At 55.2% G+C, this 56,446-nt stretch carries 62 protein-coding genes (1 of these 62 cut by a window edge); 49 read left to right on the top strand and 13 right to left on the bottom strand.

All coding sequences use genetic code 11. The features are described 5' to 3' along the window. The 7 genes from BLP45_RS05530 to BLP45_RS05500 all read left to right on the top strand — a co-directional run. A protein-coding gene (locus BLP45_RS05530) for a hybrid sensor histidine kinase/response regulator (protein ID WP_090370934.1) crosses the window boundary here: on the top strand, positions 1–2,791 show its 3' portion. Its footprint begins 11 nt before the window's first position; 2,791 of the gene's 2,802 nt are visible here — the last part of the coding sequence; its start codon lies beyond the left edge, outside the window; the stop codon is at positions 2,789–2,791. 429 nt (positions 2,792–3,220) lie between these two features. Then, on the top strand, positions 3,221–4,117 hold the full coding sequence (locus BLP45_RS05525; protein WP_090370616.1) for an SDR family oxidoreductase: 897 nt from the start codon (positions 3,221–3,223) through the stop codon (positions 4,115–4,117). Positions 4,118–4,331: 214 nt separating this feature from the next. After that, positions 4,332–4,526: a KGG domain-containing protein gene (locus BLP45_RS05520; RefSeq protein WP_090370614.1), complete on the top strand. Its 195-nt coding sequence runs from the start codon at positions 4,332–4,334 to the stop codon at positions 4,524–4,526. Positions 4,527–4,732: 206 nt separating this feature from the next. Then, complete coding sequence (locus BLP45_RS14910) at positions 4,733–4,909, top strand: hypothetical protein (protein WP_256327704.1); 177 nt, start codon at positions 4,733–4,735, stop codon at positions 4,907–4,909. 178 nt (positions 4,910–5,087) lie between these two features. Continuing rightward, a complete protein-coding gene (locus BLP45_RS05510) occupies positions 5,088–5,387 on the top strand; it encodes a hypothetical protein (protein WP_090370612.1) in 300 nt (99 codons plus the stop codon). 279 nt (positions 5,388–5,666) lie between these two features. Next, positions 5,667–8,210, top strand: a complete 2,544-nt coding sequence (gene glgP / locus BLP45_RS05505) for an alpha-glucan family phosphorylase (protein ID WP_090370610.1) — start codon at positions 5,667–5,669, stop codon at positions 8,208–8,210. A 131-nt stretch (positions 8,211–8,341) separates the two neighbouring features. Continuing rightward, positions 8,342–8,611 carry a hypothetical protein gene (locus BLP45_RS05500; protein WP_090370607.1) on the top strand — a complete coding sequence of 90 codons (270 nt, stop codon included), beginning with the start codon at positions 8,342–8,344 and terminating at the stop codon, positions 8,609–8,611. 72 nt (positions 8,612–8,683) lie between these two features. Here the strand turns inward: BLP45_RS05500 and BLP45_RS14905 are convergent, their stop codons facing one another. Both BLP45_RS14905 and BLP45_RS05495 read right to left on the bottom strand, forming a co-directional pair. Further along, on the bottom strand, positions 8,684–8,896 hold the full coding sequence (locus BLP45_RS14905; protein ID WP_256327703.1) for a hypothetical protein: 213 nt from the start codon (positions 8,894–8,896) through the stop codon (positions 8,684–8,686). Between the two features lie 10 nt (positions 8,897–8,906). Next, a complete protein-coding gene (locus tag BLP45_RS05495) occupies positions 8,907–10,409 on the bottom strand; it encodes a diguanylate cyclase domain-containing protein (RefSeq protein WP_256327702.1) in 1,503 nt (500 codons plus the stop codon). Positions 10,410–11,244: 835 nt separating this feature from the next. Between BLP45_RS05495 and BLP45_RS05490 the strand changes: the two genes are divergently transcribed. The 3 genes from BLP45_RS05490 to BLP45_RS05480 all read left to right on the top strand — a co-directional run bounded on the left by BLP45_RS05490 (position 11,245) and on the right by BLP45_RS05480 (position 12,233). Further along, positions 11,245–11,505, top strand: coding sequence for a hypothetical protein (locus BLP45_RS05490; RefSeq protein ID WP_090370605.1), 261 nt, complete (start codon positions 11,245–11,247; stop codon positions 11,503–11,505). 321 nt (positions 11,506–11,826) lie between these two features. Then, positions 11,827–12,045 carry a hypothetical protein gene (locus BLP45_RS05485; protein WP_090370603.1) on the top strand — a complete coding sequence of 73 codons (219 nt, stop codon included), beginning with the start codon at positions 11,827–11,829 and terminating at the stop codon, positions 12,043–12,045. Further along, positions 12,042–12,233: a hypothetical protein gene (locus BLP45_RS05480; RefSeq protein WP_090370602.1), complete on the top strand. Its 192-nt coding sequence runs from the start codon at positions 12,042–12,044 to the stop codon at positions 12,231–12,233. Before BLP45_RS05485 ends, BLP45_RS05480 begins: the two co-directional genes overlap by 4 nt. On the opposite strand, the gene BLP45_RS05475 is transcribed toward BLP45_RS05480, so the two are convergent. Beyond that, entirely contained in the window at positions 12,227–12,436 is a 210-nt protein-coding gene (locus BLP45_RS05475; protein WP_090370600.1) for a hypothetical protein, read from the bottom strand. The genes BLP45_RS05480 and BLP45_RS05475 overlap by 7 nt on opposite strands. 145 nt (positions 12,437–12,581) lie before the next feature. On the opposite strand from BLP45_RS05475, the gene BLP45_RS05470 reads away from it, so the two are divergent. Together BLP45_RS05470 and BLP45_RS05465 are read left to right on the top strand one after the other, a co-directional pair. Further along, positions 12,582–14,411 (top strand): CbiX/SirB N-terminal domain-containing protein, encoded by a 1,830-nt coding sequence (locus BLP45_RS05470; RefSeq protein ID WP_090370598.1) that lies wholly within the window; start codon positions 12,582–12,584, stop codon positions 14,409–14,411. A 247-nt stretch (positions 14,412–14,658) separates the two neighbouring features. After that, complete coding sequence (locus BLP45_RS05465) at positions 14,659–14,979, top strand: BON domain-containing protein (protein WP_090370596.1); 321 nt, start codon at positions 14,659–14,661, stop codon at positions 14,977–14,979. A gap of 52 nt (positions 14,980–15,031) precedes the next feature. Here BLP45_RS05465 and BLP45_RS14335 read toward each other — a convergent pair whose 3' ends face one another. Next, positions 15,032–15,220: a hypothetical protein gene (locus BLP45_RS14335; protein WP_143002406.1), complete on the bottom strand. Its 189-nt coding sequence runs from the start codon at positions 15,218–15,220 to the stop codon at positions 15,032–15,034. Between the two features lie 201 nt (positions 15,221–15,421). Between BLP45_RS14335 and BLP45_RS05455 the strand changes: the two genes are divergently transcribed. Further along, positions 15,422–17,812, top strand: a complete 2,391-nt coding sequence (locus BLP45_RS05455; RefSeq protein ID WP_143002405.1) for a hybrid sensor histidine kinase/response regulator — start codon at positions 15,422–15,424, stop codon at positions 17,810–17,812. Between the two features lie 182 nt (positions 17,813–17,994). On the opposite strand, the gene BLP45_RS05450 is transcribed toward BLP45_RS05455, so the two are convergent. Then, entirely contained in the window at positions 17,995–20,499 is a 2,505-nt protein-coding gene (locus tag BLP45_RS05450) for a TonB-dependent siderophore receptor (protein WP_090370591.1), read from the bottom strand. 631 nt (positions 20,500–21,130) lie between these two features. On the opposite strand from BLP45_RS05450, the gene BLP45_RS14900 reads away from it, so the two are divergent. The 3 genes from BLP45_RS14900 to BLP45_RS05435 all read left to right on the top strand — a co-directional run bounded on the left by BLP45_RS14900 (position 21,131) and on the right by BLP45_RS05435 (position 22,713). Then, positions 21,131–21,328, top strand: coding sequence for an NAD(P)H-dependent oxidoreductase (locus BLP45_RS14900; protein WP_371128732.1), 198 nt, complete (start codon positions 21,131–21,133; stop codon positions 21,326–21,328). Between the two features lie 344 nt (positions 21,329–21,672). Further along, complete coding sequence (locus tag BLP45_RS05440) at positions 21,673–22,086, top strand: hemerythrin domain-containing protein (protein ID WP_256327701.1); 414 nt, start codon at positions 21,673–21,675, stop codon at positions 22,084–22,086. A gap of 12 nt (positions 22,087–22,098) precedes the next feature. After that, the gene (locus BLP45_RS05435) at positions 22,099–22,713 is read left to right on the top strand and encodes a hypothetical protein (protein WP_090370587.1); all 615 of its coding nucleotides are present in this window, start codon (positions 22,099–22,101) and stop codon (positions 22,711–22,713) included. Between the two features lie 52 nt (positions 22,714–22,765). Here BLP45_RS05435 and BLP45_RS05430 read toward each other — a convergent pair whose 3' ends face one another. From BLP45_RS05430 to BLP45_RS05415, 4 genes are all read right to left on the bottom strand, one after another. After that, on the bottom strand, positions 22,766–23,347 hold the full coding sequence (locus tag BLP45_RS05430; protein ID WP_090370585.1) for an FxDxF family PEP-CTERM protein: 582 nt from the start codon (positions 23,345–23,347) through the stop codon (positions 22,766–22,768). 158 nt (positions 23,348–23,505) lie between these two features. Beyond that, positions 23,506–25,071, bottom strand: a complete 1,566-nt coding sequence (locus tag BLP45_RS05425) for an FAD-binding protein (protein WP_090370583.1) — start codon at positions 25,069–25,071, stop codon at positions 23,506–23,508. 31 nt (positions 25,072–25,102) lie between these two features. Further along, positions 25,103–25,516 (bottom strand): Bor/Iss family lipoprotein, encoded by a 414-nt coding sequence (locus BLP45_RS05420; protein ID WP_090370582.1) that lies wholly within the window; start codon positions 25,514–25,516, stop codon positions 25,103–25,105. 62 nt (positions 25,517–25,578) lie between these two features. Further along, positions 25,579–26,151, bottom strand: coding sequence for a hypothetical protein (locus tag BLP45_RS05415; protein ID WP_090370580.1), 573 nt, complete (start codon positions 26,149–26,151; stop codon positions 25,579–25,581). 425 nt (positions 26,152–26,576) lie between these two features. On the opposite strand from BLP45_RS05415, the gene BLP45_RS05405 reads away from it, so the two are divergent. From BLP45_RS05405 to BLP45_RS14890, 33 genes are all read left to right on the top strand, one after another. Further along, complete coding sequence (locus tag BLP45_RS05405) at positions 26,577–26,759, top strand: hypothetical protein (protein ID WP_090370576.1); 183 nt, start codon at positions 26,577–26,579, stop codon at positions 26,757–26,759. After that, positions 26,756–27,139, top strand: a complete 384-nt coding sequence (locus BLP45_RS05400; protein ID WP_090370574.1) for a hypothetical protein — start codon at positions 26,756–26,758, stop codon at positions 27,137–27,139. Before BLP45_RS05405 ends, BLP45_RS05400 begins: the two co-directional genes overlap by 4 nt. Then, positions 27,132–27,428 (top strand): hypothetical protein, encoded by a 297-nt coding sequence (locus BLP45_RS05395; RefSeq protein ID WP_143002404.1) that lies wholly within the window; start codon positions 27,132–27,134, stop codon positions 27,426–27,428. Before BLP45_RS05400 ends, BLP45_RS05395 begins: the two co-directional genes overlap by 8 nt. A 33-nt stretch (positions 27,429–27,461) precedes the next feature. Beyond that, positions 27,462–27,992 carry a terminase small subunit-like protein gene (locus BLP45_RS05390; protein WP_256327700.1) on the top strand — a complete coding sequence of 177 codons (531 nt, stop codon included), beginning with the start codon at positions 27,462–27,464 and terminating at the stop codon, positions 27,990–27,992. A gap of 32 nt (positions 27,993–28,024) precedes the next feature. Continuing rightward, entirely contained in the window at positions 28,025–29,278 is a 1,254-nt protein-coding gene (locus BLP45_RS05385) for a PBSX family phage terminase large subunit (RefSeq protein ID WP_090370571.1), read from the top strand. Positions 29,279–29,515: 237 nt separating this feature from the next. After that, on the top strand, positions 29,516–31,645 hold the full coding sequence (locus BLP45_RS05380) for a portal protein (RefSeq protein WP_256327699.1): 2,130 nt from the start codon (positions 29,516–29,518) through the stop codon (positions 31,643–31,645). A gap of 426 nt (positions 31,646–32,071) precedes the next feature. After that, positions 32,072–32,299, top strand: coding sequence for a hypothetical protein (locus BLP45_RS05375; protein ID WP_090370569.1), 228 nt, complete (start codon positions 32,072–32,074; stop codon positions 32,297–32,299). An 86-nt stretch (positions 32,300–32,385) separates the two neighbouring features. Next, positions 32,386–33,360: a hypothetical protein gene (locus tag BLP45_RS05370; RefSeq protein ID WP_143002403.1), complete on the top strand. Its 975-nt coding sequence runs from the start codon at positions 32,386–32,388 to the stop codon at positions 33,358–33,360. Then, positions 33,357–34,178, top strand: coding sequence for a heparin lyase I family protein (locus tag BLP45_RS05365; protein ID WP_090370565.1), 822 nt, complete (start codon positions 33,357–33,359; stop codon positions 34,176–34,178). The genes BLP45_RS05370 and BLP45_RS05365 overlap by 4 nt, the downstream gene beginning before the upstream one ends. Positions 34,179–34,497: 319 nt before the next feature. Further along, complete coding sequence (locus BLP45_RS05360; RefSeq protein WP_090370930.1) at positions 34,498–35,379, top strand: hypothetical protein; 882 nt, start codon at positions 34,498–34,500, stop codon at positions 35,377–35,379. After that, positions 35,379–36,110, top strand: coding sequence for a heparin lyase I family protein (locus tag BLP45_RS05355; protein ID WP_090370563.1), 732 nt, complete (start codon positions 35,379–35,381; stop codon positions 36,108–36,110). Before BLP45_RS05360 ends, BLP45_RS05355 begins: the two co-directional genes overlap by 1 nt. Positions 36,111–36,297: 187 nt before the next feature. Further along, positions 36,298–37,266 (top strand): hypothetical protein, encoded by a 969-nt coding sequence (locus tag BLP45_RS05350; RefSeq protein ID WP_090370562.1) that lies wholly within the window; start codon positions 36,298–36,300, stop codon positions 37,264–37,266. A 15-nt stretch (positions 37,267–37,281) separates the two neighbouring features. Continuing rightward, positions 37,282–38,556, top strand: coding sequence for a phage capsid family protein (locus BLP45_RS05345; protein ID WP_090370560.1), 1,275 nt, complete (start codon positions 37,282–37,284; stop codon positions 38,554–38,556). A 71-nt stretch (positions 38,557–38,627) separates the two neighbouring features. Next, the gene (locus BLP45_RS05340; protein ID WP_090370558.1) at positions 38,628–39,068 is read left to right on the top strand and encodes a hypothetical protein; all 441 of its coding nucleotides are present in this window, start codon (positions 38,628–38,630) and stop codon (positions 39,066–39,068) included. Positions 39,069–39,127: 59 nt separating this feature from the next. Continuing rightward, positions 39,128–39,496: a hypothetical protein gene (locus tag BLP45_RS05335; protein WP_256327698.1), complete on the top strand. Its 369-nt coding sequence runs from the start codon at positions 39,128–39,130 to the stop codon at positions 39,494–39,496. Then, positions 39,496–39,828: a hypothetical protein gene (locus BLP45_RS05330; protein ID WP_090370554.1), complete on the top strand. Its 333-nt coding sequence runs from the start codon at positions 39,496–39,498 to the stop codon at positions 39,826–39,828. Before BLP45_RS05335 ends, BLP45_RS05330 begins: the two co-directional genes overlap by 1 nt. Further along, the gene (locus BLP45_RS05325; protein WP_090370552.1) at positions 39,825–40,448 is read left to right on the top strand and encodes a phage adaptor protein; all 624 of its coding nucleotides are present in this window, start codon (positions 39,825–39,827) and stop codon (positions 40,446–40,448) included. The genes BLP45_RS05330 and BLP45_RS05325 overlap by 4 nt, the downstream gene beginning before the upstream one ends. A 2-nt stretch (positions 40,449–40,450) precedes the next feature. Next, positions 40,451–41,350 carry a hypothetical protein gene (locus BLP45_RS05320; protein WP_090370550.1) on the top strand — a complete coding sequence of 300 codons (900 nt, stop codon included), beginning with the start codon at positions 40,451–40,453 and terminating at the stop codon, positions 41,348–41,350. Next, the gene (locus tag BLP45_RS05315) at positions 41,351–41,674 is read left to right on the top strand and encodes a hypothetical protein (RefSeq protein WP_256327697.1); all 324 of its coding nucleotides are present in this window, start codon (positions 41,351–41,353) and stop codon (positions 41,672–41,674) included. It abuts the gene before it with no gap. Then, on the top strand, positions 41,665–42,255 hold the full coding sequence (locus BLP45_RS05310; RefSeq protein ID WP_218117954.1) for a hypothetical protein: 591 nt from the start codon (positions 41,665–41,667) through the stop codon (positions 42,253–42,255). The genes BLP45_RS05315 and BLP45_RS05310 overlap by 10 nt, the downstream gene beginning before the upstream one ends. A gap of 52 nt (positions 42,256–42,307) precedes the next feature. Continuing rightward, complete coding sequence (locus BLP45_RS05305; protein WP_090370544.1) at positions 42,308–42,490, top strand: hypothetical protein; 183 nt, start codon at positions 42,308–42,310, stop codon at positions 42,488–42,490. 1 nt (position 42,491) lies between these two features. Beyond that, positions 42,492–42,803: a hypothetical protein gene (locus BLP45_RS05300; RefSeq protein WP_090370541.1), complete on the top strand. Its 312-nt coding sequence runs from the start codon at positions 42,492–42,494 to the stop codon at positions 42,801–42,803. Continuing rightward, positions 42,800–43,108: a hypothetical protein gene (locus BLP45_RS05295; RefSeq protein ID WP_090370539.1), complete on the top strand. Its 309-nt coding sequence runs from the start codon at positions 42,800–42,802 to the stop codon at positions 43,106–43,108. The genes BLP45_RS05300 and BLP45_RS05295 overlap by 4 nt, the downstream gene beginning before the upstream one ends. Positions 43,109–43,184: 76 nt before the next feature. Beyond that, a complete protein-coding gene (locus BLP45_RS05290; RefSeq protein ID WP_256327696.1) occupies positions 43,185–43,730 on the top strand; it encodes a lysozyme in 546 nt (181 codons plus the stop codon). Positions 43,731–44,163: 433 nt separating this feature from the next. After that, complete coding sequence (locus BLP45_RS05285; protein WP_090370538.1) at positions 44,164–46,200, top strand: hypothetical protein; 2,037 nt, start codon at positions 44,164–44,166, stop codon at positions 46,198–46,200. Positions 46,201–46,298: 98 nt separating this feature from the next. Then, the gene (locus tag BLP45_RS05280) at positions 46,299–46,784 is read left to right on the top strand and encodes a hypothetical protein (RefSeq protein WP_143002401.1); all 486 of its coding nucleotides are present in this window, start codon (positions 46,299–46,301) and stop codon (positions 46,782–46,784) included. A 276-nt stretch (positions 46,785–47,060) separates the two neighbouring features. Continuing rightward, positions 47,061–47,555: a hypothetical protein gene (locus BLP45_RS14320; protein WP_218117953.1), complete on the top strand. Its 495-nt coding sequence runs from the start codon at positions 47,061–47,063 to the stop codon at positions 47,553–47,555. A gap of 121 nt (positions 47,556–47,676) precedes the next feature. After that, positions 47,677–49,332, top strand: coding sequence for a hypothetical protein (locus BLP45_RS05270; RefSeq protein ID WP_090370533.1), 1,656 nt, complete (start codon positions 47,677–47,679; stop codon positions 49,330–49,332). 8 nt (positions 49,333–49,340) lie between these two features. Then, positions 49,341–49,688, top strand: a complete 348-nt coding sequence (locus BLP45_RS05265) for a hypothetical protein (protein WP_090370531.1) — start codon at positions 49,341–49,343, stop codon at positions 49,686–49,688. Next, entirely contained in the window at positions 49,688–50,302 is a 615-nt protein-coding gene (locus tag BLP45_RS05260) for a GNAT family N-acetyltransferase (protein WP_090370529.1), read from the top strand. The genes BLP45_RS05265 and BLP45_RS05260 overlap by 1 nt, the downstream gene beginning before the upstream one ends. Next, entirely contained in the window at positions 50,295–51,470 is a 1,176-nt protein-coding gene (locus BLP45_RS05255; protein ID WP_090370527.1) for a hypothetical protein, read from the top strand. The genes BLP45_RS05260 and BLP45_RS05255 overlap by 8 nt, the downstream gene beginning before the upstream one ends. Then, complete coding sequence (locus BLP45_RS14895) at positions 51,463–51,660, top strand: hypothetical protein (protein WP_256327695.1); 198 nt, start codon at positions 51,463–51,465, stop codon at positions 51,658–51,660. Before BLP45_RS05255 ends, BLP45_RS14895 begins: the two co-directional genes overlap by 8 nt. A gap of 332 nt (positions 51,661–51,992) precedes the next feature. Continuing rightward, a complete protein-coding gene (locus BLP45_RS14890; protein WP_256327694.1) occupies positions 51,993–52,298 on the top strand; it encodes a hypothetical protein in 306 nt (101 codons plus the stop codon). A 253-nt stretch (positions 52,299–52,551) separates the two neighbouring features. On the opposite strand, the gene BLP45_RS05245 is transcribed toward BLP45_RS14890, so the two are convergent. The 4 genes from BLP45_RS05245 to BLP45_RS14560 form a co-directional block, all read right to left on the bottom strand. Further along, positions 52,552–53,511: a glycosyltransferase family 2 protein gene (locus BLP45_RS05245; protein WP_090370526.1), complete on the bottom strand. Its 960-nt coding sequence runs from the start codon at positions 53,509–53,511 to the stop codon at positions 52,552–52,554. 80 nt (positions 53,512–53,591) lie between these two features. Then, positions 53,592–54,806, bottom strand: coding sequence for an O-antigen ligase family protein (locus tag BLP45_RS05240; RefSeq protein ID WP_090370523.1), 1,215 nt, complete (start codon positions 54,804–54,806; stop codon positions 53,592–53,594). Positions 54,807–55,103: 297 nt separating this feature from the next. Beyond that, the gene (locus BLP45_RS05235) at positions 55,104–55,904 is read right to left on the bottom strand and encodes a class I SAM-dependent methyltransferase (RefSeq protein WP_090370521.1); all 801 of its coding nucleotides are present in this window, start codon (positions 55,902–55,904) and stop codon (positions 55,104–55,106) included. A gap of 100 nt (positions 55,905–56,004) precedes the next feature. After that, on the bottom strand, positions 56,005–56,446 hold a 442-nt coding region (locus BLP45_RS14560; RefSeq protein WP_371128731.1), incomplete at its 5' end, for a transposase.

Raw genomic sequence — 56,446 nt, 5'->3', positions numbered from 1 at the left:
TGAAATTCCGGCCTGGCTGCGCGGCAGCGAAATGGGCGAGCTCATTTATGTCCACGACTGGACGGAGTCCGGCTTGGGTCCGGTCCATGCGTGGCCCGCCAGCCTCAAGATCGCAGTTAACATTGTGCTGTTGCTGCCAACGCCTGCCACGTTGCTTTGGGGTCCGGAGCTCATACAGATCTATAATGACCGTAGTCGTGACATGATGAATGCCAAGCATCCCATGTGCCTGGGCCGGGCGTCGCGGGAATGCTGGCCGGAGGCATGGAGTTTTACCGAGCCGGTCTGCCAGGGCGTCATGCAGCGGCGCGAGTCGTTCACCTTCGACGATCAACCGTTAACCGTAAACCGCAACGGGACCCCCGAAGAGGGATTCTTCAAACTCACGTTCAGTCCCGTTCCCGGCGACATTTTCAATCATGGCGATGGCGACGCCGGCCTGCCCGGAGGGGTGCTCCTGACGGTAACCGAGACGACCGAATTGGTCCGCACGCGCGCGCTCGAAGCGGAACGCATCCGTCTCCAGGAGGCGCTGCAGGCAAAACGGATTCAACTGTTCGAGGAGGTATTCCGCAACACGCCGTCATTCCTGTATGTGCTCAGCGGACCGGAATTCGTCTTTGAGTTCGCCAATGAGGCGTTCTATCAGCTGGTGGGCCATCGCGAGCTGATCGGCCGCCCGGCCTTCGAAGCGCTCCCTGAAGCAGCGCAGGACGGCTTCCAGCACAGCCTGATCCAGGTAATGGCGTCCGGCAAGCCGTTCATTGGATTCGAGCAGCCGGTAAAAGTCGTTCGCACACCTGGCGACTCTCCTGAGGAGCGATTTATCGATGTCAGTTACCTGCCCCTGGTCGATGAGAATGGCGCTTGCCAGCGTATCCTGGTATATGGCATCGATGTTACTGCACATGTGGAAAAGCGTGAAAAAGCCGAGCTGGCGCTGCGCGAGAGCGAGATCCGTTTTCGCCGCGCACTTCAGATCGATACGGTCGGCATCATTTTCTTGAATTCGGAAGGCAATATTACGGAAGCCAATGATGCATTCCTGGCGATGAGCGGCTTCAGCCGCGAGGATGAGAAGGCGGGGCGATTGCGCTGCGATGAAATGACTCCGGCGGAATGGACTTCAGTTTCGTTGCGAGGTATCGAGGAATTCAAGGCCACGGGACGGACCACACCCTACGAGAAGGAGTTTTTTCGCAAGGACGGGTCACGCTGGTGGGCTTTGCTCTCCGCAAAACAACTCAGCGAGCGTGAAGGTGTTGAATATGTGATTGACATAACCGAGCGCAAGCGCGCCGAGCAGAGCTTGCGGGAGAGCGAGGCAAGGTTTCGCGCCGTGGCGGAAGCATCGCCCGCCCTGATCTGGCAAGTGGATGCGCGCGGGAACCCGGTGTATGTCAACCCGCGATTCGTGGAGATGATGGGAGTGACGGCGGAAAAGCTGATGCGTGTTGGCTGGCGTTCAATTATTCATCCGGACGATGCAACCGGTTACCTCGCCGCGTTCGAGCAGGTATTGCGCGACCGTTCCCGTTTTCAGCAGCGCGTCAGGGCGAAAACCAGCAAAGGCGAATGGCGCTGGTTTGAATCGTATGCGCTGCCATGGTTTACCGCGGCCGACGAGTATGCGGGACATGCCGGCCTGTCGATAGATGTCACCGATGCGGTCAGTGCGGAAACAGCGTTGAAGGAGACCGATCGCCGCAAGGACGAATTTCTGGCTACGCTGGCGCATGAGCTGCGTAATCCGCTTGCGCCGATTTCCAACGCACTGGCGCTTATCGCGCGCCCCGATGGCGCCGCAGCTATTCCCCGCCTGCTGCCGGTCATCAACCGGCAGGTCAATTACATGGTTCGCCTGGTGGATGACCTGCTGGAGATATCGCGCATTACCAGCGGAAAGATCGAACTGCGGCAGGCGCCTACCGAACTGGCTGGCGTGCTGCGCAACGCCGTTGAAGCGAGCATGTCGCTGATCAACGAAAAAGGACATACATTGAGCGTATTCATTCCTGAAGGGCCTTTGATTGTCCATGCCGACGCCGTTCGCCTGGAGCAGATATTTACCAATCTGCTCAATAATGCGGCGCGGTATACCAGGAATGGCGGGCAGATCTGGTTGACCGCGCGCCAGGAAGGCGATAATGCCGTTGTATCCGTACGGGATAACGGTATCGGTATCCTGCCGGACATGTTGCCGCGTTTGTTCGACATGTTTGCGCAGGAGCGCCGTAACGGCGTGGGGGCGCATGAGGGTCTCGGCATCGGGCTTAACCTGGTTTCCCGTCTGCTGCAAATGCATGGCGGCACGGTGGAAGCCACAAGTGAAGGAAAGGATCGGGGCAGTGAATTCGTCGTGCGCCTGCCGTTGTCGGAAGTATCCGCACGCGCGAAAAGCGCCGGACCGGAGAAAGCGGTTCCGGCGCCCCCCGGGTTGCGCGTCCTGGTGGTCGATGATAATCATGACGCCGCGGAAATCCTTGGCATGCTGCTTGCATCAATCGGCATTAACGTTCAGGTCGCGAACAGCGGGCCGGCGGCGCTTGCGGCAATTCCGGACTATCAGCCAAACGTGATCCTGATGGACATCGGCATGCCGGGCATGGACGGATACGAGGTCGCACGCCGTATCCGCGAGCAGCCGCAATTCAAGGATATCAAGCTGGTGGCGCTGACCGGGTGGGGCCAGGAGGAAGACCGCCGGCTTTCCCGTGCCAGCGGTTTCGATCATCACCTGACGAAACCGGTGGATTTCAAGGTCCTTGAGGATTTGATCGCTGCGATGTAGAGTCAATCCCGTTTTTCCTGTCTGCCGCGCCCACGTGTCTTTTCTCGCCTTTTTTTGCGCATACTTTTTGATGCGTTGTCCCCGGATGTCTGCGCCAAGCCGGCCGGCACCCCGCATATCGTTAAGTGCGCTACTGCACAGCTAGCGCAAGATATTGCCCATAGTATCCAGTCTTGGGTCATTCCCGGTTTGATGCTTGTGCGGACCGCGGTACCGCAGCCGGCGCAACCACTTTTGCAACCGGCGCAGTTTTTCCATGGGTGGTAAATGGATGATGAATGGCGTTTTACTTCGCTCTTCCAGAGAGTTTATGGAATCTGCTCAAGCACGTCGGTTCCGTTCAGCAGCGACGTATCTCCGAGAGCTTGCCTTGGACTTGTAGCCGGTCATTTTCATCGTTGTTTATGGTAATTTAGCAGGGAGAAAACCATGTCCGCTTCACTTAAACCTCTGAATGAACAGGTGATCGTTCTGACCGGTGCCTCAAGCGGCATCGGCCTTTGCACTGCAAAACTGGCCGCGGCGCGCGGCGCGCGGCTAGTGCTGGTCGCACGCAGCGAAGCGACCCTTCAGGATCTGGCGGCGCAATTAGTCGATGCCGGCGGTGAAGCCATGCATGTTGTCGCGGATGTCGGCGATCGAGAGAGAATGCTGTTCGTTGCCCAGGAAGCCATCGCTCGCTTCGGCCGTATCGACACCTGGATCAATAACGCCGGCGTATCGATCTTTGGCCGCCTGGACGAAGTCAGCGAAGCCGACAGCCGGCGCCTTTTCGACACAAATTTCTGGGGCGTGGTAAATGGCTCGCTTGCCGCCCTGCCACAGCTGAAAGCGAATGGCGGTGCTCTCATTAATGTGGGCAGCGAAGTATCCGAAGCCGTGGTGCCGCTGCAGGGCATGTATTCGGCATCCAAGCACGCGGTCAAAGGATTTACCGATGCGCTTCGCGTGGAAGTCGAAGACGTGGACAAGGCACCGGTATCGATTACGCTGATTCAGCCGACCGCCGTCGATACGCCGTATCCGCAGCATGCCAAGAACTATATGGACAGGGAACCAAAATTACCGCCGCCCCTGATCGACCCCGAGGAAGTTGCCGAAGCGATTCTGAAAGCGGCAACCGACGGCGGCCGCGATATAAAGGTTGGTGCGATGTCGGTTGTCAACACCACGATAGCGAAGCTGATGCCGAGCCTTGGCGACAAAATGTCTGCCCGACGGATGGAAAGTCAACAGGAAAACTCCGCGCCAAGTCATCCCGAAGGCACGTTATACGAGCCCGGAAAAACTGGCTTGATTTACGGCCACGCGCTTGATGAATCTTGATGTGACTTGTTTCCATTCTGAGGAATCCACCTTGATTTTTTTGAGTTTATGTGCGTCTCCGTACATAAAAAGGCAATTCTGCCGCATAACATGAATACATATCTTTAGCTTTTCATAGTGAAGATAGCGCTTCCGAAGACATCAATGCGTGTTGGGTAAAAAGGATGCCGGCGGAAAATTTCATAGTCAGCAATCAGCCAACAAGGAGATAAACATGCCTACATCAAAAAGCGGTGGCGACGGCCAGAGCAAACGCGGTTTTGCTTCCATGGACGAAAAGAAACAGCGGGAAATTGCCAGCAAGGGCGGGAAGGCTTCCCACGCGAGCAGTTCCAAGTCTTCCTCCAGCCGTGGGGGGAGCTCGGGGCAGCACGCCAAGGCCGGCAGCCAGAGCCATAAAAACGGTTAATGCCATTTGCGGAAAAAGGTGGGGATTCCTTCACCTTTTTTCGCTCTTCTATTTAATGCGTGGAGAAGCAGCCCGTGTTACCGGTCATTATTGACTGGCTTAGGAGGCGCCGCCGAAACCGGTGGCTATTAAACCTCGGCTCGCCATGCAATTCGTAGGCGGATATCTCCACCCTCTCATATTGATACCGATAGATACAGGAAAATATGATGAATAAGGCATTTCTGTTACTTGCCCTGCCGAATACGCTGGCATACGCCGCTTCGGCTTTTGCCGATGAAAAAGTTCAATGGTCTGATGTGCCGGCGCAGGGCCAGAAAACAATAACCAGTCACGCCGGCGGCGGGAAAATCGAGGAAGTCGAGAAAGATGCAAGGAAATAGTGGCTGGCAAGCCAATTACCGTCTACGAAGCCGAAGTAAGGAAGCCCGATGGCAAGAAGATTGAAATTAAAGTCGCCGAAGACGGCAAGCTCATCAAGGTGAAAGACGATTAGATTGCATCCGGTTGCCAACCCTGTCGGGTGTTTTCACATACATTTTTTATTACAGGAGAGCTATCATGAATTTCCAGACAATTTTGAAAGGCCGGACAGTTCAAGCCCTGACGCTTTTGAGCGCCTTGGCCCTAGCTGGCGCCGGGCATGCGCAAAGTTACGGCTCAGGAGACAAGGATTCCGCAAGTTCTTCCGGCTCTACATCAGGCCAGTCTTCGCAAAAGCCGAAGAAGGACTACGATCAGTCAGAGGGGGTGAAGGGCCAGGCAAAGGAAGAAATTGACCGCAGTGTAGAGAAAGACATAAAGCGGGACAAAGAGCACAAATTGGACCCGAGCAAACATCGCAAGGATCCGAACCCCTGATAAGCGAAGCGCGGGCTGGAACGTGCCCGCGCTGTTTTTATATATCTTCGCCTTACCAGTGTCCTTGCTGGTCGGGCCTCAAATCTGCCTGAAATTTCTGCCGGCAGTGTTGCGTAATGAGAATTAAGCACGACTTCTTGAATCGTCACTTCATGCGCGTTCAGTTCTTCAACTCATGGGCCCGCTCTTTGGCAAGTTGAGCCATGACTCGCTATGACTTCTTTCGGCGCTTGACGTCTGCCTTGCTGGTGAGTGCGCTACATGCCGGATGCAGGTTCAATGACTCCCGCAACGGGTGACAAACCGCTCTATGCGCCTCAGGCCGCAAGAGACGTAGAGGGATTCGATTCCCTGGCCGAGCTGGCGCTGGATATGCGGTCGTCCTGGCGGCACGATGCGGATCATATATGGCGACAACTGGATGCGGCGCTTTGGGGGCTGACGCATAATCCCTGGGTCGTTTTACAGACCGTTTCGCGGGAGAAGCTCCAGCACGTTTTTGCCGATCCCACGTTCCGCAAGAATGTCGATGACCTTGTGCAAGCGCAGCGCGACGCGGCAAAGGTGCCAGCCTGGTTCCAACAAAAATGCCCGCAATCTTCGCTCACGTGCGTCGCCTATTTCAGCATGGAGTTCATGTTAAGCGAGGCACTGCCGATTTATTCGGGCGGGCTTGGCAATGTGGCCGGCGATCAGCTCAAGGCCGCGAGTGATCTCGGCGTACCGGTTGTCGGTGTGGGGCTGCTCTACCAGCAAGGGTATTTCCGGCAGGTGATCAACAAGGATGGAAGCCAGGAAGCCCTGTTTCCGTATAACGACCCCGGGCAGTTGCCGATTACGCCATTGCGCCGGAGGGATGGGGAATGGCTGCGGTTGGAAATCAAGCTCCCAGGTTACTCCGTCTGGGTACGCACCTGGCAAGTGCAGGTAGGGAAGGTGAAGCTGTATCTGCTGGATAGCAATGATGCGGCAAATTTTCCGGCGCACCGGGGCATCACCAGCGAGCTTTATGGCGGCGGCCCGGAATTGCGTCTCAAGCAGGAACTGCTTCTTGGAATTTGCGGATGGCAGCTGCTGGATGCGCTCGGCATCAAGCCGGAAGTCTGCCATTTGAACGAAGGCCACGCGGCATTTGCCATATTGGAACGTGCCCGCCGTTTCATGGAGGAAACCGGACAGACTTTCGATGCCGCGCTATCCGTTACACGCGCGGGCAATCTGTTCACCACGCATACCGCGGTGACTGCCGGCTTCGACCGTTTCGTTCCAGCTCTTATTGAACAATATCTCGGTGACTACGCTGAAAGGCAACTCGGGATAACGCGCCGCGATTTACTGGCCCTGGGCCGGAAGAATCCCGATGATCCCTCAGAGCCTTTCAACATGGCCTACCTGGCGATTCGCGGGAGCGGGGCGGTCAATGGCGTGAGCCGCTTGCATGGACGCGTGAGCAGGCATCTCTTTGCACCCCTTTTTCCACGCTGGCCCACGGAAGAAGTACCGGTCGGCCATGTGACCAATGGGGTTCATATCCCCACCTGGGATTCCGAGGCCGCCGACAAGCTCTGGACCCTGGCCTGCGGAAAAGGACCATGGCTGGGGACAACGGAAACGCTGGAGCAGAATATCCTCTGCGTCTCCGACCTGGATCTCTGGCGGTTCCGCCTGGCGGAGAGCAGGGCGCTGGTTGAGTTCGTCCGGGAACGGCTGTCCCTGCAACTCGCCGTATCGGGAGCGTTGCCGCACACCGCTGAAGCCGCAAAGCGCTTGCTTGACCCCGACGCCTTGACGCTGGGTTTTGCGCGGCGGTTCGCAACTTACAAGAGACCGGACCTGCTGTTGCATGATCCGGAACGGCTGTTGCGGTTATTGAATAATCCGAAGCGCCCGGTGCAGCTCATCATGGCGGGCAAGGCGCATCCCGCGGATCAAGCCGGTCAGGCCCTGATTCGGGAGTGGACGCATTTTATCCGCCGCGCCGGGGCGAGCGCCTCCGTGATCTTTCTTAGCGACTACGACATGCAATTGACCGAACAGCTGGTCCGGGGAGTGGATGTCTGGCTCAACACGCCGCGGCGACCCTGGGAGGCGAGCGGGACGAGCGGAATGAAGGTACTCGTCAATGGCGGCATCAATCTATCTGTACTGGATGGATGGTGGGCGGAAGCCTACATGCCGGAACTGGGGTGGGCGCTAGGGGACGGGCAGGAACACGGCGATGATCCCGCCTGGGACGCTGTCGAAGCGGAAGCTCTCTACAACCTGCTTGAATACGAGGTGATTCCCGAGTTCTATAACCGCGACAAGCAAGGCGTTCCTGTTGCCTGGGTGACGCGCATGCGAAAGAGCATGGCGCAGTTGACACCTCGCTTTTCGACAAATCGCGTGGTGCGGGAATATACGCTGCAACACTACCTCCCGTCCGCCGTTGCCTATCACGAGCGGACTGCCGGCAACTGCGCCCTTGGCAAGAAAATTTCAAACTGGCAGCAGGAGCTGGAACGGAAATGGTTCGCCTTGCGCTTCGGCGAAATGACGGTCGAGACTGACAACGGGCAGCATGTATTCACGGTCCAGGTCTATTTCGATGACCTCGATCCGGATGCGGTGCGTGTCGAGCTGTATGCCCAGGGAATTATCGAAAATACGCCGGTGCGACAGGAGATGAAGCGCCTGCATCAACTGGCCGCAAGCAACGGTTATGCATATGAAGCAAGGGTGCCTGCCGCCCGTGCCACCTCCGACTATACGGCGCGCCTGATACCAAACCACGATGGCGTAACCGTTCCCCTGGAAGCCCCGCAAATTCTATGGCAGCGATGATATTGGCAACGGCTACCTGAACAGGTATTGCCTGGCTGCCGCACGGTTGTACGGTATCGCACTGAATGTGCCTGCAACGCGGGTATAGCATATTGTTTGGCGCTGTTGCCACACTCATTCCAGGAGCCATCATGGGAAATTCCCCTGAAAACAAAGCGGATCAGTCAGCGGACGAACCAGTTGAACAGACATCGGACCAGTCACCGGAAAAATCCGTGGATGAAGGCGACCCCGTCAGTGATGAAACTCATGGAAACAGGGCTGAAGAGAAAATAGAAGAGCGCGCTGCCAAAAAACAGCAGACGCACGAGGAGGCAAAGTCCATTACCGGATCCGAACCGCACAAAGACAACAGGAACGAACATCCGGGAGAAGGCCCGGCGCCGCTTGACCGGTACTAGGGAATATCGGAGTTAGAGAATATTTGACCAACTCATCGAGGTAGTCCATGGCGTGGGGCTTTTTGGGTTGCCTCAGAGGCAGGGAAACGAGAAGCGAACGGTCGAATGCCCTCGCGAGAGCACCGGAAAATACGACAGGCTGGAATAGCCGATACCGAAATCGTCAATTACTACGTTCCAGTGGAGTATTTCCGTGCCGATAACACGTCCGGTTGAAAGCGCTATCTGCGGCTGGTCTACCGTGAAGATTTCACCACATCCAGCACCAGCGCAAGTCGCGTTCAAGGCTGCGTTTTCAGTTGCCCGAGGCCAGGTGTTCAGAATAGAATTTATACTGGTTCCGGCCGGCCTCTTTGGCAGAATACATCGACGTATCAGCGGTGCGGAGCAAGCTGCTTGCATCGTTACCGCTGTCCGGATAAAGGCTTATCCCTATGCTTGCGGTGATCGTCAGCTCATGTTCCTCTATTGAATAGGGTAGAGACAACGCTGCAATGAGCTTCTCGGCAACCCGTCCCGCGTCTTCCGCGGCTTCAATCTGGCTTAGCAAGACAATAAACTCATCACCTCCCCGCCGGCTTACCGTGTCGGTACGGCGCACTGCGGATTGCATGCGCTCTGCGACAATTTTAAGCAGCCTGTCGCCAATTTCATGGCCAAGCGAATCGTTAATCAGCTTGAAACGATCGAGATCGACGAACAATAACGCCAACCGATTGGAATACCGGGCAGCGTTCCCGATGGCAATTTTCATGCGATCTGCCAGCAACGCGCGGTTAGGCAGGCCGGTCAGCGAATCGTAGTAGGCGAGATGCTGAATGCGCTCTTCCGACTCTTTGCGCTGGGTAATATCGCGCGCAACCTTGGATGCGCCAATAATCCTGCCTGTACCATCCTTCACCGGTGATATCGTAACGGAAACATCAATTGGCTTGTTGTTCTTGCCCCACCGCACGGTCTCGAAATGATCTACGATTTTTCCGCTCTTGATGAGACCCATGATTCTGCTTTCTTCTTCCAAACGGTCAGAGGGAATCAACCCATAGATGGAACAACCTATGATTTCGCTCGCACGATAGCCAAAAATTCTTTCGGCGCCGGCATTCCAGTTCGTAATGATACCGTTGAGATCTTTGACAATGATTGCATCATACGAGGACTCCACGATGGCCGCCAACTGTGCTGTGAGGACCTCGGCCTGTTTGCGTTCTGTGACGTCTCTGAAGCTCCAGACACGACCTGTGTTTCCCTCTTCCACAAGCTTGACCTTCGTATATCGTTCAAACACCCGACCATCGTTAAAATGAAGCATATCAAAAGTTTGTTGCGGCCATGTCGCATAAATTTTTTCGGTTAACAGAGTGAACTGCTGAGGATCTTTCAAATGGTTGCAGCAATATCGGATGAGAGGCGGGTGTCTCGCAGTTTCCATGAGTTCGCGCGGCATTTGCCACATCTCAAGATAAAGCTGGTTATAGCAAAGTATCTTGCCATTCTCGTCTGTGACCAGAATGCCGTCGGCCGTCGATTCTATGGTTGCTCGCAACATGGAAAGAGAGCGATCAAGTTCCGCCGTTTTTTCCTCCAATGCTTTTTTTGCCCAGTCTAGCTCGTATTCGGCACGCTCACGCCCCACGAGAATGGCGTTGGAAGTTTGCGCGGCGGCAGATCGCAACAGCATGTCCTGCTTGCTTTCATTCCCCCCGAATGATTCAACCACGCTGTCTTCAGCTTCCTCCTTCCTTTCCTCCTGAAGAAGACCTGATTGGCGTGGCTCGTTATTACGCTCTCTAGTCATTTTTTAGCGGTTTGATACGTGAACAAAAAAAGAAAGTAAAAACCCATCGACGCGCTCCATCCAGTTGGACCAGCCTCAAAAGGCCGCGTCGCGATAGTCAATTTCCTTCGCAGAAGCCTGTAAAAGTACCGCCGGGCATCATCTGCGCCCGCGGGTTGCAGCGATATCGAGCCCTCGCTGTTCGCTCACTTCTCTTCTGTATCGTAGACAGTGATGGTTAAATTACACGAATTTCACCGTCCCAATTTGCAACCGGCTCTCCGGGACAGAGATCAAGTGGCGCTGCTGGACATTTCGCGGCGCTCTGCGCACTGCTCAGCGAAAATTAGCCGAGGCCTGGCAGATTTTTGCACAATTCGTCATCAGACGAAAACGCCTGGCTTCCGCTTGCTGCCTGCCTCAACAACGATTCACGGCTGCTCAAGGCAACCCTGATGACATTGAGTGGTATCGTATATAGCTTCAGCTCGTACGCGCCCATGTATAAATATGCCTCTTTCAAGAAGTGGAGTCTGTACGGAAACTAACGGTCGATCATGCTTGGGGGTTTGTAGCGGAAAATAGCGCTTTTGCAGCCATTTTTTTTCAAGTCGTACAAGCATAATTTTGTGGAGGAAAACTGTTAACACCTCATGCTCCTTGAGCAGGAGGAACAATCTATTATTGACAATAATTATCATTATTATTAGCATTACCTATAGCGGGAACACTCTTTGAGAAGAGAGCACCTGTATTCCGTCTGTCTGTAAATGGAGAAGCTTTCATACGGGCAGTCACCGCCATCGCAGTCACATAATTTGGAGCATCTTCCGGTTGTCACAGTCGTTTTTACCCTATGAAAAATTTCAAAGACCAGCACGATAAACCCTCGGTCAGGCTGCTGTTAGCCGCCTTGTCATGGCTAACCACCAGGCGGCGGTGTCCTCCCGATCGCGCCACCCAGTCGGCCATCGCCCATCACCTCCATATGCTCGTGCTGCACCCTGCCTCCGATAACATCGATATTCAGGCAGGTTTCTATATGGCCGGCAGGACAGGCATGGATGCCGACGGGCTCCTCGCCCGTTTCGGTGACACCGCGACGCGCTATCATTGAACTCTGTGATTCTCCCGGACTCTGCGAGCTGAAATCAGCAGCTGGCAGCCTGCCGGGCTTAACGGAAATCGGCTGCAAAAGCGTCTGGACGGGAGATATTTCACCGCTTTTTCGACCAATAGAGCAACTATTGGCTTTCAGAATCGTCAAAATCTGTCCTCGCCAGGTCACTCTCTCGCATCGATTCAAGTCCGACAGGCTGCTAGCGCAAACAAACTTTTTGCGGCACTTGAACTTCATCTTTTTGGTAAGTGGCATCATTTTGAGGAAGGGCGCAGAACGCTCGCTTTTCTGTCGCTCTTTATTATTTGCGGAGTTCGCATGAAAAGATTCGCGATATTGAAAAACACGCTTATTCATTCCCTGACGCTGACCGCGCTGGTCATCGGCGTGGGAGCGGCCGGAGTTCTGCGCGCCGAGGGCGGTTTGGTAACCCCGGCAGGACAACGCGCCGCTCCGCCAGGGGCAGGTGGTATGCAAGGGCAGGATAATATTCCAGGACACGGGGCAAGCCGCGTATTCCCGGCGCGCAAACCATGAAGCCCGGTCAAAACCAGGGATACGGGAAGAAGGACGGCCAATCGAAGAACGATACGGATATGGATTGGCGGGGAGACGGCGGCAACTCGGGGTATAGTTCAGGTAGCAGCGCGGGTAGCGGTACCGGAAGCAGTGCGGGTGGAGGCGCCACCGGAATCGGAAGTGGAGGCGGGGGCGGCGGTTATTGAGAGAGAGCAGCGAATGAAATATCGTCCGGTAGAAATTCAAGCGTAGCAGCCCCAATGCCAATTTTCTCCCGCAACCAGCTCGCTCCATTGCCTTTACTGCCTCCCTGTGCCCCGCTTTCGACACCTTCAACATCCAGTGATATGGCTGGCAGGGCAGGTAGGGGCACAAGCGGGCTCTTGCGAGCATTGCTGCCAACCCTCATTGAACTTTCCTGGAACCTATCCTCGAAGAGGAGCCTCTGAATAATCCTTCCGTCAAGCCTGTCAGTGACAAAATCAGCATATTCAAAGGTTCCCTATGCTCCCGCAAACTCTGCGAGTATTATCAGGTTTACTAACGAGGAAGATATGAACAGGCAAAAATACATGTCAACGCTTGAACGCTTTTATTGCTTTATCCTGGCGGCGTTGCTGGGCGCGGCTTTGATCAAACCTGCCTTTGCGAATGAGGCCCTCAGTAGAAAGGACAGGCAAACAGGTTTCCTGGTTTTGGCCGCGGATCGCGGCTTTGTGGGGAACGAGGAGATTATTGATGAGTTCCACATGTTTGCCAAAGGGCGCAATGCCTCATTGATATTCGTTACCGACGAGCGTACCCGGAAATATCTCAAAAGCGGTGTGGATATGCTCCTGAAGAAAGGGGCCGAGCGTATTGTGGTGATTCCCCTGTTTATCTCCGCCGCGGCGCCGCGTTATGAACTTGCCTGCCAGCTGCTGGAAGGCGAAAAGCCGGCGGTTCCCATTTCCTATGCGCGTCCTTATGGCGAGAGCTTCCTTGCAGTTGAGGATCTGGCCGATAAATTTCGCGTCATCTCGCAACCCGCGGCTGCCAGCGTGGTGGTTGTCGGTTATGGAGCCATCGATGACGCAAGCGAACGGAAGATGAAGGCGGACTGGCAACGTATCGCAGAGAAAGCGGCTGCGGGTTTTGGTTTTTCATCGATCAACGTAGTGATCGGCCGTGATAAAAAAGACGACGATGCGGAGGAGCGCGCCGCCAGGTTAAAACAGGGACTGGCCGAGGCAGCGGACGGAGCCAGGAGCGCCGCGGATGGAACGCATAAAACCCTCGTGGTGCCGTTTCATTTCGGTCCCAAGTTCGACAGTATGATGACTTTCGATGGGGGGCTGAAACGGTTGCTGCCTTCCGGCGTTGAGCTTCTGGCCGATGGCAAGCCGGATATTCGCACCGATGCCAGCGCGGCGACGGGAAACCTGGCAACCTGGCTGCAACGCGAAGCAAACCGGAGCCAGCCGATTGCCAGGGAGGATGTCGGTGTGGTGATTTTATCCCATGGTTCCGATTTTAACTGGAACGAGACCATGCGCGAGGCAGTCCAGCCGCTGATGGAGCGGTACAAAATCGAGTTTGCGTTCTCCATGGCGGACCAGGCGACCATCGAACGCGCACTACGCAAGCTGGAGCAGCGCGGCGCAAGAGCAGCGGTAATCGTGCGCGTATTTGCCATGGAAGACAGCTTTCGCAAGAGTATCGAGCGTATGGCCGGACTGGATATAGAAAGTGGAGTCCAGAACGCCTCCGACGCCCATGCCAGTCATGGCCATGGCCATGGACATGGACATGGAGCAGTCAGTGCTGTTCCGGGTTCCCGTATTCGTACCAGTCTGCCAATTCAAACAGTGGGCGGTCTTGGCTCCAGCCCCCTGTTTGCCGCCGCGCTGCTTGACCGGGCGCGCACGCTATCAAAAAATCCGGCGCAGGATACCGTTATCCTGGTCGCACACGGTTCCGGCAGCGACCACCAGAATGCGCAATGGAACAGGAGGCTGGAGGAAATCGCGGAGCATATGCGGAAGGCCAATGGCGCCAGCGGCGAATTTCGGGCGATCAAGGTGGCTACCTGGCGGGAAGATTGGCCCGACAAGCGCGCACCCTGGATCGACAAGATCCGTACCCTCGTTGAAGAGGCAAAAAGTGGCGGTGGAAGAGCCATTGTGATCCCCGCGAGAACCACCGGCGTGGGTCCCGAGAAAAAATTCCTGGCCGGACTGGAATATGATTTAGGCAGCGGATTTGCGCCGCATCCGATGTTTGTGCGATGGGTGGATGAAAACGTCAAGACGGGGTTGGCGCAATTCGCCGATGCGCGCAGTAGTGGAATGGCCACGGTGGAGGCGGAGAATTATGTTTCATACCCGGAAAAAGGGTGGTGGTGAAATCGATCAACAGCTGGTGATGGGTTTCGCTTTGCTGCACCCATCCTACGCCTCCGGGGCGGATGGAAAGTGTCTTGCGGCTTGCCGGGACAGAAATTTCGGGTAATTCTCTTCAAGAACCTGCTTCGGCAAGTTTTTCTTATTTCGGTCTCCCCTTCGGTTTGATTTACGTAATCAAGCGAACATACGAGGCCGGTGAGCGCGTGCAACCATGCAACCTTTAATCAAAATCCTTTAAGGATGAGCCATGAAAACAATCAAACTTGCGGCAGGCTGTTTTGTCATCGGCCTGTTGCTGACACCCACCGCCGGGTATTCCGGGGATAAGAACAGGCATCATTCAAGTGCCGGAGAATCCAGCAAGGACTCGGTAATAACCACAAAAATAAGGGCGAAAATGGCTGCTGACAAGCACGTCAGCCCGATGAACATCAACGTCGATACGGATAAGGATGGTGTTGTCGTGCTGAGCGGAAACGCGAAGAGCCAGTCCGAGATGAACCAGGCGATTTCAATTTCACGCTCTGTGAACGGCGTTACCAAGATCATTAACCACATCAAGCTCTGAAAGGAACAATTAGAAGTGTTAGCCGGTTACGCTACGACAACCGGCTTGGGTTTTAGCGTTCGGAAAGAACAACCGATTGCTGGATGCCCTTGCTCCGTCCCCCTGTCCATTCCCCCGCCGGCAAAAACCGCATCCCGTATGAGCGACGGCCCCGCCGTGTGGCGGCATCCGCCAGCGGCACGGATTGCATGCTGGCGGGGGACACCCCGCCCGCCAGCCCGGAACCTACCGCGGCCTTCATTTGTTCTCTTAAGATACTCTGTAAAAAGGGTTTTTTTGTATATGAGCGTTGTCGCACAGAAATAATGCGAACTTGCGCATATAAAAAAGCCATTACAAGATAAAAAAGGATAAAAAAGGACAATTTTTTAAAGCGGCAATATTTGCAGAAGGATGCATTCGAGCCAAGAGGTGGCAATTGACCAACGAGGATCTTATAAGCTTGCCGTATCCTCCCCTGGAGAAAATCCCCGGGATCGGGGCGTTGCTGAGGCGACCATCCCGCGTTGCGGATTTCGAGGCCGAAAGCCGCGCGCTTGTTGGCCTGGCCGATGAGCTTTCGAATCATCCGCGTAACTTGCTGCAGAGGCTGACAGAGGTGGCGCTTGAACTATGCCACGCCGACTCGGCCGGGGTCAATATTCTCGAATCTGATGGAAAGTCGTTCCGCTGGGATGCGTGCGCAGGATTGCTGGAAAAGAATATCGGCACTTTGATGGTTCGGGTCGGCAGCCCCTGCGGGATGGTGATAGAGCGCGATTCGCCCATCCTGATTGAAAAACCATCCAGTTTTTTCGCCCTTCCGCCCAACATACCGCCCATTGCGGAGCTTTTACTCCTGCCTTTTCATGATGGGAAGAAGCCTATTGGAACGGTATGGGTGATCGCACATTCTCCCGACCGCAAGTTCGACGGGGAAGATGTTCGCCTGCTGGCGAGCCTGTCACGCTTTGCCTCGGCAGCATATCAATTTATTCGTTCCATAGATAAGGGCATGAATGCGCGCGACTTCCTGGAAAAACGGGTAGACGAGCGCACGAAAGCGTTGTCGGTGGCAAACAGGGCGCTTCGAGACCAGATTTCAGAACGCGAACGGATCGCGGAAGCACTGCGGGAGGCCCAAAGCCGCCTCGAAGCCGAGCTTTCCTCCATGAATCGTCTCCATGCGCTCAGTTCTCGCCTGGTGAACACCTCGGATCTGCCGTCCGCGCTGGAAGAAATCCTGGGAGCGGCCGTTGCGTTGCTCGGGACCAATATGGGAACGATCCAGCTGTATGATCCAGTCACTAAATCATTGACCATTGCCGCTCACCAAGGCTTTAAACAGGATTTTCTCGACTATTTCGGAACTGTCGATGCGGAGGGCGATGCGGCATGCTCGCGCGCGCTCGCCAGCCAGCAGCGGATGGTGATCGAGGATGTCCAGGTGGACGAACGCTATGCAATCCACCGCGCGGTCGCCAACCGCGCCGGCTACCGGGCAGTCCAGTCCACGCCCCTGTTCAGCCGCGATGGAAAACCGCTCGGCATGCTGTCCACGCATTTTCGCACCCCGCATATGCCGGCCAAGCGTGAACTGAGAATACTGGATTTGTACGCGCGGCAGGCGGCCGATTTCATCGAGCGCCTGCTTATCGCAGAGCGGCTGCAGGATGCCGATCGGCGCAAAGATGAGTTTATCGCGACTCTTTCACACGAATTGCGCAACCCCATCGCGGCGATAGACAGCTCGGCGCGGCTGATGCAGTCGCCGGGACTCGACGGCAGCCAATGCGAATTCGCGGCGCAGGTGGTTCAACGCCAATGCAAGGCGATGAAGATTCTGCTGGACGATCTCCTGGATGTGTCGCGCCTGACGCTGGGGCGGATGACGCTGCACAAGCAAAACGTGACGCTGGCTTCCGTCATCGACTCCGCGCTGGAAACCGTACAGCCTCTTATCGACGGGCCCAATCATACGTTGTCGGTAACAAAACCGCCTTCGTCAGTGGTGGTTTACGGCGACCCGATACGGCTTACCCAGGTTTTCTCCAACCTGTTATCCAATGCAGCCAAGTATACCGATGCGGGGGGCAGGATCACCCTTGATGTCAAGACGGGCGCTGAAAATGTCGTGATAAGCGTTGGGGACAACGGCATAGGTATCGAGCCATCCTGCACCGAGGAAATATTCGGCATGTTTTCGCAGAGGAAAACCAAGAGCGACCGGGCCGCCGCCGGATTGGGTATCGGGCTTGCCCTGGTGCGCGCCATCGCCGAGTTGCACAGCGGCTGGGTTCGCGCCGAGAGTAACGGGTTAGGGCAGGGCAGTACTTTCCATGTTGGCCTTCCCCTGGCGACGGCGCGCGAGATCGCCTCGCCTGTGCCAACCCCCCCAGTCCAGCCAGCATCATCTTTACTGCCGCCACATTCTGATTCTGAGTCTGACGCGTCGCAAGAATCTCATGTATCTCCTCATGCCAAGGCGCGATATCGCATCCTTATCGCGGACGACAACACGGCGGCAGCCACCGCGATTTCCATGTTATTGCAACGCGACGGGCATGAGACAAGGGCCGTTCACGACGGCCGCGCAGCCTTGGAAGAGGCAGCGCGGTTTCTGCCGGACATCGCGTTGCTGGACATCGGCATGCCTCATCTCAATGGCTACGAAGTGGCACGCGAAATCCGCGCCGCCTCATGGGGCGCGGACATGCGCCTGTTCGCGGCTACCGGGTGGGGACAGGAAAAGGACAAGATGCTTGCAAAGGAAGCCGGGTTTGACGTTCATCTGACCAAGCCAATTGATTTCAAGCAGTTACTGGCGCTGATAGAAGAGCACAGGGGAAAGTAACAATACCCTGACGCGCTGTCACCTTGGCAAAGCGATTTGGCCTATTTTCCGTCTTGACAAGCCCGTTATTTGCCCACTGATCCGGGTATTTTGATGGATTGCGCTCTGCTCTATCCATCCTGCTTAGGGGAGGTGTTTCATGGATAGATTGCGTAAATGGCCGGCTCCCCCTTCTGATGAACCTAAAAATTTGCGATGACCGTCACGCGATAGATGCGTGGCGCACCGGGCAGTATGTTGTTGTTGTTGTGGGCGGCCGCAACGTAGTCGACATCGGCTATATTTTCAAGATTTGCCTGCACCCGCAAAACCTTGGTGAGCTTGAGGAAGATTGCCGCGTCCAGCCGCGTATAACCCGGAAGTAGCACGGTATTGTCGAGCGAGGCGTACATGCTGCTGCGATGAACCACGCCCAACCCGCCGCCCAGCACCGGCGAAAAATCATAGCGATTCCACGCCGACACCGTATGTTTGGGGACTTGTGCCACCACCGCGCCGGCGTTGGCACCGCTTATCGCGCGAGTAATTTCGGCATCCGTATAAGCGTATCCTCCCATGATGCTCCATTGCGGGGTGATGCGTCCGATCAAGCCAACTTCAGCTCCCCTGGCGCGCTGCCCGTCGACCAGCATGGTTTGGCTGGGATCACCGGGAACGGGTGCGATGACATTGCTGCGGTCCAGTTGATATAGCGCCGCGGTAAGCGCCAGATCGGGACGGACATCCCACTTGGCGCCCAGCTCCAGATTCGTGAACTGTTCCGGTTTAAGCGCCGCATTACTCAGCGCTAGCGAGGTTAACTGGTCGCCGGCCCGGGGCACATAGGCCAGGCTGTAGTTGCCGTAAATCGAAACCGATTCGATCGGCTTATAAATCAAACCGACTCTTGGTGAAAGCAAGTTGTCGGTAACATGGAATTGCTGACCATTGTTGTTGTTGCGGAATTTTAAATCGAAGCTATCGTAGCGTAAGCCCAGGATGGCGTTAAGTTTAGGATGGAGTGTAATCTGATCCTGCAGATATACAGCGGCTACTTCGACCACGCCGTGATTGTTAGCGGTCGGGCCACCGGCGATGCCGAGTGGGTCAGGTCTGAATGTGACGGGAGTCAGGCTAATCGGATTGGAAAAGGGTACGCTTGAATTCCTGCCGCCCCCCGTAAAATTGTTATTGAAATAGCCGTTATTGCGGAAGTTATCCGTCACCTGGCGGCCATACTCCACGCCGGCCATGAACTCATGCTTTAGCGGACCGGTATTCAGGGTATACAAAAAATCGGTCTGATTGAAAACATTGCTGCGCTCGGTCGCATCGTTATAGGCCTGAATAGCTACCGTTCCTGTGGTTGCCGCTCCGTTGGCAAATATATTCTGGTAAAACTTGTCGTAAACGGCATAACGCGTGCGATTGCGCACGGTGAGGTTGTTGTCGAATGTGTGCTCCACAAGCGAGTTGAGTGCCTTGACGTCGATAATGACCGGGCTGCGGTTCGGATCGCCGAAAAATGTCGAGCGATGGGTGTCGGCCGGACGGCCTGAATCAATGACGCCAGATGTCGTTCCAAACGAAGGGATGCCGCGATCCGCCACGCGGTTATCGGTAAAATACTCCCCACCCAAAACAATTTTGGTTTGCGCGCCGGGCTTGATGGTAAAGGTGGGGTTGACCCCGCCACGTTCGAGCTCCACCCCGTTACGGAAGCTGTTCGAATGTTCGTACATGGCGTTGAGCCGGAATGCAACGACATCATTCAAGGGTCGGCCGATGTCGATTGCGATGCGCTTATGACTGAAAGACCCATACTGTACCGCAATTTCATTGATAGGCGTCCAGCCAGCCTCCTTGGTTACACGGTTGATCACGCCGCCGGCGCCGCCACGGCCGAAAATCATGCCGTTGGAACCCTTCAGGACTTCAACCCGCTGTATGTTGTAGAGATCGCGAATATACTGAACGTCATCGCGCAGCCCATCAACATAGAAATCTCCTGTCGAGTTGTTGCCACGGAAAATCACCGCGTCGCGATTGCCTTCCCCTTGCGATACATGGACACCCGGCACGTAACGTACCACGTCGGAGATGCCCAGCATATTTTGATCCCTGATTTGATCCTGCGTCACAACGGTTATGGATTGCGGTACATCGCGCAAAGGGGTGTTGGTCCGGGTAGCGCTGAACGCCTGCGTGGCGAGATAACCGTCCACCGGGCCTAACGTGTGCGCGGTGACATTGACCGGTGGCAGGACGGCGACTTGAGCGTCCGCCGGGGTAGATTTCCTGATGACATATCCGCCGGCCTGCGGCACCGCTTGCAGGCCGCTTCCCGCCAGCAGGCGGTTCAACCCGGCCTGAACGGTAAAGCTGCCCTTCAGTTCCTGGGCTGCTATTCCTTTCACATCCGCCGCAGCGAACGAAACGTTTATGCCCGCCTGTTTCGAAAATTGATTGAGCGCTGTTTCAAGCGACCCGGATGAGATATCGTATGCCTGGACGGCGGCGCTAACGGGCTTATCCGTTTCGGCAAAAGCGCTGCCGGGGAGAATCACGGCGGTACTCACCCCAAAGCAGATTAACGCGCTGTGCAATGCCAATACTTTTGCCAGCGAAGTACGACGATACTTTTTTTTGTTGCCGCTTTCCGCGATGCGATTGCACGCTGCTTTTAAATGGACATTACTCGGTCGCATGATACTTCCCCTTTGCAATTAATTGATTGTGCCAGCTTTATTTTTGCACTTAAGCTCTTGTTGTTTTTCTATATATTGATTCCCCGCATCGCCTTGTACGGTGCAGCTTTAATGTGCCTTTATAAATAACATCAATAATCTTAAAGGTATTAATAATGCGACGCGTTCGCGTTATAGCATAACGGCAAATAAACTTCCACATAAATCAGAGCCACCTACAATTATATTTTCATAGGCAAGTTCCGCTGTTCGGTACGATGTAGGCAAGGATCGCTAACGGCGGAAAAACATGGGGATTTATCGAGGGTGGCAGCAGACGGGATGTCTTTGTTTTCTCGTGCAGAGGCTTATCCGAGGAATGCTTTTCATCCCCTTCTATACCTCTGTGCTCCAACCGTACCGCCGGGTATGAGATTTAAGGGGAGGAAGGCGTGAAGGGACTTTGTACTGTTAATGTAGAACTGCAGGTTGTTTTAATAATTCTTTGTTTTACAAGTAATTTTAAATGAAATCTCTTCGACTGCATGGCCAGGGTTGATTTTAAAAACCCGTAGACTATAAAAGGAGGCATCAATATGGGTGCCGATAAGCCGATTGGAAACCACCTACTCGCCCTCCCGGGGAGGAGCCGATGTCATGGGCCGCCGGCATGAATGCGGGCCGACGCTTATGCATGCGTCACCCGAAATACAATTACCAACCGCCGCGGTCACTTTCCAACGCGCTGAATCACGTTAACAGGGAATGGAACTACAAACCTGCCGGGATTGTCAGTTATGGTGGAGTCTCGCGTGACAGCGCTCGACCCTCGTGCAAAAGCTCACTTTGACGACATTGAAGATAATGCCAATAGTGGAGGCTCGCAGTGCGGAATGTTGCTGGGCTATCTGATCATGACAAGAACCTTACCCCTAGTCCTCATCACCTGAGCTCGGGTACATCGTTGCTGAACGAATTGCATAAATGGGCACAGGCGCTGAAAACAATGAGGCAATTGAAACTCTTGATCGCATCATTATCCCGAGTCCAGCAATCGACCGACGCGCATTTTTTTATTCGTTTTCGCCTCGTATCCGCACAAATTCTTTGATTTTCATCCTTGACGGATTGTCACCGGACCTGGAATTATGATCAACTGTACTACCTTCGGCTGAGATGCCCCGGATCGGCCCCTTGCTCGCGTTATCTCGCGAGCATCATACCTCGCTGGTCATGGCGCGTGATGCCAAGCACGCCGCCAATGACAATGATGCGGCTGCCTGTGCGGCTGCCATCACCCGTATCGAAGCGCACTGGCACAACTTGATGGCTGCGCACGTCGACCAGGAGGAGCGGCTGATACGGATGGCGGCGGATACGCTCGACCCCGCATTGATGGCGCGTATTTTTGCTGATCATGCCGAACTGCGTACCCTCGCGGGGGGACCCTGTTCACTTGAGCCGGCGGCGCGCCTGCGCCGATTCGCTGACCTTACAATCGCGCATGTCCGGTATGAGGAACGCACATTTTTTCCACAACTGCAATCGCATCCCTGCGTTGCGGTCGCGTCCGCCACGACGCCTAGCCCAATCCAATCCAACCCATAAAGGTGATTCCGCATGAACTTTCCCGACTTCTATGAACAAGCCCCGGTTGTGCGTACCTACGATCCATTCGCCGCCATGCTTGGCGCGGCGCGCGACGGCCTCTTCGAATACCGCTATCTTGATGCGGTGCGCCTGGCAGGCCATTCCTGCCCCACTGTCGCCGGCGCGTTCCTGGTCGGACGCGCGGCACTGACCGCGCTCTATCCGGATGCCCCCGCCGAGCGTGGCGCCATTGCTGTACATATGCCCGCGCCGGAAAAAGAAGGCACTACCGGCGTCGTTGCCCAAGTGCTGACGCTACTCACCGGCGCCGCCGCCGATAATGGCTTTCACGGCATCCAGGGGCGCTTCAGACGGAGGGGATTACTGAGTTTTGCGGATCATCGCGAAGGGGAAGCCATTGCCTTCAAACGCCTCGACAATGGTGAAAGTGTCGCTGTCAGCCTCGATGTTTCCCCGGTTCCGGGAGATCCCGCCCAGGGAGCGCGTATGGCGGCCATTTTGCAAGATACGGCCGATGATTCCCAGCGGACTGCGTTCGCCGATGCCTGGCAGGACAGGGTGCGGCGCCTGCTGCTGGAGTTTGCCGACGATCCGCGCGTGATACGCGTCACCCCCGTGCAATAATCGACCGGATTTTCTCTTGCCTGAATGCGGTTACAGCGGGATGCCCCACCTGTTATTTGACTGACGAAGCCTTTCTTCTGGCCATGAAACCCATCAAACCCAGCCCCGCAAGCAGCATCGCGTAGGTTTCGGGTTCCGGCACGGCCGAGGCGACATACCAGGCGCTGCCGCCTTGCACCTCGGTGAGTCCTTGAACATGAACGGCGAAGTTGGCGATATCCGGTTCTACTGTATTTGTGAAGGTAGCAGTAAAAGACACCGACTCGTTAGCCGTCAAGCGTGACTGCGGGTCGGTAAAATCAAACCGGGTTTCATAAATTGGGGTTGGGCCAACTCCAGGGGAAATCGCGACAGGCGCGTCGCCCGAAATGTTTGAGATGGTAGGAACGAAATCATTCCCCGGCACATTATTGATCGCGACAGCACCGATGAATGCGCCTTGGGTAAAAATCGCGTCCAGGTCAAAAACGTTGAAGGTCACGTCATAAACATTCCCGCTATTATTCACGGTGAGCGATGCAAAGCTTTCGGCAGGAGCATAGTTACCCGATAACAGGTTTCCGTACTCGTAAGTCACCGCATTTGCGGACGTCGAGATCGCTAGCGCGGCGGTGGCTAAAAGTGGTTTTATCATTGTTACCTCTTAGTTGAATTCATCGCGCCGGTAACCGGTCATGGTTTGTATATCGTGTTTGGTTTTGGCGGGTTGGTTTTACTACACCTATCACACATAGCTTGGATTCCGGGTCAGGCCCGGAATGACGATTTATGGCTCTTACTGAATCCAATCTTTTATGTCGCCAGTCCCAGATCGGCCATGAAGGCGTTGGTAAAGGCTTGCCTCACCGCCGCGTTTTCCAGCAGGGTTTCGCGGCTCGCAATCCACTGATCGACGGCGGCATCACCATAGCGGTTGCGTACACGCTCCGGCGTCAGGAAGGAATTGTATTTGCCCCAGTGCAGCGTAAAGGGGATTCCCGCCGCATCCAGATCATTCCAGACCCGACTGTAGAACGCGCGTGTTTCCGGGGTGTTCACCGCATCCAGCTCCATGATCGCGGTCGTGTCGAAGCGGGTGAATCCCAGCGACGCCCTGGTGCCTTTGACGAAACGGTGCGAGAGGATCACCGGCAGGACCACATTTGAATCCTCATATGCCTTGAAAGCAATTTCCATTGCTTCGACCGCGCGCGCCACCGGCATTCCGACCCCGCAGGCCAGCGTCTTGCCCAAAGTCTTCTCGCCACGGAAGAGGTCGCGGATAAGGGCTTGCTTGAAGTAGGGCGCGAATTCCTGATTCACCTGGCTGTTCAGGAAGGGCACAGCCAGCTTGTTGAGGGGGCTGGGTATCCTGCCCACCAGCGTTCCCATGACATCGAGCCCCGAGGCACCCAGCCCGGGCTCGCCGGCGTTCCACTCCGGGGGCGTGTAGTTGTCCGGGTCGTAGGGTCCTTCATATATGATGAGAACGATCGCCTCGGCGGGAGGCGTGCCCTCGTTGGGATTGAAAAAAATCTCGAAGTGATAGGGCTTATCCCTGGGCACGGCGTTGGCCTCCGCCGGCAGGGGAACCAGGGTCGGGTCGCAAGCGGCGATCGCCGCCTTGAGCGTGGCATCGTAGGGATGCCGGAAGCGCACCGCATTGAGGAGGAACAGCTCGCGCGTTTCGATCATGATGCCGTGCAGGATCCCAAAAGAGCCGAAGCTCACGAGGGCGGCGTTGAACAGCGTGTCATCCTGTATGAAATCGGCGCCGATGCTTTCGGCGAAGGCGGGCAGCATGACTGGGGAAGACTTCCGTTCGAGATAGACGTGCTTGTCCGGTCCGGTGATGAGGTGCAAGCCAACCACCATTTCCTGCATGGCGCCGAATCGGTAGGCGCTACCATGCGTCCCTGTCGATAGCGCGCCGGCGATGGTCTGGCCGTTGTTGGAGCCGCAACCCTTGATCGACAGGCCGGCGGCAAAGAGATAGTCGTTCAGCGCGGCAACGGAGTTGCCGCACTCGACGAAGCGCAGTTTCGCGGCGTCTCCGGCATACGCTGCGTCGGTCAAGTCCGGCGGCACCTCGAACGCCAGGCGCAGAGCAGTGGTGTCGATCAGACGGCCATTCGTAACAGCGACCGTGCTCAGCGACCACAGGCTGCCGTGCGCGCGCAGCGACGCGCCATCCTGAATACAGGCCTGGATGATGCCCTGCAATTCCCCGGTCGCGTTGTTGTAGGTTTCGAAGGGCGGCTTCTCGCCCCGGTCGATATCAAAGGCGTATTCTCCCTCCAGCGCCTGTTCATAGGACTGGTGTCGTCCGGTTTCGAGCGTCTGCGGCCTGAAGAAACTGCGTCCGTCTCCATTGGGCATGATTTATTTCCTTATTCTTTCAGAATCGGTCTCAGGAAAGCTGCCGTGATCGCGGTCTTTTAGAAGGCGACGGAAGTATCCCGGGTCTCGTTGGGGGCGCCTTGCACCGGAAATAAACTTCCGTTGGCATCCATAGACCAAGGGTAACAACACCCGCGAGGTCATGCGCCAGAGTGCGATAGATGATAACGTCATTAATGCCCTGGCCCTCGCATTCGGCCGAGAGAACCTGCGGATCAAGCACCAGTCCCCAGAAGTAGGCATGCATGGTCTTCTTCAGATACCCCTCGGTATATCCCCTGGGCTGGATAGGATCCGAATCCGGCACCGTGATCTGGAAGCTGGCGCAGCCGGACAGGACCAGAAGGCCGGCCATGCTGGCGATAAGACATGTTGCGCGAAGACCTTTCATTATTTCGGGAACTATCCCCGTGGCGGAAGTCATTGCCGCTCTCCTTATTTTGCTATGTGCTATGGCAGGCGTCTGACGCTTGTTTGTCACCCGGATCATTGCAGTGCATTGGGAACCGGAGGTGTGGTGCCCGTTGTATAGTCTTTCTGCCTCTGGATCTCCCCGTTTACCGTGTAGACAGGGCATGGTTGCGAATGACCGGGCGCGGAAAGGGACCGTGTTGTTGTGATCTTGACCACGCGCTTCGGGGTTGCCCCTGTCGTTGCCTCCGCAGCCAGGTCAGGGGGATCGCACACGATATAACCATTGAATCGGTGGAGAGGCGTGCCCTGCGGCATGTAACTGCCGGGGAACCCCGACCCGCTATTCAATCCGGACATGCCATTCGCGGGTAACGGCACAGGCAGCACCACCAGCGGGCCGCCGGGATAGCCGGATGAACGGGCGGGAGGGAAGCTGTTTCCGGGGTATTGGGGAGAATGACCATGCGCCGGGGCTGCTCCCGGCGAGAGGAACGGGCTGTTCTGCGCCATATCCTGAGTCATCCCCACCGGACCGAAGCCCATGTTTGCATCCGCGTAGTTGACTTCCTGCGCCGAGATGTAACCTGAATGACCTGAATAAGCGGCCAAGCCGAGTACGATGAGCAATGCGGAATGTTTGGTCATTGCGCTTTCAGTTTATTCAAAAAATACCCAGGAATCAAACTCATGGTCTGTTGCAAACGATTATATACCAGCCCGCTTCTCCGCAATTATTTATAGCATTCGTCAAAGAGAAGTCAATGCAGGAAAAGGGCCGGATTGGCATTGTTTAGAAGCTGGCAACAAATCCCTTGACAAACGCCGGTAACGCTATATAATGCGAACCCATATTGTGCATTTCTATGCGCAGGACAATGTTTATACCGAACCCGCCCAGGCGGGTTTTTTATTGCCCGCCCATTTAAGCGGGTATTTTTTTGTCCGGTATTCCAAAACCCGCCGAGTGCGGGTTTTTTTACGACCGCCTGCCGCTTGCGGTTTTTTTTATGGCTGCCTGCTTTTGCGGGCTTTCTCGCCCGATCCGGGCGGATTTTTCATAGGCAACGCAAATGATCCCAGATAATCCATTAGGACGCGAGTTGATGGCGAGGCAGGTTGCGAGACAGTTTTGTCGGTTGGAAGAAGTCCATAGCCTGGTCTATGGACGCCGGGCAAGCGGCGAAAATGGCCGCAAACAGACCGTCAGCATTCGGGTAGGCTCGCAGAGCCGCCTAATGGATTATCTGGGATGATCACTCCAGCGATTACCGCAATCGTCATTGCCGTCCTCGCCGCGCTTGCGTTTGGCGGGGGATTTGCGCTGAGCGACTGGCGCATGGCCTCGCAGATACAGCGGCTCAATTCCAATAATGCAGTGTTATCGGCGGCAAACGATCAATGCGCTACCGATATTCAATCCGCGCGCATGGCGATGGAGACGCTGACCGCCACCACGGCCGCGAGGGAAAAAAACGCGGCCAGGGCAATGCAAGGCGCGGCAACGGCAGCGGCAAAGCGGACGGACAATGCTAAAAAAATACGCGCTCTTCCGCCGGTGGCGCCAGCGAAACAATGCGAAGCGCTCGCCGTCGAGCAAATAAGGTATGTGCAGAGCCGCCATCAAAATGACTAGATTGGCGCCATTCATGTGTTTTTTGGCCGGTTGCGCCGGCAAACCCGTCATTCAGACACAAGTCGTCGAAAAACCGGTTGCCGTCTTATGCCATGTGGAAACCCCCGCGGAGTGCAAGTCAGCCTATGCGATTGATCGCGTGTCTGTGAAGGACGATGTTCTTACCATCAATCGGGCTCTGAGAACCGAGATCGAGGAACGCTCGGCATGCGAGATTAAGCTGCTTGCGGCGGTAAAGGGATGCAACAGCTTGCCGCTGAAGGTCGAACCTAGTGATGTGCTTCGGTAATTGACCTGCTTTTTTTCAATTTTAGGTTAAATCATGAATGAACGTGAATTCTTGAGGCTGGCGGAAGTTACGGCGAGCGCAGGGCCGGCAGCCAAAAAAAGGGGTGCGCCGACAATCAAAACCCCTGAGCTGCTGGATGCAATCTGTGCCGGCATCTCGCTTGGTAAATCGGCGCGGACGATGTGTATCGAGGCCGGCATCAGCCAACGGGTTTTATGGAATTGGCTGGCGAGCGATGCGGAGCTTATGCGGCAATACCTGCGTGCCAAGGAGCTTTGTATCGACGCCTATGCGGAAGAAATCATTGAAATTTCGGACGACGGGTCGAAAGATACCTACACCGACGAAAAGGGGCGTGAGGTAATAGACCGGGAGGTTATCGCGCGTTCCCAGCTGCGCATCGATGCACGCAAATGGTATGCGTCAAGGCTGGCTCCGAAAAAATATGGGGATAAATTACTGAATGGAAACGACAGCGGCGATATCGGCAAGTCGGTCGTGCACCGGGTCGAGGTGGCCTTCGTTGCCACTGCCGCTGCCGACGCGGGCGCCGCAACCAAGTAATCACCCCATGTTTCCCGGCGTTTCCTAGCCGCATGGCCGCGCACAAGGCGGAATTTCCCCAAAAACTCCGGTTTTTATTCGAACCTGCAAGATACAAGATCTTATACGGGGGGCGTGGCGGCGCGAAGTCATGGGGTGCCGCCAGGGCTTTGCTGATCCAGGCCGCAGCCACGCCGCTGCGCATACTGTGCGCACGCGAGTTCCAGAATTCGATTGCCGAGTCGGTGCATCACCTGCTGCAAGCCCAGATCGCCGCTATCGGACTGCGATCATTTTACGAAGTGCAGAATAACGTCATTTTAGGGAGAAACGGTTCCGAGTTCTTATTCGCCGGGTTGCGCAACAATGTAACCAAAATAAAATCGTTCGAGGGCGTTGACCGGGTTTGGGTGGAGGAAGCGCAGACCGTCAGCAAATCCAGTTGGGAAACGCTCATACCGACTATCCGCAAAGATGGTTCGGAAATCTGGGTCACGTACAACCCGGAACTGGAAACCGACGAGACGCACCGGCGCTTTGTCATCAATCCACCGACGGATGCAGCGGTGGTAAAGATCAACTGGAACGACAATCCGTGGTTTCCGGAGACGCTGCTACGGGAAAAGGACGAGCTCAAGGCGCGTGATCCCGATGCCTACCAGAACGTGTGGGAAGGCCATTGCAGGGTAACGCTGGATGGCGCGATCTACGCCAGGGAGTTGAGGCTGGCACAGGAAGAGGGACGTATATGCAGCGTGCCTTACGATGCGGCGAGACTGGTGCATACGTTCTTTGATCTGGGCTGGGCCGATAACACCAGCATATGGTTTGCGCAATCCGTCGGCGGCGAGCTCCGGCTAATCGATTATTACTCCAACAACCAGATGCCCATTCAACATTATATTTCGGTGCTGCAGGACAAGGCATACCTGTACGGTACGGATTGGCTGCCGCACGACGCCCGTGCCAAGACTCTGGCGACGGGCCGCAGCGTGGAGGAAATCATGCTCGCCGCGGGACGCAAGGTGAGGATAGTGCCGAATCTATCCGTTTCCGACGGTATCAATGCCGCGCGAACGTTATTCAATCGTTGTTATTTTGATGCCGAGAGGTGTGCCGAAGGATTGCAGAGCTTGCGGCATTATCGATTCGATGTGGATCCTGATTCCAGGCAATTGAGCGGAAAGCCGTTGCATGACTACCACAGCCACGCGTCGGATGCCTTCAGGTATTTTGCCGTATCCACGGAAGACGATAAGCCCGCCGGCAGCGCGCGCGGGATCAGCATGAAAGGCTGGCGCGCATGATCCTAAATCCGGCAATTGACCGCTCATTTTTTAATTTAGCGCAATGACCCACAAAGGCTTCCTGAGTCACTTGACCTTCACCGATAAGGTGAGTTCGCTACAGGGCGGATTGCACGGTTTTTGCGGCACATGGCTGCGTTGCAACTTCTTGGAATGGAACAACCATTCCGCGTCGTTGCGCCTTGCCCTGCACCCCAAAAACCGCACCCTCCACCCTGCCCAACTGCCGGGTTTAGGATGATCGACTCTTCGGCCGGGGCGGACACATTGGCGGATATCGGGGCGGACATATCGATCGAGGCATACGACCGCATCAGCCGGGAGCTACGCAACCAGCCGAAATGGCGGCTCGACTCGGATACCGATTGCGACTATTACGATGGTGCGCAGACATCGGTAGAGGTAAACCAGCGTTTAAAAGACGCTGGCATTCCTCCCCAGGACTCGAATCTCATCAAGCCGACGATCAATGCGGTGCTGGGTATCGAGGCGCGCAGCCGCACGGATTACAAGATCACAGCCGATGATGAGCGGCAAGCCGAAATCGCCGAGGGACTCTCGGCAAAGATTAAAGAGGTCGAAACCGAATCCAGGGCGGATAGGGCCATATCCGATGCCTATTCAAGCATGATCCGCGCGGGTGTCGGATGGGTCGAGGTGTCACGCGAGTTTGATCCGCTCAAGTATCCGTACCGCGTGCGGGAAATCCATCGCAATGAAATCTGGTGGGACTGGACATCGAAAGAGCCGGACTTGTCCGACGCACGTTATTTGCGGCGGAATAAATGGGTTGACCGCGCGCAAGTTGCAAGAATGTTTCCGGACCAGACCGAGCTCATCGGCAACAGCTGGAACGGATGGAACAATCTGGACGTGTACGAAGGTTCCGATACGGGCATGGCGCGGGCGTACGAGATCGAGCAGGCGTGGGGACATAGCCAGGAAGATTATCTTAATCGCAGTTCCGGAATGGTTCGCCTCTCCGAGTTGTGGTACCGGCATTTTGAGGATGCATTTGTGCTGGTACTGCCTGAGGGCAAGGCAATTGAATACCGGGAAGACAACCCGTATCACCAGGCCGCGCTAGGCAGCGGCCTGGTGCACGTGCAGAAATCCCTGCTTCCTCGAACGCGGGTCGCGATCTGGCTGGGGCCGCATAAATTGATGGATGTCCCGACCCCGTTGCCGCACGGAAACTTCCCATATGTGCCCTTCTGGTGCTTTCGCAAGGACCGCAGCAGGACGCCGTATGGCCTGATTCGCGATATGCGCGGGCCGCAGGACCAGATCCTCGATCTGGATATTCTGCTGTACGAGGTCCTGAATTCGGTAAAAGTCGAAGTGGATAACGACGCGCTCGACCTCAGCCAGAACACGTATCAGGAAGTTGCGCACAATATCAGCAGTCTGCGGTCGATGACCGTGCTGAATTCGCAGCGCAGAAATGCCGGCGGATTCAGGGTGACGCGGGAACATGCACTGGCTGCGCAAGTATTTCAGCTGGTCGAGGAGCGCAAGCACAGGATTGAAGCCGTGAGCGGCGTGTACCGCGCGATGCTGGGTGCGTCGACGCAAGCCACCAGCGGTGTTGCCATCAACAACCTGGTGCAGCAGGGCTCCACAGTACTGGCCGAGCCCAATGATAACTTCCGCTATGCCCGGCGCCTGGTCGGGGAGCAGCTTCTGGCGTTCGTCAAATACGACATGCTGGGCAAACCCTCAGCTGTGGCGGTAAGGCAGGGCAACAAGCAAAAGACGGTGTATTTCAACCGCGAGGTGATGACGGATTCCGGCCCGGTGATCGAGAACGATATCGAGACCGCGCAGATCAGGGTTGTGCTGGAAGACATACCCGCCACGCCGAGTTTCAGGGCGCAGCAGTTGCAGGCGTTCACGCAGATTGTGCAGGCCGCACCCCCGGCATATCAGGCTGTTCTCTACCCAGCCATGCTGGAATTAACCGATGTGCCGAATCGGCATGAGTTGGCGGACCAGTTGCGCAAGGTGGGCAATATGATTCCCTCAATACCGCAGGAGGAAGCTGGGCAGGCGCAGCAGATGCAGCAGCAAGCTATTCAGCAGCAGATGAGCCAACTGGAAATGGCTCTGAAAGCGGCAGATGTGGAAAAGACTGAAGCGGAAACACTTAACCTCCGGCGCTCGCAAGACGGCGAAGATCAAGGTCAGGTTGCACAGTTGCGGCAGCAAATCGAAGCATTGAAAGCGCGGTTAGCTGACAAATCAGTGGAACTGGATTTAAAGGCGCGCGAGTTGGATATTGAGCAGGAGCGGATCGAGGTTACCGCGAAACTCAAGACGGAAAAAATCCTGATGGCTCATATAGAGCAAGCACGAAACAATATTTGAACAATACTTGAGGAGGAGATCGAATGAATGGCGAGTCTTAATAATAAAACCGTTCATAAGCGCAGTCAGTAGCGCCTAACTTCCAATTACCAATACTCACATGCCGGAAGGCTAATTGAATTTTCACAGATGGCGGAATTGAATATTTTAAGCCGTGATCCAGAGCACCTCAACAACTGATTGGCTTTCACTTTAAAGTTTTCACGCATCCGTCTTACAGGACTATGAGCAACAACCGGAGCATTCATTGAAATTTTATAGGAGTAAAAAATAATGTGGCCATTAGCATCTAGCGATACTACTTTAGTCATCCGGTCGGAAGTTTACGGCGTTGGCGTAACGGATGAAATCAATAATCAGTCTACAACGCCAACCTTAAAAAGGTTTGTGTCCGGGCTGAGCTCTCTGGTTATAGGATATGGTGACATGGGATCCGCTGCAGGCAAGGCAGTCTACGTTGTTTTCGATGCGCTGGACGATGCTGACGCCGCAACCAAACTGGGCGTCGCCACCAGCCGTGAGACAGTGTTCCTTGGCGAACGCAGGTCTTTTCAATTCGGTGCCGCCACGCCCTGCTACCGAGTAGATATTAAATCCCATACGGTCGAAACGGGTGCCAGCAAAATTGCCTTCAGTGGAAAGACATTGGTATGAAGCTAACCGAAAGAATGTCAAATTCCCTGCTCTCGTCGGGGTCACCTGCCTCTACACCGAGCCCCAAGTATATAGGCTACTGGCCCATGTCGATGTGGCTTACTCCGACCACATATGCTTTTCTGACTCAGGTTTCCACTTCAGCAGTGGATGCAACCAATAACTGGATTACAGGGTTTGCATCATCTACATGGGCGGTGGCAGGCACCCCCATTAAAGTGAGAAGCAGCGGCACCATACCAGGCGGGTTGTCAAACAGTGTTATGTATTATGCCGGTAAACCGACGGCTGATCGGTTGACGTTGCATCTGACTAAAACCGATGCCCTTGCGGGAAACGGTGTAGTTGACATCACACGCCAAGGCAGCGGAAACCTAACAGTTTACCCTGCCTACATCAAAGACTATTCCGGTCAGGGGAACGACCTGCTATACGGCCAAAGTACATTTGATACCGTGGCATTTGGTTCTTTTCCTTACATGTCCAGTTCGTCGAGTGGAAGTTTCGACGCGGTAGCAGGTCGTCTTGATTACACCACGCTTCGTAGAAGATTCGTGTGGCCTGCCGACACCTTTCTCTGTTTCTTTCGTGTCAGATTTGGAACGCTGGTTGCCGGCAGGTCATTTTTTGGAAATGGAACGAGTGGACTCACCCACGGCCCTAGGCTGCACGTTGCTTCGAGTGACGCGAGCAGATTAAGGCTACAAGTGGCGCATGCCGGGAGCGTCGTCACATCGATCAATTCCGCTGCCGAGGCTTGCTCCACAAACACCGAGCACCATATCGCTTTGGCCCTTGATGGGCCAAACGCAACAGCAGCTATCTGGATTGATGGGGATCGGGATTTCAATATCGGCGCTCTGAACCTATCTGCGGTGGCCGCGATGAACTTCACCACAGACCTGCGTTTCGGCGGGGCAGCGGCAAACAACGCCCATGCCGCAGGCTTCCGCGACTGTCACGCATTCGCGTGGACAGGTTCGCTACCTGGCAATATTGATGATCTGATTGCACGTGCCGCCGTGTCGAACTATCACAGATTTTCGAGAGGTGAAGTATGACAATCCTTTTCGATGGACGGTTTAACACTACACCGAATTTCAGTTTATACGATCGCATAGAGCGTAGTCCATTACCCTCGATCCCTCCCACGATTTCATCAAGCGAAGCGGGTTCTTATGAAATCGTGACTGACCCATTAGGGAGCGGATCGCCTGTCGCAAAACTTACTATGAAAAGCGCCCCGCTCGGGCGCTGCGAGATTCGTCCATTTGCGCGGGACATTGTAGCCGCAGGTCCAGACTATGGGGAGTTATGGTATGCATGGTGGGATTTGTTCCCCGCGGAATGGGTAGACGAGATACCAGGACCAGCTGATCCCGAAAGCAATCTTTTGAGCGGCTCGAAGGATATTATTGCGCAAGCTCACAGCGCAGACGACGTTACGGACCGGCCTCACTTTCCTCATTTCGCAATTTACGTTGAGGGCAAAAAGCTGAAGTTCCTGCGAACATGGGATACTGCTGCCCAGACTACTACCGCCGCACCTAATTTAACTGTTCACGGCTCATGGCCGCTCGAAAAAATGCGCTGGATCGAGTGGGTATTACATGTCAATTGGGCGGCAAGCTCCAATGGATTCTTTCATCTCTATAAGGATCGCAGGCTGGTATACAGCGAAACAAATGCGCCCAACACATATAATGATGCTGAGGGACCCTTTTTCAAATGCGGTTTCTATAAATTTTTTAGTTCACTCTCTCCGGCCGTCCGCATGCGCTATAGCAAGGGCGTGGTGATTGGCGACAGTACATCGTCTTACCTTGAAGTAACCGGTCATTCCGCACTCGAGACCGCTACGATTCGACGCGTAAGCTGATGTAATCTATAAACGAGTTATTTGACTGACCCGGCAGTTTCGGGGGAAATCCCAAGCCGCTTTGAGACGGCTTGGCGTTGTCCTGTGTAGCGGCAATAAAAAGAGAATGTTTTTTTTATCAACCGCGATACCGGCAACGGGATCGAAAACCACATCGCCACCGCACAGGTCAAGGTAAATGCTTGAGGACACCCGGCCGCCGAGCTTCGGCCGGGCAGCTCAAGCCTTCTCGTAAATAGTACTAGTCACGTTGTCGCAGTATGCCGACAAATCGGCGGCTGAGAAATTGGCGATGGCTCATGCAAGATATAAGGTTTATATGATTCGATTACTATTTGACAAAACAGTTGGCGGAACGCGGCACGGTGAGGGCGTAATGCTCGATCTTGGCACCGTGATTGAGTCGCAGTTAATTGCCTCGGGCGATGCGGCGAGCGCGAATCTGGAGATGTTGCACCCATACTATCATTTCCACGGCTTCGCCGGCGATCAGGCCTCGGACGACAGCGTTTTCTACGATAAATCTGGTATTAATCACGCGGTACGAGGAGCCAATCTGTCCGTCTCGCAACTCTGGACAACTGTGCCCGGCTACGCTTCGACAATCGACCCGGCCCCCAGTCTGGCCGATTCTGTTCTTCGCATACCCGCGATCAACTTTGACTATTCTGGCGGTGAGAAGCTCATTGTCTGGATGCTCGGTAAATGGACGCCAGAGGGCAGCGACACAGGTATGATCGGAGATGGGTACAATACCTTGCCGGGACAACGTGGCTGGCAGATACGAGTAATGGCCAGCGGCAAACTTCAGCCGGTACTGCGCGGAGCTACTTCCGGATTTGGCGGAGTTTTAATTTCGACGCCGTTTAATGGCACATTACGGGACTTCGGGGTTGTCCTCGATGGACAGGCTAAAAAGTATTGTGTCTGGGTTGACGGTGCTGTTGACCCATTTTTCAGTTCAGCCTATTTGACATTCTCAAACGGTGCGGACTTCGATACACGGAGTACGAATACGGTCAATATTGGGTCTGTCACCCCGGCACCCGGAGACACGACCGGAATCGCCACAAGTATACGGGCATGTGTAATCCTAAGGCTTCCCGCATCGTACCCCGTTCCGACTCTAGCAAGCATGACAGTCGTGTTCAAGCAACTCAGGGCGAACCCCGGCAAGCTGCTTCTGGCGAGCGCATTCTAATGACGCTCTTGGCTAGCCATCCGCTGTCTACGACTTTCGCGGGCGTATTCAGCTTGCAGACACTGGGATCGGGGTATTTCAACGACTCAGCGCTTTTGGGAGTTCCAGGCAGGCTTGATCTGGCTAACGGTGCGGCAAAGTGCACAGTGAAAGATACGGATCCTGATACCTACGGCGGGCGTCGTACTGAGATGACATTCAGTCATCAACTCGATCCGACGGGCGAGCGTTGGTATACATGGAAGTTTATGATTCCGCCGTCATGGCCCACCAGTACAGCCTGCGCAATCATGCAGATTCACGAGACAACCAATGCGGGAGCTCCCACTCCCGCACCGCAATTTCTGCTGACGTTCGAGGGTAACCATCTCGTTACCAGGGTTCCGGTAGATGTTCTTGCACCTGGAAATTCATCGTACCGATCGGCGGACTGTCCGTTCGAGTTTGATCGCTGGTATTCCATGTGCTTCCATGCTAACTGGCAGCGTGATTCCACTGGTTTTTGGGAACTGTTCGTGGACAGGGTGCCAATGTTCAAGCGGTACGGATTCGCAAATGCTTATGACGATGTTGTCGGCGCATATCTCAAATTGGGCATCTACGACTACAACAAGGCCGTTGGCACGAAGACCATGTATGTTAGGGATGTAAATATTTGGTCTGGCAATGACGGCTATCAGACGGTAATGGGCGGGGTACCTTTGGCGCCGGCAAGAACGCTACAGCTGTAACTTACTATATAGATCAAAGCACAAGCCGCTAGGAGCAATCCTGAGCGGCTTTTTTATTACAAATTCGAACTTTTGGAAAATCCCCAATAGCTTAGAAGCGCGCTCACGGCGATACCGCAGTTTTATCAACCCTGCCGCACTTATACGACAGGCCCGCTCACTGGGTTAAGCAGTAGGAGGAAAGGCAATGGAAGCAGATCAGCTGACGGATGCGCAAATTGCAAACCTGACGCCGGAACAAATCGAGATGCTGGAGAACAACCCGGACAAGCTCGGCGAGATTCTCGGCAAGCAAGCGGCAAAGGACGAACCCGAACAGGAGGAGCAGGAGAGCCAACTCGGTGTTACGAGTAGCGGTGCGGGTGAAGATGAGCCGGTCGTTCAAACAAAGAGCGGCAAAGGGATTATTCCTTACGAAAAGCACAAGCAACTGCGGGTGGAAAACTTGGCTTTGCGCGAGCAATTGAAGGCCGCTCAACTGGAAAACAGTCAAGCGGCCGAGAAGCTCGAAGCTCTTTTGAAACAGAAAGAGAACGCAACTGGTGCGAGTGTTGCCGAGGCGGATGACGCCATCGCAAAACATCTGGAAACCATCAGGAAGGATATGCCTGATCTCCATCAGGTAATCAGTGCTGTTCTTGAGGGAAGTCGCAAGCAAGGCGAAACGCTCAACCAGACGCTTGAGGAATTGCGGCGCGAAAAGGAGGAATCCGATCGCATGAAGCAATTCAGCGTGGAAGAGCAAGTCGCCGAAGCCAAGGACAATAACCCGGACTTGACGCATTGGGAAAGCAAGGACCCGGAAGCATGGGATGAAGCCTTGAAGCAGGATGAGATTCTGAGAACCAGCGGCAAATGGGCGAACAAGGCCTATGCCGAAAGGTTCCAGGAAGTTGTCCGGCGCGTCAGGGCAATCATGCCGGAAGCCTCCGTGCCACAAAAACAAGCCGACCCGGAGCAGACAAAAGCCGAAGCGCAGGCCAGGCTATCGAGCGCCCCAGTGAGGAAACCCACAACCTTGTCGGATATTCAAGGTGGAGCAAATCCCGCCTCTGAACGTGAGCAGCTTGAAAACCTGAGTCCATTTGAATTGACTCAGAAGCTCATGAAGATGTCGCCGCAACAGGCATCAGCCTTGAGAGCCGATCTTGATTAAAAGGAATTAACCGAAATGGCTGAAACCAACGTAGCAAGCGGCAGTTCGATCGCCGTTAAACACTATAGCGCTGCACTCTTTGCCAATACCCTGAAAGGTGCGTCCGCCATGGAAAACCTGGTCGGGCCGGTGGAGCCGACTTCCGCAATGCAGAAGGTCGCCGGACAGACACAACCCGGCATGCCGCTGGTGCGGATCGATAACCTGCTGAAAAGCGCAGGGGATATCGTCTCGCTGGACCTGGTGGATACGGTAAGCGGGGAACCCCTGATGGGCGACGTCAATCGCGAAGGCAAGGGCAATACGCTGAACTTCTCTTCGATGGAAATCAAGATCGACCTGGCGAGCAAGGTGATCGATGCAGGCGGCAGCATGTCGCAGCAGCGCACCAAGCATAATTTGCGCGAGATCGCGCTGGCGCAGTTGTCCGGCTATTTCCCCCGGCTTGATACGCAGGAGTCGCTGGTGCATCTCGCCGGTGCGCGCGGCTCCCAGACCGGCACGGACTGGGCGGTGCCACTGCAAAGCGCTGCGAATTTCAGCTCGATCATGGTCAACCCGGTCAAGGCGCCGACCTACAACCGCCACTTCGTGGTCAACGGTGCAAATCTGACCCAGGGCGGGGCGCAGCTCGGCTCCATCGTTTCCACCGATCTGCTGAGATTGGGCCACCTGGACAATCTGCGCAAACGGTTGGACGACATGGACCAACCCCTGCAATCGGTAAAGCTTGCCGGCGATCGGGCCGCGCAGACTTCGAAGATGTGGGTATTCCTTGCCACGCCAAACCAGTACTCGGTACTGTTGACCGAAGGCTCGTTGCGCGCATTCCAGCAAAACGCGGTAAACCGCGCCGCCTACCTTGATACCCGCCATCCGTTGTTTGCGGGCGAAGTCGGGATGTGGAACGGCATCCTGGTGATCAAGAACGAACGGGCGATACGTTTTCTGCCTTCCGAATCCACCAGGATCGTCACTTCCGGCAATGCGCCGACCGCAACCGAAACCGATCAACCAGTGAATCCCGCGCTGACCTCCGGTTATGCGGTGGAACGCGGTCTGTTGCTCGGTGCGCAAGCGCTGGGCATCGCCTACGGCAAAACCAAGGTCAGCGGTATGCAGTTCGGCTGGAAAGAGCATTGGTACAACTTCGAGAGCAATCTGGAAGTCATGGGCGAAAAGGTGTGCGGCAAGGCAAAAGTGCGCATGTCCGTCGACGACGGTACCGGCACCAAAGTGCCGACCGATTTCGGTGTGATCGCGGTCGATTCCGCCGTTCCCCTAACCTAGAACGATAACGAGGCTGTAACAGCCTTGCTTCCTTCAACCATCAGCGGCCGGAATTTTCAAGGAGTGTATCAATGGCTACTTTCAATGCAGCAGATTTGAATACCAGGAACCGTCACATGGGTGGTTATGGCAATACCGTCGTCGTCTACGGCTCTGTCACGCCGGCCACGGGTGCCCTGGTGGATGTTTACCGTCCCGTCAGAATCCCGGCAGGTGTTCGTGTTACCGATCTGGATATCGTTAACGATGATCTGGATACCGGCGGCACGGCGTTTGCCGCCAAGGTTGGCTATGAGCCGGTGAATTCGGCGGAGGGTCCGGTTGCGGACGATGACTATTTCTCCGCTGCCAGCACATTCCTGTCGGCCGCTGGCCGCAAGGCATGCGCGTTTCAGCCCATCAAGTTCGAGAAGGATGTGTTTGTGATATTGACCGTAACAGTTGCGGCAACGACATTCGCCTCCGGCGCAATCACCGCTATCGTCAAGGGTGACGGCGAAGGCGTCAAGTAACGGCACTGCGCCACGGTTCGGGCGGTCCTTCCGGGGGTCGCCCTTTTATGGAGTTTGATATGCCCCAAGTGAAGTACATCGGCAACTGCGCCAAGACGGATAGCGTCAACGGCGTGGGGTTATGCTGGGAGCCGGGCCAGATTCGCAATGTGACCGCCGAGGTGGCCGAACGCCTGCTTGCCTTCCGGGATACCTGGGCGAAAGAAGCGAGGGGGAAAGCTGCCCATGCGGAACCGATCGGCCTGGCACCAGCGGAAAAGCCGGTTGAAGAGCCGCTCCCAGTGGTCGATTTTCATGCCATGGATAAAAAAACGCTGATCGAATTTGCCGAACGCCAATACAACGAACGGCTGGACAAGCGGCAAGATGAAGATACCCTCCGGCACAAGGTGGTTGCGCTGTTCTCACGACACGAGATGCCGCTGTAATGGCATTTACGTATCAATCTGTTGTCGACTTGGCGCGCCTTCCGTTGAACGATCTGGACAAGACCCGGTATTCGGACGCCACATTGCTGGCATTTGCCAACCATGGAATGCTGCAGGTACTCAAGCGCCGGCCTGACCTGTTCGTCGGCCAATTCGCCAGCCTGCCGGATGCGGAGAAAGTGCTTGCCGACACTTTCCCCCTTCCGGCCGGCTATGTCCAAACCGTGGCGGATTACGTGACGGCGCGGGCCGAGATGACAGATGATGAGCATGTGAATTCGGGGCGTGCCGCGGCATTCGGGCAGTTGTTCGGTGCAGAGGCACAACCATGAAGCTGTGGAGCGATTTCTACGACCTGGTCGTGCCAGACCTTCCCGGTTGCCCATTCGCAGCTGTAGACAGTGCATTGCGCCAGGCCGCTATTGCCTTTTGCGAACAGTCGCTGGCATGGAAATACGTCCATCCTTCTGTTTCGGTGGTGGCCGGTACCGCGACCTATGCTTTCATTCCGCCCGCCGAAGCCGCAGTGCACGCGATTACCTATGCGGAACTGGATGACAAGGAAATCGAATCACATGCCGGTGAATCGGGTATCAGGATTGCGCGCTGGCGCCACCGGACCGGCACCCCGGAATACATTCTGGGCGGTCCAGCATTTTTAACCCTTGTGCCAGCGCCCTGCGCGGATGGGTCCCTGACAATGATCGTGGCACTCAAACCGGCTCCCGCCAGTACCGGGATAGATGACACGCAATACAACGAATATCGCGAGGCGATTGCTCATGGCGCAATGGCGCGAATGATGTTGTCGCCGAAGAAACCGTATACCGATCTTCCACTTGCGCAGCATCACGCGCAGCAATTCGCCATCAAAACAGCCGCGGCGGGCATACGCGTAGCCAGCAGCCACACTCGTGCTCCATTAATCACTGCAATCTTGCAGCGAGGTTGAAAATGGGACTCAGGTTCTCGAATTTTGGCAAGGCGGTCGTCAGTTCCGCGCCCAGCGGCACAACGGGGCTGAGCTTCACGGTTGAAGCCGGGAAGGGTCTTCTCTTTCCGTCCCTCGGCACCGGAGACTATTTCTACGGAATCTTCAAGGATGCTTCCGGTAACCGGGAAGTCGTGAAGATTGACACGCGCAGTACCGACAGTCTCACCATAGCAGCAGGCGGGCGCGGATTGGATGGCACCACGGCCAGGACCTGGGCGGCCGGGGATTACTTTGTTGCGGGTTTGACGAACGCAGCCCTGGAAGAATCCCTATCCAATGCCAACCTCGCTGCCCTTGGCGCGCTGTCGGCATCCGCCGACGAGCTGCCGTATTTTACGGGAGCCGGCGTGGCGGCGTTAACCGGATTATCGTCGTTCATTCGGGCTTTGCTGGACGATGCCGACGCTGCCACGGCAAGGGCGACACTTGGCGCCGCTCCATTAAACATTATCCCTCCCGGCTCGGTCACGGATTGGTTTCAGGCTGCCGCCCCGGTTGGCTGGACACAGCTCACGACACATAACGACAAAGCACTGCGAATAGTCAGCGGCGCGGGTGGAGGTTCGGGCGGCTCGGTAGCGTTTACGGCGGCTTTCGCGTCGCAGGCAGTTACAGGGTCAAATAGTGCGACGACTCTAACATCCGCTCAGATTCCTGCTCATGCCCACAGTGGTGGCATGGATACAATTGTAAACACCATTACAGGTGGTCCTACTAGTTTTTTTGTGCACCAAAATACTCAGCCGTTGCCTTACACAGGGCTGACTGGCGGCGGTGGTTCGCACAACCACGCCTTCACCGGTACGGCCATCAACCTGGCTGTACAGTACATCGATATGATTTTGGCGAGCAAGGATTAGATGGAAATCAAAGTTGCAGGCTGCCCCCTGGGGGCCAAGTGCGAAGAGATTAAAACCGAGGATGAAAAGCCCGTTATCTACCGCTGTCCGTGGTATGTGCAGGTTCGAGGTGTTGACGTTAACACGGGGCAGCAAATTGATAACTGGGGCTGCGCCATTGCCTGGATGCCAACCCTCATGATCAACACGGCCAACGAGTCGCGCAAAGGCGCCGCGGCTACCGAGTCGTTCCGCAACGCGATGGTGAAGCAGGAAACGCAGGCGCAACAGGTGCGTCTCGCGGCGCGGCGCCTGTTGCAAGGGGAGGATAGCGCATGCGAATGACGATTATTCGAGACGATGGCGTTGTCGGGGTTGACGGACTATTCAGGCCGGTCGACTTATCCACGCTGCCCAGAGAGATCCGCGCCGTGCAGTGGAATGGCGCAAGCGGGCACGTTGAATATACCGATTCCGCCAAAGCGGAAAATACCCCTTTGGAGACAATCACGGATTTTCAGCCATTTATCGATCGCTGGATCGCCGCCGCGCCGCAACCGCCAGCGCGGCCGCGCGCCGCCGAACTGAAAGCCGCGGCGCTTGGCCGTATCAATGAGGCATACGGCGCCGCCGTAGCAGCCCTGACCGAGGACTACCCGCAGGATGAGGTTAAAAGCTGGCCCCGGCAGGAAATGGAGGCGCGCGCATGGTTGGCAGACGCTGGTGCCGCCACGCCGTGGATTGATCAGGCGGCGGCAGGGCGGGGCATAGCCAAGGCTGAACTGGTAGGCAGGATCATGGCGAAAGCCGCTTTGTTTGCGCCATTGCACGGCGAACTTACCGGCAAGCGGCAGAGATTGCGCGATCGGATCGCGGCACTCGGCGAGAGTCCATCACAAGAGGAGTTGGACGCAATTCGATGGTAATCGTAGATGTTCAACAGAGGCCGCCTGGCGGCCTTTTTTATTGGAGGCACGAATGACTATGTTCCAGCGCAAGCGAATCAGGGATATCAAGGAAGAGATGGACCGGCAACACGCGGAGGCCGAGGCTGGCGCTGACAGCTTGCTCGATAAATTGAAGGCATCGAAGTGGACGGGAGCGCTGTTGTTCGCTGTGGCCCTGATCGTCATGGTCGCCGTTTTGTGGGGGCTGTTCTGACATGACCGGTGAAGACGACGATAACGGCAGCGAGCCCAGAAAAGAACGGCGGCGCGGGCCGTCCACCTCGACGTTGTCATTTAGCGGAATTATCGCGATAGCGGGTCTCCTCGCATCGGGCGTGGCCACTTATAACGCGGTGCAAAACGATATTGCCAGTTTAAAACGCGGGGAAGTGTACCAGGAGCGAACCAATGAACGCCTGACGGAGGAGCTTAAAACCGCAAGGATCGAACAGCGGGAAACGATGAAGGAATTTAACGAGAAGCTCGACAGGATCATCGAGCAGTGGCCGCGCGGGAGAAAGCAATGAGATACGTGGCCGCCGTCGTATCCCTGGCCTCCTGCGCCATGCTCACGCCTGCGCCGGTAGAGGAGCGCACGGTTGAGCAGCCTCGTCCCGCAGTCAATCCCGCGGTTAACGCCGAGGTGAATCCGGAACAACCGGAGAGCAAAACGGATGCCCGCAAGCCTAAACTCAAGCCATCGCCTCCACCTCTACCTCCACCTCCACCTCCACCTTCATCCGAAGTCTCGTCGTGTGCCAAGCTGAATGCCGGGGATCTGAAAGAAACCATAAAAGCCAAGCTTGATTGCATCACGGAGAACGCCAAATGACATGTAAACACTGTCGGCAGGCATTCCGAAAAAAGGAGGCCGGCGGAAGAGGGCAAAAACCTGAAGGACGCACAAAATGATCAAGCCGTCTCCAACACAAATCCGGCAAGCCCGGTCCGCGGTTGCTGTCATGGTGCTGGCGGCTTCGACGCTTGTCGGGATCGCCGTGCACGAAGGCTACAAGGATGAGGCCTACATTCCCGCTCCCGGCGATGTGCCGACCATCGGTTTCGGCAGTACCGCCGGTGTCAGGATGGGCGACAAGACCACGCCGGGACGCTCGCTGGTACGGTTGCTCGATGAAGTCGAGGGCGTCTATGCCGCCGGAGTGAAAAAGTGCGTCACTGTGCCGCTATACCAGCACGAATATGAAGCATATGTGAGCCTGGCTTATAACATTGGGGTTGCGGCCTTCTGCCGCAAGGCAAAGCCCGGCAAACCGCCTAATCTGATTGACCTGATCAATGCCGGGAAATATGCGGAAGCCTGCGAGCGCATCGAAGCATTCAAATACGGGCCGGGCAGAAAGGTATTGCCGGGACTGGTAAAACGGCGGGCAGAAGAGCGGGCATTGTGCGAAGGCGGGAAGTCGCCTCAATCCTCGGAGTTAACCCAAAATTGAACGCAGATAATTCATTAGGACGCGAGATGATGGAGAGGCAGGTTGCGAGGCAGTTTTGTCGGTTGGGAGAAGTCCATAGCCCGGTTTATGGACGCCGGGCAGGCGGCGAAAATGGCCGCAAACTGACCGCCCGTACTCGGGTAGGCTCGCGGAGCCGCCTAATGAATTATCTGGGTTAAACCTAAATCCGGTAGTTGGTCGCTCATTGAATAGATCAATATTATGACTAATAACGATATTTTGGATTATTTGATACTCATCTTCCAGGTGAGGCCGCTACAGGGCGGATTGCACGGTTTTTGCGGCACATGGCGGCGTTGCAACTTCTTGGAATGGAATGACCATTCCGCGTCGTTGCGCCTTGCCCTGCACCCCAAAAACCGCACACTCCACCTTGTCCAACTGCCGGGTTTAGGTTGAAGGCTTGTCCAGCGTGACTGCATTCAGAATCGCCGGTTTCTCGGGGCTTGTTCCCAGGCTTTCAAAGCAACTGCTTGGCAACAACCAGGCACAGGTTGCCACCAATTGCATACTGACATCCGGTGACCTGCGGCCGAGAAATGGTCCTTTGCTGGTGTTTGCGCCTGTCATCGAGAACGACGTCGTTTCCATGTTCCGCATGGAGAAGGACGGCAACGAGAAGTGGCTGGCGTGGGATAAGGATGTGGACGTGGCGCGCTCGCCTGTTGCGGGGAATACCGAGAGGCGTTTCTATTACACCGGCGACGGCGAACCGCGCGCATCAGATTACGAAACAGCCACCGCTGGCGCCGGCCGTTATCCGTCCGGGTGCTATGTGCTGGGGGTGACGCAGCCCATTACCGCCCCGACGGTGATGCCATCGGGCGGCATGGGATCGACGCTGACGCGCTCCTACGTTTATACCTTCATCACGCAATGGGGCGAGGAATCGGCGCCATCCCCGGCCTCAGCCGTGACTACCGGCAAGGTCGATGACATCTGGACATTATCCAGCCTTGATACCGCACCGCCGAACTCCGGCACCGTATCAGCCGCGGTTAAAGGCACGCCGTCGGCAGGCTATGTCCAGGTCACGCTTGATACCGTTTTCGGTCTACGTCTCGGGGAAACCATCACCTTCGCAGCCGTGGCTGGCATGACTGACCTCAATGCAACCTTCACGCTTGTGAGCGTGGACTCCGCTGCAACCAAAGCGGTCATCCTGCTATCCACCACCCAAACCTACACGTCCGGCGGCACTTGGACCCGTGTAGCACGCCACAACACGTCCAGCATGACAAAGCGGATTTACCGCACGCTGACCACTTCCTCCGGTACCGAGTATCACTACATCGCGACCGTTGCGGCGATCACCACCACCTATGACGATACGACCAGTGATGAAGATGCCGCGCTGGGCGAAGTGCTTCCGTCCACCGGCTGGCTCATGCCTCCGTCGGACATGAAGGGAATCATCATCATGGCGAATGGCATTGCCTGTGGATTTTTCGGCAACGAGATTTGCTTCTCGGAACCGTTCAAGCCCTACGCCTGGCCGACTGCTTACCGGCAGACATACGACCAGGATATTGTGGCCATCGGTGTTACCGGCACGACGCTGGTCGGCATGACGAAAGGCAATCCGTTCACTATTACCGGCGTCGAACCGGCGACCATGGGCGGCGGCATGGAGAAGCTGGGCGTTGCCTGGCCATGTATGGCGAAGCGGGGGGTGGCAAGTTTCGCCTTCGGTGTGGGGTATCCCGCGCCGCAAGGGATGGTGATCATCGGTGCGAGCAGCGACATTGTGACCAAGGATCTGTTCACGCAAAAAGAATGGGTGGAGCTGCACCCCGACACGTTCATCGCCGCCTCCGCCGATAACCGGTATTACTCCGGTTATTCGGTGGACGACAGTTCCCTGATGTTCGTGATCGACAAGAATGAGGCCGCATCGTTTATCAAGGTCAACCAGCGCATTACCGCGATCTGGGCGGATCCCTGGACCGGCAAGCTCTATGTCGCAATGGACAGGAAAATATACCAGTGGGAGGGGGATGTCGGGACAAAGCTTTCCTATGAATGGAAGAGCAAGAAATTCATCACCGCGCCACCCGTCAATTACGGCGCGGCTAAGATAGACGCCGATTTTGACATGTCGGAGGAGGAAACGGGCGCGGCGCAAACTTCTTACGACACCGCTATCGCTGCAAACCAGGCGCTTGTCACTGCCGGAACCCTGAATGATGGCTTGGCGGATCCGTCACTTGGAGAGTATGAAATAGGCGGAGACGAAATGGAGATGATCCCGCCGCTGATTATTGACACGCTGCAATTCCAGTTGTGGGCGGATGGCATGCTGAAGTTTACCAAACAGGTCACCAATAACCGTGCTTTCCGGCTTCCAGCGGGCTATAAGGCCGACAACGTGGAAGTGGTGCTGTCCGGCAACGTAAAGGTAACGGGCATGGTCCTGGCGGAGACGATGGATGGGTTGAAGGGGGCGTAGTTTCCGGATTCAAAGACCGCCGTTGCTGCCATTCCAGACTACCCACCCCGGACTTCGGCGCAACCAAGAACCGCGATCAGAAACAAATTGGGCTAAACATGGCAACCTCACAAATTAACCTACCCATACTCGGCGGAGTGCGGGATTCCACCAATCCTCCGGGCATGGCCTGGGTTGGAGCTCGTCCTTATCTTCTGTTCGACGGCACCACAGACGAACTGATTACATGGTCGTTTCGCATGCCCTCCGATTACGCCTCTGGCCTGGCAGTCAAATGGCAATACTCGATGCTCAGCGCGACTACGGGAGTGGTTCGTATCGGCGCGCAGGTCATGGCAGCGAGTGACGGAGATAACATCGACACGGATAGCTATGACACACAAAATACGCCAGCCGATGTGACGGTTCCGGCTACCGCAGGACTGATGGGCGAAATCAGCCTCGCATTCCCGACTGTCGATTCACTCGCGGCAGGCGACTACATCTCTGTGCAACTCCGGCGCGAGAATGCCGTATCTCCCGGAACCAACGCCACTGGCGACATGGAAGTATGGGCAATCGCGCTGACCTACACGACAACCTAAATGGCGATAGACCTCGGAGCGAGTAACTCCACTCGATACCATTCGGTCCCGGATCATGCGGATTTCACGCTCCCAGACGGTAATTGGGCGTGGGTTACGTTAGCGCAAGTCGAAGCGAGCGCCAATCCGAGATATTTAATCTCGACGAATACAGTCGGCGGTGCGGATTCATTCAATTTGCTTATCGCAAGCGGCTCGAATCAGGCCGCCGTTCAGGTCAACACTGGATCCCTTTTAGAGGTTACTGGTGCGCCAGCTACTGGCACTTGGATGTGGATGTATGCAACGCGTCGAAGTGGGTCTCTTTACGTAGGCTATGTGCCGCTTTCCGGTTCGGTAAGTGAGTCATCGGGGCAAGTTATATCTGGCACGTCGAACGGAACTTTGCTGTATATCGGGACCAGGAATGACCTTAATACCGTCAGATTTTGGCTAGGTAAATGGGGACAAGTCGCCTTCGTCTCAGGCGCAGGGATAACCGCAGCGCAAGCAGTGGAGCTTGCAAAGGGCGCGCCCCTGCTCGGCATGCCCTTTGCGCCGTCGATCAAGTTTCTGTTGCATGGCAGGAGCGCAAACGATGCAACGATTACCGACCTGATCGGCGGACATGTAGCAACCAGGCAAGGCACAGGCTACGGGACGAGCGAGGAAGATGCGCAGACGCCTTATGTGTGGGCACCGGAGTATAGCCGGGGCGTAGAAGGGGCCCCTCCCGCCAGTTCTCCAATCGCGGTATTCGTCAATCACTATCGAAATCAGGGGATCATGTGAATTACCCATGCCTAACGGCAGGGGCTTCCAACTTCGCTGCGCCTTATATCCCCATGGCTAAAGCCGGTTTGTTCATGGATATTGGGAATACCAATAATTCCTCACCTTTCAAGAGGCTCGAATGCTTTATTTGAGATACGCCACGGCAAGCCAGGAGATTCTGCTGGGCAGCTTTTTGGATAGCACGGATGGCAGCACCGTCGAAACGGCGCTAACTATCGCCAACACCGACATAAAGCTCTGGAAGGAAGGCGCGACCACCGAGGCAAGCAAGAATTCGGGCGGCGCGACACACATCGCGTCAGGCCGGTATTACGCAGTGCTCGACGCCACCGATACCAACACCCTTGGAAAACTCGAGGTCAATGTGCATGTCGCCGGAGCGCTCGCCGTGCGGCGCGAATTCATGGTGCTGCCGGCGAACGTCTACGACGCGCTGGTGCTTGGGACCGATTATCTTGATGCGTCTGCCGTGCAACTGGCGGGCCAGACCATCACGGCTGCGGCTGGCGTGACTTTTCCGACGAGCGTTGCAAGCCCGACGAACATCACGGGCGGGACGATTACCACTGTCACCAACCTAACGAACCTTCCGGCCATTACTGCCGGGTGGTTGACCGCTTCCGGCATTGCGGCGGGTGCGCTCAATGGCAAGGGTGACTGGAATATCGGAAAAACAGGATACTCGCTCACTCAGTCGTTTCCGGCGAATTTCGCCGCACTGTCCATCACCGCGGGCGGTCTGGTGGATATTACTCAGGCGGCGGCTGATAAAGCATGGGGCACGGCGGCGCGCGTACTGACTGCCGGCACGAATATCACGCTGGCCAAAGGTACTGGAATTACCGGGTTCAATGATCTTGATGCGGCAGGCGTGGCGGCGGCCACATGGAATGCGGCAACCGCGACCTACGGCATCTCTGGCAGCTATGGTTTGCTGATAGAAACCAATCTTGACGCGCAGGTGAGCACTGTAGGTGGCGGGAGCCTCACAGAGGCCGGTATTGCCGATGCTGTATGGGACGAGGTTCTATCCGGGCACTTGACCGCTGGTAGCACAGGGTACGCGCTTGACGCGTCAGGTTCTGCTGGAGACCCGTGGGCAACGGCATTGCCAGGCGCCTATGGCGCTGGCACGGCCGGCAAGATACTCGGCGACAACATTAACGCCACTATCTCAAGCAGGGCGTCGCAGGCCAGTGTTGATACTGTTGACGATCTCCTGGATACGGAAATAGCCGCGATCAAATCCGACACGGTGGCAATCCTGATAGATACAGCAGAGATAGGCGCGGCGGGCGCTGGCTTAACAGCACTTGCCACTCAGGCCAGCGTCAATACGATTGACGACCTCCTCGATAGTGAGATTGCGGCGATAAAGGCCGAAACAGCGAGTATTCAGACTGACATCAATGATATTCAAATCCGGCTCCCGGCCGCGCTTGTTGGTGGGCGTATGGATAGCACCCTGTCCGCAATCGGCAATAGCACGGCGGCATTGGATGCTTTTAAGCGGGCAGTCAAAGGAAATGTAATCGGCACGGTAGGGGTGGGTTCGACCACGACCAGCGTGGTGTCATCTTCCCTCACTCCTGCCGGATCGGTATCGACACAGTTCAAGGGGAGAATTATGACCTTTGCTGACGACACGACTACTGCGGCACTCAGGGGCCAGAGCACCGATATAACATCCAGCACGGCTGCCGCCACGCCAACCTTTACGGTAACGGCTTTGACTACAGCCCCCGCGAGTACAGACACTTTTGTCATTACGTGATTTAGCCCATGGCTGCTATCTCAAGGCTAGGCTCTGGCGGGTACGGGACAAGGCGAAACGGGATTTTTGCCGGCAAGTTCTATAATGACGGGTCAACCGTTGAGACATCGTTAAGGACCGGCATTACCGCAACGGTTCGCATCAAGAAACCAGGTATTCCGGCAAATGCGGCACCGTGGCTTCGAAACACACTTGAAATCCTGACAGGAAGGCGCGGAAACAAGATAACTGTTCCAGTGGCACAGGCGCTTACCTTCTCCGCTACACCGACAAAAGCCGAATGCGAAGCGCTCTATGCCTACACAAACGAGGTTCGCGCAGCGCTCAACGAAATGATTACAAGGTTTGATAGCTGATGACCAACAGTCGATTGTTTGCCGTTTTAAAGGCCAACATGGGACGGCCTTTATCTCCTGAACTCGGTGCCGACATTCTCATTGCCGCAGACTGGTTATCTCCCCTCATGCCGCGCGCCCTGATTGACGAGATTCCACCGGAAGATTATCAAGGTTTTACCTTCGCTGTTGAGCATATTGGAAACATCATTGAAGAGATAAATCCGCTTCACCGGGCGCATTGGGATGAGACCGAGGAGCACCGGCATGGCCTGCCATTCAATCCGGATTATGAAACATTCGTCCGCTATGAGCGCGCGGGAAGGTACGTTCTTTTCACGCTGAGAGACGAAGGTAAATTATTGGGTAACTGCGCGATGTACTTGGATATGTCCGCGCATACGCAAACCCTCATTGCGACCGAGGATACCCTATACCTGTTGCCTGCCGCGCGCCGGGGAAGGGTCGCAATGCTGTTTGTGGCATACGTAGAGCAATCTTTGCGGCAGATCGGCGCCAAGGAAATCAATATCACGGTAAAGACCGTAAACAAGGCCGGGCGGTTCTTCCGTATGCTCGGCTATCGGCATGTCGAAAACGGATTGATCAAAATACTGGAGGTCGAAAATGTGTAGCTTAAAGCCACCGAAACCTGATCCATTGATCGGGCAGGCCGCGATGTCCAATGCGGAACTTGCCAGGGAGATGGCCCAGGCCGGGCGCGAGCAGCTCGCCTGGGAGAAGGACCGCGCAGCAAGGCAGGATCCGCTGATAGAGGAAATCGTTAACCAGCAGATTGCGTCGGGCGATGCCAACGCAGCCCGGGCAGAATCTCAATGGCAGGTTTACCGCGACCTCTTCGCTCCGGTTGAGGAGCGCATGGTTGCCGACGCCAGCCGGTTCGATTCGCGGGAGCGCAAAGACCGGATGGCGGCGGAGGCGGGGGCTGATATTGCACGCGGTTATCAAGGCGCGCTGGCATCGAACCAGAGGCAAATGGAACGCATGGGCGTTAATCCGAACTCCGGCAGGTTCCAGGCGCTGGCGACCGAAGCCACCCTGGGGTTCGCCAAAGATACCGCCGGGGCAATGAACAAGGCACGGCGTGATACCGAATTGCAGGGTATGGCCATGCGCGAAGGGGCGGCGAAATTCGGACGCAACATGCCGAATACGGGACTGGCCGCCGATGCCGCATCGCTTCATGCAGGAAACTCCGCCACCAGCAATATTGCGACCGGCGCGGGAATCCGCAACGCCGGAATGAATGCCGCGCAAAACTGGTTCGGCGGCGCAACCAGTGCAAACTCGTCTTCCGGTAATCTGGGACTGGGGCAATACCAAGGGCAACTTGACGCATGGCAACAGGCGAACCAGAATTCGGCATTGGGAGCGGCGGGATTAGGAAGCCTGCTTGGTCAACTCGGCTCGGCGGCCATAACAAAGAAGCTTCGCAAAGGCGGCGTCATCAGGAATTATCGTGTGCATGGCCTGGCGGGCCTCACCTCCCTCAAGGCCAAGCGAGACCATGATGAAGCAGGTCACGTCGAAGAGGGCCATGCCAGGGGAGGCGTGATACGCGGTCCCGGCACCGGCAGCAGTGATTCCATCCCCGCTACCGTCGAAGGGCTGCAACCGGTCCGGCTATCAAATGGCGAAGCGGTACTGAATGCCGAAGCGGTGGAACTGCTGGGCGAGAATTTCATACATCGGGTCAATAGCGCTGGCCTGCGTGGATTAAAGCGCCCACGCAAGGCAGGGGAGCAGGAAAATAAAATCGTGAAGGAGGGCGGCCATGTTTAACCTAGGCGCATTTGCCGGCGGCTTGGCGGAGGGCATTCGCAGCGGCGGAGAGATGGAGCTTAAACGGCGGCTCGCGGAGCGGGGGGCCGAGCCGATGAGCGTGCAGCGGAAATACATCACGCAAGAATGGATAAGGCCGCTTTCAACAAGGACCGGCGCGACCGGTTACGGGCCGCCAGCGATGAAATAGCCGCTGATTGGCGGCAACCGCCGCGCCCCACGATGACTGATCCTGATCAGTCAAGCTCCGACTCGGCGGATCTAACTAATTCAGCTATGGCAGTCGGGGCTTTGGAGAAATCCGATATGCCCATTTCAATGGGAGGACTCCAATCAAAAACACCGGTGGCCCGGCGGGATAGCGGCGTTGCGGCGAATGCTGGCGGCTGGGGCCTGATGAGCCAATATAAAAGACCTATGGTACGAAAATACCCTGACAACGCGCTAATGCCAGCGGACGAAATGATCGGCAGGCGAATGCTGAGGGGCAATCTCCTGGAAGATGCGGATGCGCTTACACGCATGGCAAGCATCTACAAGAAACATGGCCTCCTGGAGGAAATGGCGCCATGGATGAACAGAGTTTATGAAGCAAAGAAAAAGGGGATCCCCGATGCATTGCATTTCCTGTTAACCGGAAATGCGAAAGCTGCCAGGGAAACCCTGAAGAAAGGCGGCATAAACCTGGTGGATGATCCGGTGCCGGCGGACCCGAATGATCCGCAAAATTATCGTTGGAAATTTAGACTGGAAAATGGTGGCGATCAAGATACAAACTTAAAGGAATTAGCGGCTGGTTTTCTTCCTTCGTCAATTCTTTCTCAATAGATCAAGTAGTAGTTTCCTTTAGTTCTTTTTTGTGCAATTCGACCTTCATAATGCGGGCAGTCTCAATGCTATAAGCATAATCATCTCTCTATATTATGTTGTCATCATGCTGGGTATCGTGGTTTTATCCAAGGTGAATGGGAGTGATTCTCACATTGCCTACCTCTACGGATGCGCCCTTGCGATCAATGAGAGTAGATGCTTTCAAAAGGTTTGCTTGCGTCTAATCACCCCCCGTAGCAGGTAAAATCAGTTAGCGCATCAGATCTTTGCAAAAGCTACTCAATCCAAAAGCGTAGCGATGATAGCGCAGTACGACAAGCTCATGGAGAGTGCCGGTCAACCGACGCCACCTTGCATCGGGCAAGGCGGCGCGAGCACGCAGGAAAATTAAAGCCTCATAAAGGCAACGAATCTTCTGTTCGCTGATGGGAAAACGATTGCCGACCTCCAGCAGGCGGGTGCGAGCCGCCTCATAGTAACTAACCTGTGGTCCGTAGATCGTAGCACAAGTCTTGTTGCGGTTCCTGCCACGACGCGGTATGCCAAGCTGATTGGCGCCGTGCTGGCGATAGGCGATCAGCGGCATCCGCACAGTATCGAGGCGAGATACAGCGCCGATAAGCAAAGCGATCCAAGCATCGTGCCACATATTCGGCAGGGGCAATACGAGATCGCGATATATAGAGCGAAAGGCCATAGTCGCGCCTGTCACTACCGGGCGTTTAAGCAATACTCCGAGCGCATCCCCAGCCGCAATTCGTGCCTGATTTTTTAGACCAAATTTGAAGACTTTCCATAGCTGTACCCCGAGTGGATGCAAATCTTGGTCCACTACATCGCCGTCAGTAAATACAGCACCCGCCCCCGTGTTACTGAGGAAGCGCCTCTCGATAAAAGCCAACTTATCCGGATACCACACATCGTCCTGATCGCAAAGGAAGATGATGTCGCCACTGCATGCACGTATCGCTACTTCGAAATTACGCGTCGAGCCGAGGCGCTCGCTGTTTGTTCGTAGCAGCACAGGGAAGGAGGCGCGCTGGGCAAAATCCAGCACGATAGCCCGCGTTGCATCATTAGAAGCGTCATCAGAGATTATCAACTCGTCTGGAAGACGAGTCTGCCGCGCAATGCTATCAAGCTGCTCACTGATATAGCGTTCGCCGTTGTAACTTGCCAAGGCGATAGATAATGAGAGCCGTGTATTCATATTACTGTGAGAAATTGTTGCCCACTCGCAAAAGCATGATGACCGATTGCGTTCCAAGAAATCCACCGCTATTCATTACTTTATTGTTCATCAAATTTCCTCAAAAATTCTTTTTTAGTAGAATGGTCAGCCCTATGCGCTCTTTGCCAACTGATAGCTACAGCGGTTATAGCAAGGAGTAGATAGAGATTTTGTCTGAGTATAACCAGCACGTCCGTCATGCCGAACAGGAGAATAAAGCACATAAACGCTGCGCCTAGAATAGGTAGCTTGTATATCTTTAGTGTTTGAAACCAGCTCCACAATAAAAAGGCATACGCTAGAAGGCCAAGCATTCCAACATGCATTCCGATCTCGATCCAATCATTGTGGTAATGATAAGTTCTGAGAAATCTCGGCAGATCCTTATAGCGGCCGTCCTTGTATGTTTCTACGGTTTTATCAAAATAGGGGGCCGCTGCCCCTGTACCGTGACCAAACAACGGTCGTTCGGCTATACCGTATAGACCGATATCCCATATGGCGAGACGATAGCCGAGGCTGGTGTCATATCTTCCCTGTGTGGACAATTCAATATCACTCTGGGCTTGAGCCAGTCTTTGTTGAAAGCTGGCGCTGCTATACGCGAAAACTGCGATCGCAACTATTAACGATGCCGTTATAGCGAGAAGAGTTCTGATTCTTTTTTTGTGCAGCAAAAAAACTAAAAGCCCTGATGAAACAAGGGTGGATAGAAGCAGCCCCCGCGCGTTCTGATTAAATTGAATAAATAGTAAGGAAGCCGCCAGAACCCACAGTAGTGCTCTTGCTTTTTTATTATCTCTTTTACCTGCGAGGTAGAGTGCAAGTATTACCCCGATACCGAGCGTCGCAGAAAAATCGACGTAAGTTATATCAAGGGCGCGGATACCTTGAGAGCCCACAGCCCTCCACTGATACACGCCCGCGAGCAGAATGCCGAAATAACCTATAAATAGGCCGCTCATCGCCCATGGTAATCGTCCCTTGTCCAAAAGGGATAGGTAGGGAATGAAAATCAGCAATGCAGAATATTTCTTCCAGACCTTAACCCCGAGTTTAGGATGGTCGCTCCAGAAAATTCCCAAGGCTACGATAACGCACAAAATGAGCATTGCCAAAATGAAAGGCTCTTTAATTGTTTCTCGGTATCTTCCAAGACCGCCATCCAAAATCCAGGCCAGGGTTAGAAGATAATAGGCATATAAGCTCAGCCCCTTGCTCCACAAGGCGATGCCAAAAAAGAGTAGAGCAGACTTTGCTAGCGCATCGCGCACCTATAAGCACCTTGTATTTGACTGGGCGAATCTGTGGCGCCGTCATGAATCCGTTTCTCCGGATTGTTAATTTTTGATTCAATCCTCATGTTTCTTGGGCTTCGTCCGGCGACGTAGGTCAGCTTAATTTAGTGTCAATGAAAGAATTGGATAGGGGAAGAGATCATGCCAACCGCCGAAATTTTCATCTTTCCTTTACGCGCATAGCAAGCTACACCATTGTTGCAAGGAGGATTTGCGGCTTGCGATTCTTTCATACCGCGGTAAATCGATATCGCGAGCAAAGATGTGTATAAATTATCGGCGTAGATCACGCCTGAAAGGTCGAAGAAAGTTAATAATCAGCTGCGGCACCGCTTGAAATCTTCTTTTAGAGATTGCTTCCTTTACAGCACGTTCACCAGCTAAGCGAAAGAAATTATCGAATGATCTTTTAGAAGACTCTGAACAATTGATTGCTTGGAGTAACGAAATTACCGGGTTTGATGCGGCCGATCCGAGCGCGATCATGCCCAGCCCATGTGTGTGCGTAAAGTTGAAACTTGCGTAGTTATCCTTGATTTCGTCCCATAACTTCCAAACACCAAACCCCCTTTCCCTGACGTTAGTATCATGAAACAAGATAACGCCATTTTCCGACGCTCTTGGGAGCCACGTTTCATAGTCATTCTTAACAGCCTCATAAGTATGCAGTCCATCTATATGAATGAGGTCAAGCGTGTGATTCCCGAAGTCGGCTGCTGCTTCAGTAAAGTCTTTTCTAAGTACATGCCCAATACCGGCATATCTATCCTCAAGTATCCGGGTAAAACTTTTATAAACATCTTCGTCGTATTTTCCCGCATGCTCGTCCCCCAGCCAGAGATCGACAGCAGTAGGTGAACAATCTATCCTAAGGTCCCGTATTGCCTGGCAAACCGCAAAAAAACTTGCCCCATAGTGCGTGCCAAGCTCCAGATACGTGCGTGGACGCATGTAATTCATGAGGCAGAACATGAATGGTATATGTCCGCCCCATGAGGTCGTCCGCGTAAGCGTTTCGATCATTATTCCGGACGGCTCCAAAAACCCGAGCAGCTTTGAAGTTTCTTCGCTCATTTATGTCCATTTGTTATGCAACATCGCGACAGGTTGCTGTATCCCCGAGGATGAATAGTACCAGTAACCCATAATTTTCAGAAAGGATCGATCAATGGGGTCAGATTCGATTGATCCTGAATTGTTCTGAGCGTCTGTCTCCACCCTTTGCTGCTGGCTCTACCCGTCTTTTTAATCTCTTTTGAATATTCTGTTTAAACCGCGCATTTCCCAATACCCAGGCTTTATTGGTCGCCTCTCTGATCTCGCTCATATCCTTGTCAGATATGGGTTGCTCGAATAGCTGCCGATACGCAGCCTGACGTTCCTCGGCAGTTACTCCCAAACGTTGATATTCCAGATAGGGCGTTATCAAGTCATTCGCCTGGCCCCAGGCATTGTAGCCGTAGCTTGACCATGGATATTCGAACGGATGCGCCGCCATGTTTGCACGCATGGGGTTCAGTTCTATATAGCGCATGCAGATCAGTAAATACGCTTCAGTATCAATCAGGGTGGCTTTGTAGCGCCCTTCCCACAAGGTGCCGGTCCGATGGTGGCAA

This window comes from Nitrosospira sp. Nl5, assembly GCF_900102495.1.
GTDB lineage: Bacteria > Pseudomonadota > Gammaproteobacteria > Burkholderiales > Nitrosomonadaceae > Nitrosospira.
Note: the sequence above shows the minus strand (reverse complement) of the source record. Positions and strands in the feature narration are given on the sequence as shown.

Bases quoted from the DNA above. Each gene is read 5' to 3' on its own strand.
- BLP45_RS05300 (WP_090370541.1), top strand. From the start codon at position 42,492: ATGACCGGTGAAGACGACGATAACGGCAGCGAGCCCAGAAAAGAACGG.
- BLP45_RS05365 (WP_090370565.1), top strand. From the start codon at position 33,357: ATGACAATCCTTTTCGATGGACGGTTTAACACTACACCGAATTTCAGT.
- BLP45_RS05435 (WP_090370587.1), top strand. From the start codon at position 22,099: ATGAACTTTCCCGACTTCTATGAACAAGCCCCGGTTGTGCGTACCTAC.
- BLP45_RS05475 (WP_090370600.1), bottom strand. From the start codon at position 12,436: ATGAGGGTTGGCAGCAATGCTCGCAAGAGCCCGCTTGTGCCCCTACCT.
- BLP45_RS14335 (WP_143002406.1), bottom strand. From the start codon at position 15,220: ATGAAGGCCGCGGTAGGTTCCGGGCTGGCGGGCGGGGTGTCCCCCGCC.
- BLP45_RS05415 (WP_090370580.1), bottom strand. From the start codon at position 26,151: ATGACCAAACATTCCGCATTGCTCATCGTACTCGGCTTGGCCGCTTAT.
- BLP45_RS05425 (WP_090370583.1), bottom strand. From the start codon at position 25,071: ATGCCCAATGGAGACGGACGCAGTTTCTTCAGGCCGCAGACGCTCGAA.
- BLP45_RS05450 (WP_090370591.1), bottom strand. From the start codon at position 20,499: ATGCGACCGAGTAATGTCCATTTAAAAGCAGCGTGCAATCGCATCGCG.
- BLP45_RS14320 (WP_218117953.1), top strand. From the start codon at position 47,061: ATGTATGCAACGCGTCGAAGTGGGTCTCTTTACGTAGGCTATGTGCCG.
- BLP45_RS05480 (WP_090370602.1), top strand. From the start codon at position 12,042: ATGAAGCCCGGTCAAAACCAGGGATACGGGAAGAAGGACGGCCAATCG.
- BLP45_RS05370 (WP_143002403.1), top strand. From the start codon at position 32,386: ATGTCGATGTGGCTTACTCCGACCACATATGCTTTTCTGACTCAGGTT.
- BLP45_RS05430 (WP_090370585.1), bottom strand. From the start codon at position 23,347: ATGATAAAACCACTTTTAGCCACCGCCGCGCTAGCGATCTCGACGTCC.
- BLP45_RS05485 (WP_090370603.1), top strand. From the start codon at position 11,827: ATGAAAAGATTCGCGATATTGAAAAACACGCTTATTCATTCCCTGACG.
- BLP45_RS05490 (WP_090370605.1), top strand. From the start codon at position 11,245: ATGAAAAATTTCAAAGACCAGCACGATAAACCCTCGGTCAGGCTGCTG.
- BLP45_RS05305 (WP_090370544.1), top strand. From the start codon at position 42,308: ATGACTATGTTCCAGCGCAAGCGAATCAGGGATATCAAGGAAGAGATG.
- BLP45_RS05385 (WP_090370571.1), top strand. From the start codon at position 28,025: ATGGCCGCGCACAAGGCGGAATTTCCCCAAAAACTCCGGTTTTTATTC.
- BLP45_RS05245 (WP_090370526.1), bottom strand. From the start codon at position 53,511: ATGAATACACGGCTCTCATTATCTATCGCCTTGGCAAGTTACAACGGC.
- BLP45_RS05290 (WP_256327696.1), top strand. From the start codon at position 43,185: ATGATCAAGCCGTCTCCAACACAAATCCGGCAAGCCCGGTCCGCGGTT.
- BLP45_RS14890 (WP_256327694.1), top strand. From the start codon at position 51,993: ATGGCAAGCATCTACAAGAAACATGGCCTCCTGGAGGAAATGGCGCCA.
- BLP45_RS05330 (WP_090370554.1), top strand. From the start codon at position 39,496: ATGGCATTTACGTATCAATCTGTTGTCGACTTGGCGCGCCTTCCGTTG.
- BLP45_RS05270 (WP_090370533.1), top strand. From the start codon at position 47,677: ATGCTTTATTTGAGATACGCCACGGCAAGCCAGGAGATTCTGCTGGGC.
- BLP45_RS05295 (WP_090370539.1), top strand. From the start codon at position 42,800: ATGAGATACGTGGCCGCCGTCGTATCCCTGGCCTCCTGCGCCATGCTC.
- BLP45_RS05420 (WP_090370582.1), bottom strand. From the start codon at position 25,516: ATGACTTCCGCCACGGGGATAGTTCCCGAAATAATGAAAGGTCTTCGC.
- BLP45_RS05495 (WP_256327702.1), bottom strand. From the start codon at position 10,409: ATGACTAGAGAGCGTAATAACGAGCCACGCCAATCAGGTCTTCTTCAG.
- BLP45_RS05260 (WP_090370529.1), top strand. From the start codon at position 49,688: ATGACCAACAGTCGATTGTTTGCCGTTTTAAAGGCCAACATGGGACGG.
- BLP45_RS05510 (WP_090370612.1), top strand. From the start codon at position 5,088: ATGAATTTCCAGACAATTTTGAAAGGCCGGACAGTTCAAGCCCTGACG.
- BLP45_RS05470 (WP_090370598.1), top strand. From the start codon at position 12,582: ATGAACAGGCAAAAATACATGTCAACGCTTGAACGCTTTTATTGCTTT.
- BLP45_RS05390 (WP_256327700.1), top strand. From the start codon at position 27,462: ATGAATGAACGTGAATTCTTGAGGCTGGCGGAAGTTACGGCGAGCGCA.
- BLP45_RS05375 (WP_090370569.1), top strand. From the start codon at position 32,072: ATGGGATCCGCTGCAGGCAAGGCAGTCTACGTTGTTTTCGATGCGCTG.
- BLP45_RS05350 (WP_090370562.1), top strand. From the start codon at position 36,298: ATGGAAGCAGATCAGCTGACGGATGCGCAAATTGCAAACCTGACGCCG.
- BLP45_RS05500 (WP_090370607.1), top strand. From the start codon at position 8,342: ATGGGAAATTCCCCTGAAAACAAAGCGGATCAGTCAGCGGACGAACCA.
- BLP45_RS14900 (WP_371128732.1), top strand. From the start codon at position 21,131: ATGTCATGGGCCGCCGGCATGAATGCGGGCCGACGCTTATGCATGCGT.
- BLP45_RS14910 (WP_256327704.1), top strand. From the start codon at position 4,733: ATGATGAATAAGGCATTTCTGTTACTTGCCCTGCCGAATACGCTGGCA.
- BLP45_RS05525 (WP_090370616.1), top strand. From the start codon at position 3,221: ATGTCCGCTTCACTTAAACCTCTGAATGAACAGGTGATCGTTCTGACC.
- BLP45_RS05395 (WP_143002404.1), top strand. From the start codon at position 27,132: ATGACTAGATTGGCGCCATTCATGTGTTTTTTGGCCGGTTGCGCCGGC.
- BLP45_RS05345 (WP_090370560.1), top strand. From the start codon at position 37,282: ATGGCTGAAACCAACGTAGCAAGCGGCAGTTCGATCGCCGTTAAACAC.
- BLP45_RS05335 (WP_256327698.1), top strand. From the start codon at position 39,128: ATGCCCCAAGTGAAGTACATCGGCAACTGCGCCAAGACGGATAGCGTC.
- BLP45_RS05400 (WP_090370574.1), top strand. From the start codon at position 26,756: ATGATCACTCCAGCGATTACCGCAATCGTCATTGCCGTCCTCGCCGCG.
- BLP45_RS05310 (WP_218117954.1), top strand. From the start codon at position 41,665: ATGCGAATGACGATTATTCGAGACGATGGCGTTGTCGGGGTTGACGGA.
- BLP45_RS05465 (WP_090370596.1), top strand. From the start codon at position 14,659: ATGAAAACAATCAAACTTGCGGCAGGCTGTTTTGTCATCGGCCTGTTG.
- BLP45_RS05280 (WP_143002401.1), top strand. From the start codon at position 46,299: ATGGCAACCTCACAAATTAACCTACCCATACTCGGCGGAGTGCGGGAT.
- BLP45_RS14895 (WP_256327695.1), top strand. From the start codon at position 51,463: ATGTTTAACCTAGGCGCATTTGCCGGCGGCTTGGCGGAGGGCATTCGC.
- BLP45_RS05355 (WP_090370563.1), top strand. From the start codon at position 35,379: ATGACGCTCTTGGCTAGCCATCCGCTGTCTACGACTTTCGCGGGCGTA.
- BLP45_RS05315 (WP_256327697.1), top strand. From the start codon at position 41,351: ATGGAAATCAAAGTTGCAGGCTGCCCCCTGGGGGCCAAGTGCGAAGAG.
- glgP (WP_090370610.1), top strand. From the start codon at position 5,667: ATGACTCCCGCAACGGGTGACAAACCGCTCTATGCGCCTCAGGCCGCA.
- BLP45_RS05325 (WP_090370552.1), top strand. From the start codon at position 39,825: ATGAAGCTGTGGAGCGATTTCTACGACCTGGTCGTGCCAGACCTTCCC.
- BLP45_RS05360 (WP_090370930.1), top strand. From the start codon at position 34,498: ATGATTCGATTACTATTTGACAAAACAGTTGGCGGAACGCGGCACGGT.
- BLP45_RS05340 (WP_090370558.1), top strand. From the start codon at position 38,628: ATGGCTACTTTCAATGCAGCAGATTTGAATACCAGGAACCGTCACATG.
- BLP45_RS05320 (WP_090370550.1), top strand. From the start codon at position 40,451: ATGGGACTCAGGTTCTCGAATTTTGGCAAGGCGGTCGTCAGTTCCGCG.
- BLP45_RS05405 (WP_090370576.1), top strand. From the start codon at position 26,577: ATGATCCCAGATAATCCATTAGGACGCGAGTTGATGGCGAGGCAGGTT.
- BLP45_RS05520 (WP_090370614.1), top strand. From the start codon at position 4,332: ATGCCTACATCAAAAAGCGGTGGCGACGGCCAGAGCAAACGCGGTTTT.
- BLP45_RS05235 (WP_090370521.1), bottom strand. From the start codon at position 55,904: ATGAGCGAAGAAACTTCAAAGCTGCTCGGGTTTTTGGAGCCGTCCGGA.
- BLP45_RS05265 (WP_090370531.1), top strand. From the start codon at position 49,341: ATGGCTGCTATCTCAAGGCTAGGCTCTGGCGGGTACGGGACAAGGCGA.
- BLP45_RS05380 (WP_256327699.1), top strand. From the start codon at position 29,516: ATGATCGACTCTTCGGCCGGGGCGGACACATTGGCGGATATCGGGGCG.
- BLP45_RS05255 (WP_090370527.1), top strand. From the start codon at position 50,295: ATGTGTAGCTTAAAGCCACCGAAACCTGATCCATTGATCGGGCAGGCC.